The organism is Burkholderia anthina (assembly GCF_902498995.1).
In the GTDB taxonomy this organism is placed as follows: domain Bacteria; phylum Pseudomonadota; class Gammaproteobacteria; order Burkholderiales; family Burkholderiaceae; genus Burkholderia; species Burkholderia anthina.
The window spans coordinates 1-55,024 of sequence record NZ_CABVLY010000010.1; the positions used below are offsets into that span (position 1 = coordinate 1).

A 55,024-nucleotide genomic window follows, 5' to 3' on the forward strand; every position below is an offset into this window, starting at 1 on the left:
ACAGGTTGGATGCTCGTGTGTGATACACACAACCAAGATTACTGCTTCTTCCCGGATTGGTCGCGTTGCGAAGCAGCGCGGCAACCCTCTTTGCCTGATGACCATAGCGAGTCGGTCCCACCCCTTCCCATCCCGAACAGGACCGTGAAACGACTCTACGCCGATGATAGTGCGGATACCCGTGTGAAAGTAGGTAATCGTCAGGCTCCCTAAGCCGAGAACCCCCGCCCGAACAGGCGGGGGTTTTTGCATTGGTGCGACCGGAAATGCATGCCGACGGTGCGGAGGCGATTCGGCCTTCAAATGCCGCCCAAGCGCGTGAATCGGCCAGACGCGACAGACGCTCCCTGGCGACACATCGATCTCCAGCATCACGATCGCGCGGGGCAAGCAACAATCCCGACTCCATTGGAACTGGGCCGTGGCACGGCCATGACGATGCGCTTCGCGCTGCTCAAGCCATCAAGGCGAGCACCCGAATCAACAGTTCATCGGTTATCTTTGGGTATTCGTGCCCATATCGGTGCGATCTCCTGTCAAACGATGAGATCGAATGCTGGTCCTCGCCAATGCATGCCGCTACATCTCCCTGCTCATAGCTGAAGCCAGCCATGTCGTTCTGGGTGCATCCCGCTCGGCGCTGCCCGAGCCGCTGTTTGCAACTGCCAATGGATCTCGATCCGCCTCATCGGCGATAGCTCCAACCCTGCGCGGCAGACTCCGCCGCTACCACTAGCGCCATGCAATTTCCGTCCTCTCGGACGAGTCGCCCTGCGGATTTGCACGGTCGACAGACCGCGAAGCGTTTCGCCGTTCGCCTCACGTCTCTCCGTAGCCGATGCGCGCCCCCTGGATGAGCTCGTCCCTCACGCTTATCCCTTCGCGTGCGTTGCAAGTTGGAGCAAGGAAGTCGCTACATCGCCGATTCGCGATCTTTTCCTATTTACGTGAGTATTTTTATCATCTTCGCCTAACGCCGCCAATTTTGCTTAGTGCGTCGCGACTGAGAATGGCCCATGTCGAGATGGCCTGCGAACTCCCGCAGCGGCAGAGCGGACTTGCAAGTCCATGGGGCGGCTGCTCGAACGGTGCTTGGGGCATGTGAGGCGTGCTGCCGGCGTTGTGGCGGCAAGTCGCAGAACACGCTTGCGCCAGATTCCGTTAGAAGTCCTCACTGTTGTTTTTGACCAGCACGGGTTGGCCCCGTCGGAGAAGGTAGATTTCTTCGATGAACGAATAGGCGGTGCCGCCGAAACAGTCTCGCCCTTCGCCCAGCAACGCGAAGCGCGTGCCGTCCGTGTCGACGCCGGTTGACCGAATCGCGCATGCGGTACTCGGATCGCTCAGCGCAGAGTGTTCAGCTGGCGGGAATCGGCGAATCGTACTTTTGCCCTGATCCCGGGTCAGCACGAGAATCGCCGGGCAGCGGGTTGCGGATGTCGACGAGCGGGCGTCGCATGTCAGCTTGCCAGCATCCTCGTCCGTATGGGCCGTGCCATATGCGCCTCCATCGAAGCCGACGCAGGTATCCGCGTTCAGTTGAACGAGGTGTGCATCGTACGCACATGCCGGGTGTCGTGCGTACCGCTCGGCCTCGCTGCGATAGGCAGACCAGACATTCATGTTCGTGGGCCTGCACGACGGCTCGACGCAATGTGAGCTGCACTGCTGAACGTTGGCGGCGACCGCGGCGCCCAGGCGGCTCGGCAGCCACGCATGCGGGCGCATATCGTCGCCGATCAGCGGGTGCAGGATATCGAGACAGGTCTCGCTGCCTGTATCGCTCAGGAGGTCGCTATCGCTGCTGCCTGCGGCTGTCAGGTAAACGGATGCATCGTTGAGCAGCCATGCGTATGCAATCGCATCCGAGGTCATCGCGTGCGTCGACGCCCCGCTGCTGGCTGAAGAAGGGAGGCAGTTGGCATCGATGGCCGGTTTCAGCGTGTCGTATGCTGCGCGCGCCGCCGCGCTTTTCGTGCGATCTGCCGTGCGACTCTCGGAAAGAGCCTGCTGCCGAACCATCGAGATCCTCTCCGTACGACACCAGGTATTTGTGGCGTCGTGTGCTTGCGCCCCGGCAGCGACGAAGGTCAATGCAAAGGCCGACAGGCGGAAGAGATTCTGCATGGATTGATAGCGAAGCATTGGAGGAGGCCACTCGAGCGAGCGAATCGAGATGGTATCGCGCCGTCTTTGGGTTCGTGGGCAATGGCGGGGCACTCGACTGGCTTTAGAGTCACTCCGGGGCGTTCGACGATGGGTGGGGCGGCGAAACGGACCGAGGGCTGCGCTCCCGTCGGATCCGGCTTCGGTATCGGGTGTGCTGGCGAAGTCGGCGGAACGATGTCCCCTGCCGGGCGCCGCTTCGATGCGACACCACCCCCGACTTCGGCCGAGTGCATACCGGATCCAGGCGCTACAAACGCTTCCGGCATGGAAATTGCAATTTTTTTGCTTCTACCCGCTTGGCATTCTGCTCTGGAGGCCGTATGATGGCGGTCTTTCGTTTTCAGCAAAGATGAAAATCAGTGCTGAAAACGGGATCTGACGAGGATGTGGACGCCAGTCGGCGATCCTCTCGTGCTTGCCTTAGCCGGGCGAGTGCGGGTGTCGGGTGAGTCGAGTCGGTGCGGTGGAAGAGAATGAAAATAATCTTCCGGATGTGCTTGACAGAAGTTCGATGCACCCCCATAATCGTCAGTTCTCTACGGAGGGGTGCCCGAGTGGCTAAAGGGGGCAGACTGTAAATCTGTTGGCTTACGCCTACGTTGGTTCGAATCCAACCTCCTCCACCAAGAACATCAGCGCAGAGAGCAGTAGGGAATCGTTAGTGGCCCGTGCGGGTGTAGCTCAATGGTAGAGCAGAAGCCTTCCAAGCTTACGACGAGGGTTCGATTCCCTTCACCCGCTCCAGTCCGTGTAGTTGAAGCGTAATACCGCCCATGTGGCTCAGTGGTAGAGCACTCCCTTGGTAAGGGAGAGGTCGGCAGTTCGATCCTGCCCATGGGCACCAGCAGTACAAAGTCAGTGTCTGTTTGCGCGCGGCGCAACCTGTGAATTCCTTTTGGGAGTCGAAAATGGCCAAGGGTAAATTTGAGCGGACCAAGCCGCACGTCAACGTTGGTACGATTGGTCACGTTGACCACGGCAAGACGACGCTGACGGCAGCGATCACGACGGTTCTGACGAAGAAGTTCGGCGGCGAAGCGAAGGCTTACGACCAGATCGACGCGGCACCGGAAGAAAAGGCGCGCGGTATCACGATCAACACGGCACACGTCGAGTACGAGACGGCTAACCGCCACTACGCACACGTCGACTGCCCGGGCCACGCTGACTATGTGAAGAACATGATCACGGGCGCAGCGCAGATGGACGGCGCGATCCTGGTTTGCTCGGCAGCAGACGGCCCGATGCCGCAAACGCGTGAGCACATCCTGCTGGCGCGTCAGGTTGGCGTTCCGTACATCATCGTGTTCCTGAACAAGTGCGACATGGTGGACGACGCTGAACTGCTCGAGCTGGTCGAGATGGAAGTTCGCGAACTCCTGTCGAAGTACGACTTCCCGGGCGACGACACGCCGATCGTGAAGGGTTCGGCCAAGCTGGCGCTGGAAGGCGACACGGGCGAGCTGGGCGAAGTGGCGATCATGAGCCTGGCAGACGCACTGGACACGTACATCCCGACGCCGGAGCGTGCGGTTGACGGCGCGTTCCTGATGCCGGTGGAAGACGTGTTCTCGATCTCGGGCCGTGGTACGGTTGTGACGGGTCGTGTCGAGCGCGGTATCGTGAAGGTCGGCGAAGAAATCGAAATCGTCGGTATCAAGCCGACGGTGAAGACGACCTGCACGGGCGTTGAAATGTTCCGCAAGCTGCTGGACCAAGGTCAAGCGGGCGACAACGTTGGTATCCTGCTGCGCGGCACGAAGCGTGAAGACGTGGAGCGTGGCCAGGTTCTGGCGAAGCCGGGTTCGATCACGCCGCACACGCACTTCACGGCTGAAGTGTACGTGCTGAGCAAGGACGAAGGCGGCCGCCACACGCCGTTCTTCAACAACTACCGTCCGCAGTTCTACTTCCGTACGACGGACGTGACGGGCTCGATCGAGCTGCCGAAGGACAAGGAAATGGTGATGCCGGGCGACAACGTGTCGATCACGGTGAAGCTGATCGCTCCGATCGCGATGGAAGAAGGTCTGCGCTTCGCAATCCGCGAAGGTGGCCGTACCGTCGGCGCCGGCGTCGTCGCCAAGATCATCGAGTAAGCCAGTTATTCGTTGATCGACAGTTTTGGGGCTGGCAACAGCCAGTCCCAACATGGTTTAGGGGTATAGCTCAACTGGCAGAGCGTCGGTCTCCAAAACCGAAGGTTGGGGGTTCGATTCCCTCTGCCCCTGCCAAAAATCGCCACGTGCTACACGTGGCATTTGTTTTAAGGTGTTATGGCGAATCCATCCGTCGAAACTGTAAATACCTCCGGCGATAAGCTGATGCTGGCCCTGGGCGTATTGCTGGTCTTGGCCGGATTCGTGGGCTTCTTCTGGCTGGCCAACCAGCAGTGGTATGTCCGCGGTGCCGCGTTGGCGGTAGGTATCATCGCTGGCGTGGCCGTCGGACTGATGTCCGCACCTGGCAAGAGCCTCATCGCGTTTGCCAAGGATTCGTACAAGGAAGTCCGCAAGGTCGTTTGGCCCACCCGCAAGGAAGCAACGCAAACCACACTCGTCGTGTTCGGTTTCGTGCTCGTGATGGCGATTTTCCTCTGGTTGAGTGACAAATCGATCGAATGGGTGATTTTCTCGGCGATTCTGGGTTGGAAATGATATGAGCGATACTCCGGCATCCCCGAGCGGAAAGCGTTGGTACGTCGTGCACGCCTACTCCGGTATGGAGAAGAGCGTGCAACGTGCGCTTCAGGAGCGCATCGAACGTGCTGGCATGCAGGACAAATTCGGCCAGATCCTGGTTCCGACCGAAGAAGTGGTCGAAGTAAAGGGCGGTCACAAGGCTGTGACCGAGCGTCGTTTCTTCCCCGGCTACGTGCTGGTGGAAATGGAAATGACGGACGAAACGTGGCACCTCGTGAAGAACACGGCAAAGGTCACCGGTTTCGTCGGCGGTGCGCGTAACCGCCCGACCCCGATTTCCCCGAAGGAAGTCGAAAAGATCATGTCGCAGATGCAGGAAGGCGTTGAGAAGCCGCGCCCGAAGACCCTGTTCGAAGTTGGCGAGATGGTGCGTGTCAAGGAAGGTCCTTTCACGGACTTCAATGGCACGGTCGAAGAAGTCAACTACGAAAAATCGCGCGTGCGTGTGTCGGTCACCATCTTTGGCCGCTCCACCCCGGTCGAACTCGAGTTCGGCCAGGTCGAAAAAGTTTGATCCCGATTCGGTGGGCAGCCTCGGCTGCCCACCTTCGCGCTTACGGTCCGCGTTATGGCCGTTGAGGAGCGTCAGTAGCCAGCGGCGAAAGCGCGTTATCACTCACCAGAACGCCGTCTGGCGTTCCAACGAGGTTTTCAAATGGCAAAGAAGATTGTCGGCTTTGTTAAGCTGCAGATCCCTGCAGGTAAAGCCAACCCGTCGCCGCCGGTCGGTCCGGCACTGGGCCAGCGCGGCCTGAACATCATGGAGTTCTGCAAGGCGTTCAACGCGCAGACTCAAGGCATGGAGCCGGGTCTGCCGGTGCCGGTGGTCATTACGGCATACGCTGACAAGAGCTTCACGTTCGTGATGAAGACGCCGCCGGCAACCGTCCTGATCAAGAAGGCGGCGAAGGTGGACAAGGGCTCGAGCAAGCCGCACACCGACAAGGTCGGTTCGATCACGCGCGCTCAAGCCGAAGAAATCGCGAAGACCAAGATGCCGGACCTTACGGCAGCTGATCTGGACGCAGCCGTTCGCACCATCGCTGGTAGCGCACGCTCGATGGGCATCACTGTGGAGGGCGTGTAAATGGCTAAGATCTCCAAGCGCCGTCAGGCATTTGCCGCCAAGGTCGACCGTCAGAAGCTGTACGCGATCGAAGACGCACTGGCACTCGTGAAGGAATGCGCGAGCGCGAAGTTCAACGAATCGATCGACGTCGCAGTTCAGCTCGGCATCGATGCAAAGAAGTCGGACCAGGTCGTTCGCGGTTCGGTCGTTCTGCCGGCAGGTACGGGCAAGTCGGTTCGCGTTGCTGTGTTCGCGCAAGGCGAGAAGGCCGAGCAGGCTCGTGCAGCAGGCGCGGAAATCGTCGGTATGGAAGACCTGGCTGAGCAGATCAAGGCTGGCCAGATGGACTTCGACATCGTGATCGCTTCGCCGGACACGATGCGTATCGTCGGTACGCTCGGTCAGATCCTCGGCCCGCGCGGCCTGATGCCGAACCCGAAGGTCGGTACGGTCACGCCGGACGTCGCGACTGCAGTCAAGAACGCGAAGGCTGGTCAGGTGCAATTCCGTGTCGACAAGGCCGGTATCATCCATGCGACCATCGGCCGTGCATCGTTCGAATCGACCGCACTGCGTTCGAACCTGTCGGCGCTGATCGAAGCGCTGCAGAAGGCGAAGCCGGCAACGAGCAAGGGCGTCTACCTGCGCAAGATCGCACTGTCGAGCACGATGGGCGTCGGCGTGCGTGTCGACCACGCTACGCTGGCAGCACAGTAAGCAAGTATTCGGGCCGCTTCGTTCGCGAAGCGGCCTACATGGGCTTTGGGCGGTTGTTCGTGCAGTAGGGCGGGCAACCGGTTATCAAAGACCGTTGGTGGGACGCAGCAGGCAGGCGATCCCTTAATTCAAGCCAACGCAGATGGCGAACCCGAAAAAGTTTTGCAGTGGTGAAGCCGCAGGTCGTGAAGCGATTCACGGCGTGAGGTGGAAATACTCCTAACGAGGTCGGACGCCGTTGTTGAACGAGGTACGTAAGGTTGTGCCATACCGGCAAGCCGAACGTATCGTTTCTGGAGGCTAACCGTGCCGCTTAATAGAGAAGACAAGCAAGCCGTCGTCGCTGAGGTTTCCGCGCAAGTCGCGAAGGCTCAGACCGTTGTGCTGGCTGAGTATCGTGGAATTGCGGTTGGCGATCTGACCAAGCTGCGCGCGAAAGCGCGTGAGCAACAGGTTTACCTGCGCGTGTTGAAGAACACGCTGGCGCGTCGCGCCGTTGAAGGTACGCCGTTTGCTCCGCTGGCAGAGCAGATGACTGGTCCGCTGATCTACGGCATCTCGGAAGATGCAATTGCTGCTGCTAAGGTCGTCAACGACTTCAGCAAGAGCAATGACAAGTTGGTCATCAAGGCTGGTTCGTTCGATGGCAAGGTGATGGACAAGGCTGGCGTGCAAGCGCTGGCAAGCATCCCGAGCCGCGAAGAACTGCTCTCGAAGCTGCTGTTCGTTATGCAATCGCCTGTTTCGGGCTTCGCGCGTGCTCTGGCCGCGCTCGCCGAGAAGAAGCAAGCGGAAGCTGCGTAAGCGAACGTGCATCAGCGTTACTGATCGCTGGCTGTATCCGAATTCAATTTAGGAGTATTTCAAATGGCAATCGCAAAAGAAGATATCCTGGCAGCAGTCGAAGGGATGACCGTTCTGGAACTGAACGAACTGGTCAAGGCGTTCGAAGAGAAGTTTGGCGTGTCGGCAGCTGCAGTTGCAGTCGCTGGCCCGGCAGGCGGCGGCGCAGCTGCAGCAGCAGAAGAGAAGACCGAATTCACGGTCGTCCTGACTGAAGCAGGCAGCAACAAGGTTGCAGTCATCAAGGCAGTTCGCGAACTGACGGGCCTGGGCCTGAAGGAAGCGAAGGACGTCGTTGACGGCGCACCGAAGGCTGTCAAGGAAGGCGTCGACAAGGCTGCTGCTGAAGAAGCCAAGAAGAAGCTGGAAGAAGCAGGCGCGAAGGTCGAAGTCAAGTAAGTTTCGACGCGCTGTGCGAAGGCTGGCGGTATTTTCACCGCCAGCCTTTTTGTGCTTTGTGGGGACGTTATTCTGGCACTCTTTTGGGAGCCCGAATAATTGGCCCCAGAGGCCAAAGAAAACCGCCAAATCGTTGTCAATGATCTCGATTGGCGTTTCTCTTTGTCTTCTGAAGCGACTGCAGAAGGCAAGTTTGGTCGGGTAGCGGGCAACACAGGCATCCGCTGCCGTCAGCCAGCGGTTGGTAGCGGCCAACCACCAAGCTTCTCGGCTCGTTCAAGCCATCGGGCGGCCATCGGGTCTCAGTCGGTGAACACTCGGGTTTGAAACGTCCAGGTATCCCGCCTCGACAGCACCCGCCGTGATTCGGAGATCGTATGCAATATTCCTTCACCGAGAAGAAGCGCATTCGCAAGAGTTTCGCGAAGCGCCCCATCGTTCACCAAGTTCCGTTCTTGCTGGCTACCCAGCTTGAATCATTCAGCACGTTTCTGCAAGCTGATGTGCCGGCCACGCAACGCAAGCCTGAAGGTTTGCAGGCCGCATTCACATCGGTATTTCCCATTGTTTCGCACAACGGTTTCGCGCGCCTCGAGTTCGTGAGCTATGCGTTGTCCGCGCCGGCATTCAACATCAAGGAATGCCAGCAGCGCGGCCTGACGTACTGCTCCGCACTGCGCGCGAAGGTCCGCCTCGTCATTCTCGACAAGGAATCGCCGAACAAGCCGGTCGTCAAGGAAGTGAAAGAGCAGGAAGTGTACATGGGCGAAATGCCGCTCATGACGCCGACGGGCTCGTTCGTCATCAACGGCACCGAGCGTGTCATCGTCTCGCAGCTGCACCGTTCGCCGGGCGTGTTCTTCGAACACGACAAGGGCAAGACGCACAGCTCGGGCAAGCTGCTGTTCTCGGCACGGATCATTCCGTACCGCGGCTCGTGGCTCGACTTCGAATTCGATCCGAAGGACATCCTGTACTTCCGCGTCGACCGTCGCCGGAAGATGCCGGTCACGATCCTGCTGAAGGCCATCGGCCTCACGCCGGAACAGATCCTCGCGAACTTCTTCGTGTTCGACAACTTCACGCTGATGAACGAAGGCGCGCAACTCGAGTTCGTGCCCGAGCGCCTGCGTGGTGAAGTCGCGCGTTTCGACATCACGGATCGTGATGGCAAGGTCATTGTCCAGAAGGACAAGCGGATCAACGCGAAGCACATTCGCGACCTCGAAGCCGCGAAGACCAAGTTCATCTCGGTGCCGGAAGACTATCTGCTCGGCCGCGTGCTGGCGAAGAACGTCGTCGACGGCGATACTGGCGAAGTGATCGCGAGCGCGAACGACGAAGTCACGGAAAGCGTGCTCGAGAAGCTGCGCGAAGCGGGCATCAAGGATATCCAGACGCTCTACACGAACGATCTGGACCAGGGTCCGTACATCTCGTCGACGCTGCGTGTCGACGAAACGACCGACAAGACCGCCGCGCGTATCGCGATCTACCGCATGATGCGCCCGGGCGAGCCGCCGACCGAAGAAGCGGTCGAGGCGCTGTTCAACCGTCTGTTCTACAGCGAAGAAGCGTACGACCTGTCGAAGGTCGGCCGTATGAAGTTCAACCGTCGCGTCAGCCGTGACGAGATCATCGGCCCGATGACGCTGCAGGACGACGACATCCTCGCGACGATCAAGATCCTGGTCGAACTGCGCAACGGCAAGGGCGAAGTGGACGATATCGACCACCTCGGCAACCGTCGTGTGCGTTGCGTCGGCGAACTGGCGGAAAACCAGTTCCGCGCGGGTCTCGTGCGTGTCGAGCGCGCGGTCAAGGAACGCCTCGGCCAGGCCGAAAGCGAAAACCTGATGCCGCACGACCTGATCAACTCGAAGCCGATTTCGTCGGCCATCCGCGAGTTCTTCGGTTCGTCGCAGCTGTCGCAGTTCATGGACCAGACCAACCCGCTGTCGGAAATCACGCACAAGCGTCGCGTTTCCGCACTGGGCCCGGGCGGTCTGACGCGCGAACGCGCAGGCTTCGAAGTTCGTGACGTGCACCCGACCCACTACGGCCGCGTGTGCCCGATCGAAACGCCGGAAGGTCCGAACATCGGCCTGATCAACTCGCTCGCACTGTACGCGCACCTGAACGAGTACGGCTTCCTCGAGACGCCGTACCGCAAGGTCGTGGACAGCAAGGTGACCGACCAGATCGACTACCTGTCGGCGATCGAAGAAGGCCGCTACATGATCGCGCAGGCGAACGCCGCGATCGACGAGAACGGCCAGCTGATCGACGAACTCGTGTCGTCGCGTGAAGCCGGCGAAACGATGATGGTCACGCCGGACCGTATCCAGTACATGGACGTCGCGCCGTCGCAGATCGTGTCGGTTGCAGCTTCGCTGATTCCGTTCCTCGAGCACGACGACGCGAACCGTGCACTGATGGGTTCGAACATGCAGCGTCAGGCCGTGCCGTGTCTGCGTCCGGAAAAGCCGGTCGTCGGTACGGGCATCGAGCGTACCTGCGCGGTCGACTCGGGCACGACGGTTCAGGCGTTCCGCGGCGGTGTCGTCGACTACGTCGACGCAGGCCGTATCGTGATTCGCGTGAACGACGACGAAGCAGTCGCAGGTGAAGTCGGTGTCGACATCTACAACCTGATCAAGTACACGCGTTCGAACCAGAACACGAACATCAACCAGCGTCCGATCGTGAAGATGGGCGACAAGGTCTCGCGCGGCGACGTGCTGGCCGACGGCGCCTCGACGGACCTGGGCGAGCTCGCGCTCGGCCAGAACATGCTGATCGCGTTCATGCCGTGGAACGGCTACAACTTCGAGGATTCGATCCTGATCTCGGAGAAGGTCGTGGCCGACGATCGTTACACGTCGATCCACATCGAAGAGCTGAACGTCGTTGCACGCGACACGAAGCTCGGGCCGGAAGAAATCACGCGCGACATCTCGAACCTGGCGGAAGTCCAGCTCGGCCGTCTCGACGAATCGGGCATCGTGTACATCGGTGCTGAAGTCGAAGCGGGCGATGTGCTGGTCGGCAAGGTCACGCCGAAGGGCGAAACCCAGCTGACGCCGGAAGAGAAGCTGCTGCGCGCGATCTTCGGCGAGAAGGCTTCGGACGTGAAGGACACGTCGCTGCGCGTGCCGTCGGGCATGAACGGCACCGTGATCGACGTCCAGGTGTTCACGCGTGAAGGCATCCAGCGCGACAAGCGTGCGCAACAGATCATCGACGACGAACTGAAGCGCTACCGTCTCGACCTGAACGACCAGTTGCGCATCGTGGAAGGCGACGCGTTCCAGCGTCTCGCACGCATGCTGGTGGGCAAGGTCGCGAACGGCGGTCCGAAGAAGCTCGCGAAGGGCACGAAGATCGACCAGGCTTACCTGGAAGACCTCGACCACTACCACTGGTTCGACATCCGCCTGGCGGAAGACGAAGCAGCGGCACAGCTCGAAGCGATCAAGAACTCGATCGAAGAGAAGCGTCACCAGTTCGACCTCGCGTTCGAAGAGAAGCGCAAGAAGCTCACGCAAGGCGACGAACTGCCGCCGGGCGTGCTGAAGATGGTCAAGGTGTACCTCGCGGTGAAGCGTCGTCTGCAGCCTGGCGACAAGATGGCAGGCCGTCACGGTAACAAGGGCGTCGTGTCGAAGATCGTTCCGATCGAAGACATGCCGTACATGGCCGATGGCCGTCCGGCAGACGTCGTGCTGAACCCGCTCGGCGTTCCGTCGCGGATGAACGTGGGTCAGGTTCTGGAAGTGCACCTCGGCTGGGCCGCGAAGGGCCTCGGCTGGCGTATCGGCGAAATGCTGCAGCGTCAGGCGAAGATCGAGGAACTGCGCGTGTTCCTGACGAAGATCTACAACGATTCGGGCCGCCAGGAAGATCTGGAAAGCTTCACCGACGACGAGATCCTCGAACTCGCGAAGAACCTGCGCGAAGGCGTGCCGTTCGCGACGCCGGTGTTCGACGGTGCGACCGAGGAAGAAATGGGCAAGATGCTCGACCTCGCGTTCCCGGACGAGATCGCCGAACAGCTCGGCATGAACCCGTCGAAGAACCAGGTCCGCCTGTACGACGGCCGCACGGGTGAAATGTTCGAACGTCGCGTGACGCTTGGCTACATGCACTACCTGAAGCTGCACCACTTGGTCGACGACAAGATGCACGCGCGTTCGACCGGCCCGTACTCGCTCGTCACGCAGCAGCCGCTGGGTGGTAAGGCGCAGTTCGGTGGCCAGCGTTTCGGTGAAATGGAAGTGTGGGCACTCGAAGCGTATGGCGCGTCCTACGTGCTGCAGGAAATGCTGACGGTGAAGTCGGACGACGTGAATGGCCGGACCAAGGTTTATGAAAACCTCGTCAAGGGCGATCACGTGATCGATGCAGGCATGCCGGAATCCTTCAACGTGCTCGTGAAGGAAATCCGCTCGCTCGGTATCGACATCGATCTCGACCGCAATTAATCGGACTACGGAGAGAAGGCAATGAAAGCTCTGCTCGATCTATTCAAGCAAGTCCAACAGGAAGAAGTTTTCGACGCGATCAAGATCGGTCTGGCCTCGCCGGACAAGATCCGTTCGTGGTCGTTCGGTGAAGTGAAGAAGCCGGAGACCATCAACTACCGTACGTTCAAACCGGAACGCGATGGTCTGTTCTGCGCGAAGATCTTCGGGCCGATCAAGGACTACGAGTGCCTGTGCGGCAAGTACAAGCGCCTGAAGCACCGCGGCGTGATCTGCGAGAAGTGCGGCGTCGAAGTGACGCTGGCGAAGGTGCGTCGCGAACGCATGGGCCACATCGAACTGGCCTCGCCGGTCGCGCACATCTGGTTCCTGAAGTCGCTGCCGTCGCGTCTGGGCATGGTGCTCGACATGACGCTGCGCGACATCGAACGCGTGCTGTACTTCGAAGCATACGTGGTGATCGAACCGGGCATGACGCCGCTGAAGGCGCGGCAGATCATGACCGAAGAGGATTACTACAACAAGGTCGAGGAATACGGCGACGAATTCCGTGCCGAGATGGGCGCGGAAGGCGTGCGTGAACTGCTGCGCGCGATCAACATCGACGAGCAGGTCGAGACGCTGCGCACCGAGCTGAAGAACACCGGCTCGGAAGCGAAGATCAAGAAGTACGCGAAGCGCCTGAAGGTCCTCGAGGCATTCCAGCGCTCGGGCATCAAGCCCGAGTGGATGATCCTCGAAGTGCTGCCGGTGCTGCCGCCGGAACTGCGTCCGCTCGTGCCGCTGGACGGCGGCCGTTTCGCGACGTCGGACCTGAACGACCTGTATCGCCGCGTGATCAACCGTAACAACCGGTTGAAGCGTCTGCTCGAGCTGAAGGCGCCTGAAATCATCGTCCGCAACGAAAAGCGGATGCTGCAGGAAGCCGTCGACTCGCTGCTCGACAACGGTCGTCGCGGCAAGGCGATGACGGGCGCGAACAAGCGTCCGCTGAAGTCGCTCGCCGACATGATCAAGGGCAAGGGCGGTCGTTTCCGTCAGAACCTGCTGGGCAAGCGCGTCGACTACTCGGGCCGTTCGGTCATCGTGGTCGGCCCGACGCTGAAGCTGCACCAGTGCGGTCTGCCGAAGCTGATGGCACTCGAACTGTTCAAGCCGTTCATCTTCAACAAGCTGGAAGTGATGGGCGTCGCGACGACCATCAAGGCTGCGAAGAAGGAAGTCGAGAACCAGACGCCGGTGGTGTGGGACATCCTCGAAGAGGTGATCCGCGAGCACCCGGTGATGCTGAACCGTGCGCCGACGCTGCACCGTCTCGGTATCCAGGCGTTCGAGCCGGTGCTGATCGAAGGCAAGGCGATTCAGCTGCACCCGCTCGTCTGCGCGGCGTTCAACGCCGACTTCGACGGTGACCAGATGGCCGTTCACGTGCCGCTGTCGCTCGAAGCGCAGATGGAAGCGCGCACGCTGATGCTCGCGTCGAACAACGTGCTGTTCCCGGCCAACGGCGATCCGTCGATCGTGCCGTCGCAGGATATCGTGCTGGGTCTGTACTACGCGACCCGCGAAGCGATCAACGGCAAGGGCGAAGGCCTGTCGTTCACCGGCGTGTCGGAAGCGATCCGCGCGTACGAGAACAAGGAAGTCGAGCTGGCATCGCGCGTCAACGTGCGGATCACCGAAATGGTCCGCAACGAAGACACGTCGGAAGGCGCGCCGGAATTCGTGCCGAAGATCTCGCTGTACGCGACGACCGTCGGTCGCGCGATCCTGTCGGAGATCCTGCCGCACGGCCTGCCGTTCTCGGTGCTGAACAAGCCGCTGAAGAAGAAGGAAATCTCGCGCCTGATCAACACCGCATTCCGCAAGTGCGGTCTGCGTGCGACGGTCGTGTTCGCCGACCAGCTGATGCAGTCGGGTTTCCGTCTCGCGACGCGTGCCGGTATTTCGATCTGCGTGGACGACATGCTCGTGCCGCCGCAGAAGGAAACGATCGTCGGCGACGCCGCGAAGAAGGTGAAGGAGTACGACCGCCAGTACATGTCGGGTCTCGTCACCGCGCAGGAACGCTACAACAACGTGGTCGACATCTGGTCGGCAACGTCGGAAGCGGTCGGCAAGGCGATGATGGAGCAGCTGTCGACGGAGCCGGTAACGGACCGCGACGGCAACGAGACGCGCCAGGAGTCGTTCAACTCGATCTACATGATGGCCGACTCGGGCGCCCGGGGTTCGGCGGTGCAGATTCGTCAGCTGGCCGGTATGCGAGGTCTGATGGCGAAGCCGGACGGCTCGATTATCGAGACGCCGATTACCGCGAACTTCCGCGAAGGCCTGAACGTGTTGCAGTACTTCATCTCGACCCACGGTGCACGTAAGGGTCTGGCTGATACGGCACTGAAGACCGCGAACTCGGGTTACCTGACGCGTCGTCTCGTCGACGTCACGCAAGATCTGGTGGTGGTCGAGGACGATTGCGGCACGTCGAACGGCGTCGCGATGAAGGCGCTGGTCGAAGGCGGTGAAGTCGTCGAAGCGCTGCGCGACCGTATCCTCGGCCGCGTTGCGGTCGCGGACGTCGTGAACCCGGAAACGCAGGAAACGCTGTACGAATCGGGCACGCTGCTCGACGAAACGGCGGTCGAGGAAATCGAACGCCTCGGCATCGACGAAGTGCGCGTGCGCACGCCGCTGACCTGCGAAACGCGTTACGGTCTGTGCGCGGCCTGCTACGGCCGTGACCTCGGCCGCGGCTCGCTCGTGAACGTCGGCGAAGCAGTCGGCGTGATCGCGGCACAGTCGATCGGTGAACCGGGCACGCAGCTGACGATGCGTACGTTCCACATCGGTGGTGCGGCATCGCGTGCGGCAGTGGCGTCGTCGGTCGAAGCGAAGAGCAACGGTATCGTGCGTTTCACGGCGACGATGCGTTACGTCACCAACGCGAAGGGCGAGCAGATCGTCATTTCGCGTTCGGGCGAGGCGCTGATCACCGACGATATCGGCCGCGAGCGCGAACGTCACAAAATCCCGTACGGCGCGACGCTGCTGCAGCTTGACGGCGCAACGATCAAGGCCGGTACGCAGCTGGCGACGTGGGATCCGATGACGCGTCCGATCATCACCGAGTACGGTGGTACGGTGAAGTTCGAGAACGTCGAGGAAGGCGTGACCGTCGCGAAGCAGATCGACGACGTGACCGGCCTGTCGACGCTGGTCGTGATCGACGTGAAGCGTCGTGGTTCGCAAGCTTCGAAGAGCGTGCGTCCGCAGGTGAAACTGCTCGACGCGAACGGCGACGAAGTGAAGATCCCGGGCACCGAGCACGCAGTGCAGATCGGCTTCCAGGTCGGCGCACTGATCACCGTGAAGGACGGCCAGCAGGTGCAGGTGGGTGAAGTGCTTGCACGTATCCCGACCGAAGCGCAGAAGACGCGTGACATTACCGGCGGTCTGCCGCGGGTGGCGGAGCTGTTCGAAGCGCGTTCGCCGAAGGATGCCGGCATTCTCGCGGAAGTCACCGGTACGACGTCGTTCGGCAAGGATACGAAGGGCAAGCAGCGTCTCGTCATCACGGACCTCGAAGGCAATCAGCACGAGTTCCTGATCGCGAAGGAAAAGCAGGTTCTGGTCCACGATGCCCAGGTCGTCAACAAGGGCGAAATGATCGTGGACGGTCCGGCGGATCCGCACGACATCCTGCGTCTGCAGGGTATCGAGGCGCTGTCGCGCTACATCGTCGACGAAGTGCAGGACGTGTACCGTCTGCAGGGCGTGAAGATCAACGACAAGCACATCGAGGTGATCGTTCGCCAGATGCTGCGTCGTGTGCAGATCACCGACAACGGTGATACGCGCTTCATCCCGGGCGAACAGGTCGAGCGTTCCGACATGCTGGACGAGAACGATCGCATGATCGCCGACGGCAAGCGCCCGGCTTCGTACGACAACGTGCTGCTCGGTATCACGAAGGCGTCGCTGTCGACCGACTCGTTCATCTCCGCGGCATCGTTCCAGGAAACGACCCGCGTGCTGACCGAAGCGGCGATCATGGGCAAGCGCGACGATCTGCGTGGCCTGAAGGAAAACGTGATCGTCGGCCGTCTGATTCCGGCCGGTACGGGTCTCGCGTTCCACAAGGCACGCAAGGCGAAGGAAATGTCCGACCGCGAGCGTTTCGACCAGATCGCAGCGGAAGAAGCATTCGACTTCGGTACGCCGAGCGCGCCGGCAGAAGAGCCGCAACACCCGGCAGCCGAGTAAGCACGGGCGGCGCGAGCCGCCTTGCTATCTCGCTGTCACCGAAACCGCCCGGTTCCGCCGGGCGGTTTTTTTTATCCGTCGTTCACGCGCATGACGGGCTTGTCGCACGGTTGCTGCAGGACCGTCATGCGCGCGCACGAACCCTGTCCGATCGGCCAACATCGCACGATTCGCCGCGCGCCGCGCGAGCGGGTTGTTAAAATTGCGGTCATCGTTCCGCCGTCCTCGTTCTCATTCATGTCCCGCGCCCTCGAAATTCTCGACGAAGTCTTTGGTTATTCCGCATTTCGCGGCCAGCAGGGGGAGATCGTCGAGCACGTCGCCGGCGGCGGCGATTGCCTCGTGCTGATGCCGACGGGCGGCGGCAAGTCGCTGTGCTATCAGATTCCGGCGCTGCTGCGCCGCGAGGCCGGGCAGGGCGCCGGCATCGTCGTGTCGCCGCTGATCGCGCTGATGCAGGACCAGGTCGCCGCGCTCAGCGAAGTCGGCGTGCGCGCGGCTTACCTGAATTCGACGCTGTCGGGCGCCGAGGCCGCGGCAACCGAGCGGGCGCTGCGCGAAGGCGAGATCGACCTGCTGTACGTCGCGCCCGAGCGACTGATGACCGGGCGCTTTCTCGAGCTGCTCGAGCGCGCGAAGATCGGCCTGTTCGCGATCGACGAGGCGCACTGCGTGTCGCAGTGGGGGCATGACTTCCGTCCCGAATACATCCAGCTGTCGGTGCTGCACGAGCGCTTCCCGTCGGTGCCGCGGATCGCGTTGACCGCCACCGCGGACGCGATCACGCGCGACGAGATCATCCATCGTCTCGCGCTCGACGACGCGCGCGTGTTCGTATCGAGTTTCGACCGGCCGAACATCCGTTACCGGATCGTCGAAAAGGACAACGCGCGGTCGCAACTGCTCGATTTCATCCGGGCGGAGCACACGAACGCGGACGGCACCACCGACGCGGGCGTCGTGTACTGCCTATCGCGCCGCAAGGTCGAGGAAACGGCCGAATGGCTGAAGGCGCAGGGCGTGCGCGCGCTGCCGTATCACGCGGGAATGGAGTTCGAGGTGCGGCAGAAGCACCAGGAAATGTTCCAGCGCGAGGAGGGCATCGTGATGTGCGCGACGATTGCGTTCGGCATGGGCATCGACAAGCCCGACGTGCGTTTCGTTGCACACCTCGATTTGCCGAAGAGCGTCGAGGGCTATTACCAGGAAACCGGACGTGCGGGCCGCGACGGGATGCCGGCGAACGCGTGGATGGCATATGGCCTCGGCGACGTCGTCCAGCAGCGCAAGATGATCGACGAGTCCGATGCGGACGACGCGCACAAGCGCGTGCAGACGTCGAAGCTCGATGCGCTGCTCGGGCTGTGCGAGACGATTTCGTGCCGGCGTGTGCGGCTGCTGAACTATTTCGGCGAGGCGAGCCAGCCGTGCGGCAACTGCGACACGTGCATCGAGCCGCCCGATTCCTGGGACGCGACGCGCGAGGCGCAGATGGCGCTGTCGTGCGTGTTCCGCGCGCAGCGCGCGAGCGGCTTCAATTTCGGCTCGAGCCATCTGATCGAGATCCTGCGCGGCGGCCGCACCGAGAAGGTGCTGCAGCGCGGCCACGACCAGCTCAGCACGTTCGGGATCGGCGCGTCGCTGTCCGAGCCCGAATGGCGCGCGATTTTCCGGCAGCTCGTCGCGTACGGCTATCTGGCGGTCGACCACGGCGGTTTCGGCGCGCTGATGCTGACCGAGGCCGCGAAGCCGGTGCTGAAGAACGAGGAAAAGGTGACGCTGCGCCGCTACGTGAAGCCGCAGCGCACGCGCCAGTCGTCGAGCCGCAGCGGCACGCGCGTCGACCCGACGGCCGGCATGGGCACGCGCGAGCGCGCCCGCTGGGACGCGCTGCGCGCGTGGCGTGCGGAAACCGCGAAGTCCGACGGCGTGCCGGCCTACGTGATCTTCCACGACGCGACGCTCGCCGAAATCGCGCGCAACGCGCCCGAGACCATCGACGACCTGCGGCATATCCCCGGCATGGGCGTCCGCAAGCTCGAACGCTTCGGCGACGAGATCATCGACGTCGTCGAATCGGCATGACACAGGTGTTCCGACCCTTCCGGTAAACCGCCCGTGCGGCCGGAGAATCACGCAAGCCGTTGACTTAGTTGGCATTTCCGGAATATGATGCTGGGTTCCGGTATTCGGCGGGCCGAGTCGCGTTCGAAGGTTCGTGTCCGTGTCGCCGGTTCGGAAGTCAACTGTGCGCCGATTCTCGCTTTGCCCGAAATCGATGTGCAGATTTTGTTCAATTTCAGGAATAAACAATGCCAACCATCAACCAACTGGTTCGCAAAGGCCGTCAGTCGGAAACGACGAAGAGCAAGAGCCCGGCCCTGCAGGACTGCCCCCAGCGTCGCGGCGTGTGCACCCGTGTGTACACGACGACGCCGAAGAAGCCTAACTCGGCACTCCGTAAGGTTGCCAAGGTTCGTCTGACGAACGGCTTCGAAGTGATTTCGTACATCGGCGGTGAAGGCCACAACCTGCAGGAACACTCGGTTGTGCTGATCCGCGGCGGCCGTGTGAAGGACTTGCCGGGTGTGCGTTACCACATGGTTCGCGGCTCGCTGGATACCCAGGGCGTCAAGGATCGTAAGCAAGCGCGCTCGAAGTACGGCGCGAAGCGTGCAAAGGCTGCCAAGTAAGCAGTTTTTGATCAGGGATCGCCGTAGGGCGGTCAAGGCGGGAGTGCCGGATTGCCGGTGCTGTCGAGTAAGTGGTCACCCGGCCAAGCTGGTTAGTCGTGAAGATGTGATCGGGTTTGTTGGTGGCCGCGGAGCTGGATTCAGCTCCAACTGAACAAGTAAAGGAAGAATCATGCCGCGTCGTCGCGAAGTCCCCAAGCGGGAAGTGTTGCCGGATCCGAAGTTCGGTAACGTTGATGTTGCCAAGTTCATGAACATGCTGATGCTGTCCGGCAAGAAGTCGGTCGCAGAGCGCATCGTTTATGGCGCATTCGAACAAATCCAGACCAAGGGTGGCAAGGACCCGCTGGAAGTGTTCACCGTTGCGCTCAACAACGTGAAGCCGGTGGTCGAAGTGAAGAGCCGCCGCGTTGGTGGTGCCAACTATCAAGTTCCGGTCGAAGTGCGCCCGTCGCGTCGTATGGCATTGGCGATGCGCTGGCTGCGTGAGGCTGCGAAGAAGCGCAGCGAGAAGTCGATGGCTCTGCGTCTGGCAGGCGAACTCTCCGAAGCGGCCGAAGGCCGTGGCGGCGCAATGAAGAAGCGCGACGAAGTTCACCGCATGGCAGAAGCCAACCGCGCGTTCTCGCATTTCCGTTTCTAAGCGCCTGGCTGGGCTGTTTGCGGAAATAAATTCCGGGCGGGTGCGCTTTTCAGGCGCCTCGCCCGTTTGTGTTGAAGCACGATGCAGCCGCGCTGCATCGTGCCATCCCAGTAGAGGATCAAAGTGGCTCGCAAGACTCCTATCGAGCGCTACCGCAATATCGGTATTAGCGCTCACATCGACGCCGGCAAAACGACGACGACCGAGCGTATTCTGTTTTACACCGGTGTGAACCACAAGATCGGTGAAGTCCACGACGGCGCAGCAACGATGGACTGGATGGAGCAGGAGCAGGAGCGTGGCATCACGATCACGTCCGCTGCTACCACGGCCTTCTGGAAGGGCATGGGCGGCAACTATCCGGAACACCGCATCAACATCATCGACACCCCGGGTCACGTCGACTTCACGATCGAAGTGGAGCGTTCGATGCGCGTGCTCGACGGCGCGTGCATGGTGTACTGCGCAGTGGGCGGCGTGCAGCCGCAGTCGGAAACGGTGTGGCGCCAGGCTAACAAGTACAAGGTGCCCCGTCTCGCGTTCGTCAACAAGATGGACCGTACCGGCGCGAACTTCTTCAAGGTCTACGATCAGCTCCGTCTGCGCCTGAAGGCGAACCCGGTTCCGGTCGTGGTGCCGATCGGCGCGGAAGAAAACTTCAAGGGCGTCGTCGACCTGATCAAGATGAAGGCGATCATTTGGGACGAAGCGTCGCAAGGCACGAAGTTCGACTACGTCGACATCCCGGCCGAGCTCGCGGAGACCTGCAAGGAATGGCGCGAAAAGATGGTCGAAGTGGCTGCTGAAGCCAGCGAAGACCTGATGAACAAGTACCTGGAAGAAGGCGATCTGCCGGAAGCCGACATCGTCAAGGCGTTGCGCGACCGTACGATCGCGTGCGAAATTCAGCCGATGCTGTGCGGTACCGCGTTCAAGAACAAGGGCGTGCAGCGTATGCTCGACGCCGTGATCGACTTCCTGCCGTCGCCGGTCGACATCCCGCCGGTCAAGGGCGAACTCGAAAACGGTGAAGCAGCGGAGCGCAAGGCATCGGACGAAGAGAAGTTCTCGTCGCTCGCGTTCAAGATCATGACCGACCCGTTCGTCGGCCAGCTGATCTTCTTCCGTGTGTACTCGGGCGTCGTCAACTCGGGCGACACGCTGCTGAACTCGACCAAGGGCAAGAAGGAACGCCTCGGCCGTATTCTGCAGATGCACGCGAACCAGCGTGAAGAAATCAAGGAAGTCCGTGCGGGCGACATCGCTGCTGCGGTCGGCCTGAAGGAAGCAACCACGGGCGACACGCTGTGCGACCCGGCGAACCCGATCGTTCTCGAACGCATGGTGTTCCCGGAGCCGGTGATTTCGCAGGCTGTCGAGCCGAAGACCAAGGCCGACCAGGAAAAGATGGGCCTCGCGCTGAACCGTCTGGCGCAAGAAGACCCGTCGTTCCGCGTGCAGACCGACGAAGAGTCGGGCCAGACCATCATTTCGGGCATGGGCGAGCTCCACCTCGAAATTCTGGTCGACCGGATGAAGCGTGAATTCGGCGTGGAAGCGACCGTCGGCAAGCCGCAGGTTGCATACCGCGAAACGATCCGTTCGACGGCGAAGGACGTCGACGGCAAGTTCGTCAAGCAGTCGGGTGGTCGCGGCCAGTACGGTCACGCGGTCATCACGCTCGAGCCGAACGAACAAGGCAAGGGCTACGAGTTCTTCGACGAGATCAAGGGTGGTGTGATTCCGCGTGAATACATCCCGGCGGTCGACAAGGGTATCCAGGACACGCTGAAGTCGGGCGTGCTGGCCGGCTTCCCGGTCGTCGACGTGAAGGTTCACCTGACGTTCGGTTCGTACCACGACGTTGACTCGAACGAAAACGCGTTCCGCATGGCCGGTTCGATGGCGTTCAAGGAAGCGATGCGCAAGGCGAACCCGGTCGTCCTCGAGCCGATGATGGCTGTCGAAGTCGAGACGCCGGAAGACTACATGGGCAACGTGATGGGCGACCTGTCGGGCCGTCGCGGCATCGTCCAGGGCATGGAAGACATGGTTGGCGGCGGCAAGATCGTTCGCGCCGAAGTGCCGCTGTCGGAAATGTTCGGTTACTCGACGTCGCTGCGTTCGCTGACGCAAGGTCGTGCAACGTACACGATGGAGTTCAAGCACTACGCTGAAGCTCCGCGCAACGTTGCAGAAGCGATCATCAGCGCGAAGTCGAAGTAAATCTGTAGCTACCAACCGATATTTTTTGAAAGAAGAGAATCATGGCAAAAGGTAAATTTGAGCGGACCAAGCCGCACGTCAACGTTGGTACGATTGGTCACGTTGACCACGGCAAGACGACGCTGACGGCAGCGATCACGACGGTTCTGACGAAGAAGTTCGGCGGCGAAGCGAAGGCTTACGACCAGATCGACGCGGCACCGGAAGAAAAGGCGCGCGGTATCACGATCAACACGGCACACGTCGAGTACGAGACGGCTAACCGCCACTACGCACACGTCGACTGCCCGGGCCACGCTGACTATGTGAAGAACATGATCACGGGCGCAGCGCAGATGGACGGCGCGATCCTGGTTTGCTCGGCAGCAGACGGCCCGATGCCGCAAACGCGTGAGCACATCCTGCTGGCGCGTCAGGTTGGCGTTCCGTACATCATCGTGTTCCTGAACAAGTGCGACATGGTGGACGACGCTGAACTGCTCGAGCTGGTCGAGATGGAAGTTCGCGAACTCCTGTCGAAGTACGACTTCCCGGGCGACGACACGCCGATCGTGAAGGGTTCGGCCAAGCTGGCGCTGGAAGGCGACACGGGCGAGCTGGGCGAAGTGGCGATCATGAGCCTGGCAGACGCACTGGACACGTACATCCCGACGCCGGAGCGTGCGGTTGACGGCGCGTTCCTGATGCCGGTGGAAGACGTGTTCTCGATCTCGGGCCGTGGTACGGTTGTGACGGGTCGTGTCGAGCGCGGTATCGTGAAGGTCGGCGAAGAAATCGAAATCGTCGGTATCAAGCCGACGGTGAAGACGACCTGCACGGGCGTTGAAATGTTCCGCAAGCTGCTGGACCAAGGTCAAGCGGGCGACAACGTTGGTATCCTGCTGCGCGGCACGAAGCGTGAAGACGTGGAGCGTGGCCAGGTTCTGGCGAAGCCGGGTTCGATCACGCCGCACACGCACTTCACGGCTGAAGTGTACGTGCTGAGCAAGGACGAAGGCGGCCGCCACACGCCGTTCTTCAACAACTACCGTCCGCAGTTCTACTTCCGTACGACGGACGTGACGGGCTCGATCGAGCTGCCGAAGGACAAGGAAATGGTGATGCCGGGCGACAACGTGTCGATCACGGTGAAGCTGATCGCTCCGATCGCGATGGAAGAAGGTCTGCGCTTCGCAATCCGCGAAGGTGGCCGTACCGTCGGCGCCGGCGTCGTCGCCAAGATCATCGAGTAAGATCGACGATCCGCGGTCCCTCCGGGGGCAGCGATTCCACGGTAGGCAGTTGTACCGTCGAAACCGGGTGTCCAGTTTGATCTGGCACCCGGTTTTGTCTTTGTGGCGTGCCGTGTTCACCTCGAGAAACCTGCACCACCAATCCGGATTTTCGTGTAGAATCGCGGGCTTAGCAGTGGAAGTGCCGTTCGGAACCTGATGCCTCGCTCCCCGCAGGCAACCTGTTTCGCGTTCTTTTAGTGTCCGGCGATGCAACATCGCCTCGCTCTTTTCAAGGAATCGTCATGCAGCAACAGAAAATCCGCATTCGCCTGAAGGCTTTCGACTATCGTCTGATCGATCAATCGGCTGCCGAGATCGTCGATACCGCGAAGCGGACTGGTGCAATCGTCCGTGGCCCGGTGCCGCTGCCGACGCGCATTCAGCGTTTTGACATCCTGCGTTCGCCGCACGTCAACAAGACGTCGCGCGATCAGCTCGAGATCCGTACCCACCAGCGCCTGATGGACATCGTCGATCCGACCGACAAGACGGTTGACGCGCTGATGAAGCTCGATCTGCCGGCTGGCGTCGACGTGGAAATCAAGCTGCAGTAAGGCTTTCGGCGCCAGCCGGCTTGCCGGGTGGTGCTAAGTCTTTGTATTGCTTGCGGAAATCGAGAAGTCGGGCTATACTGCTTGGCTTTTCGTGTATTCGCGAAAAAAAGTTGGGCCTTGCGTGCCCGGCATTTTGTAAATCAGCCCCGACCAATCGCAGTCGGGAATGGAGAAAATGATGAGCCTTGGACTCGTAGGTCGCAAGGTTGGCATGACCCGTATCTTCACGGCTGAAGGGGATTCGATTCCCGTCACCGTGCTGGACGTGTCGGACAACCGCGTGACGCAGATCAAGACTGTTGAAACCGACGGCTACACGGCCGTGCAGGTTGCATTCGGCTCCCGCCGCGCATCGCGCGTGACGAAGCCGCTGGCAGGTCATCTCGCCAAAGCCGGTGTCGAAGCCGGTGAAATCCTCAAGGAATTCCGCATTGACGCGGCCAAGGCAGCTGAGCTGTCGAATGGCGCCGTGGTCGGTGCTGATCTTTTCGAAGTGGGCCAGAAGGTCGACGTGCAAGGCGTGTCGATCGGTAAGGGCTACGCCGGTACGATCAAGCGTTACAACTTCTCCTCCGGCCGTGCTACCCACGGTAACTCGCGCTCGCACAACGTGCCGGGCTCGATCGGTATGGCGCAGGATCCGGGTCGCGTTTTCCCGGGTAAGCGCATGACGGGTCACCTCGGTGACGTTACGGTGACGGTGCAGAACCTCGAAATCGCTCGTATCGACGCAGAGCGCAAGCTGCTGCTCGTCAAGGGCGCGATTCCGGGCGCGAAGGGCGGCAAGGTTTTCGTGACGCCGGCCGTCAAGACCAAGGGGGCGAAATAATGGAACTCAAGCTCCTGAACGAAAATGGTCAGGAAGGTGCAGTGGTCAACGCGTCGGACGTCGTGTTCGGTCGTGACTACAACGAAGCGCTGATCCACCAGGTCGTCGTCGCGTACCAGGCGAATGCTCGCCAGGGTAACCGCGCACAGAAGGACCGTGAGCAAGTCAAGCACACCACCAAGAAGCCGTGGCGTCAGAAGGGTACGGGCCGCGCTCGTGCCGGTATGTCGTCGAGCCCGTTGTGGCGTGGCGGTGGTCGCATCTTCCCGAACTCGCCGGAAGAAAACTTCTCGCACAAGGTCAACAAGAAGATGCATCGCGCAGGTCTCTGCTCGATCTTCTCGCAGCTGGCCCGTGAAGGCCGTCTGTCGGTCGTCGAGGACATCATCCTCGAAGCGCCGAAGACCAAGCTGCTGGCCGACAAATTCAAGACCATGGGTCTCGACTCCGTTCTGATCATCACGGATACGGTCGACGAGAACCTGTACCTGGCTTCGCGCAACCTGCCGCACGTGGCGATTGTCGAGCCGCGCTACGCTGACCCGCTGTCGCTGATCTACTTCAAGAAAGTGCTGGTCACGAAGGCTGCGGTCGCCCAGATCGAGGAGTTGCTGTCATGAGCGAGATTCGCAAGAACGATCATCGTTTGATGCAGGTCCTGCTCGCGCCGGTGATCTCGGAAAAGGCGACGCTGGTTGCCGACAAGAACGAGCAAGTCGTGTTCGAAGTCGCACCGGATGCCACGAAGCAGGAAGTGAAGGCGGCTGTCGAGCTGCTGTTCAAGGTTGAAGTTGATTCGGTCAACGTGCTGGTTCAGAAGGGCAAGCAAAAGCGCTTCGGCCGTTCGATGGGCCGCCGTAAGGACGTGAAGAAGGCGTACGTTTGCCTGAAGCCCGGCCAGGAAATCAACTTTGAAGCGGAGGCCAAGTAATCATGGCAATCGTTAAAGTTAAGCCGACATCGCCGGGTCGCCGCGCGATGGTCAAGGTGGTCAACAAGAACCTGCACCAGGGCAAGCCGTTCGCGGCACTGCTCGACTCGCAGAGCTCGACCGCCGGCCGTAACAACAACGGCCGTATCACCACGCGTCACAAGGGTGGTGGTCACAAGCAGCACTATCGTATCGTCGATTTCCGTCGCACGAAGGATGGCATCCCGGCAAAGGTCGAACGTCTCGAGTACGACCCGAACCGTAGCGCGAACATCGCGCTGGTGCTCTACGCAGACGGCGAGCGTCGCTACATCATCGCCCCGAAGGGTCTGACGGTCGGCCAACAGCTGATGTCGGGTTCGGAAGCGCCGATCCGTGCAGGCAACACGCTGCCGATCCGCAACATTCCGGTCGGTACGACGATCCACTGCATCGAGATGCTGCCGGGCAAGGGCGCGCAAATGGCGCGTTCGGCTGGCACGTCGGCCATGCTGCTGGCACGTGAAGGCGTCTACGCGCAGGTTCGTCTGCGTTCGGGCGAAATCCGCCGCGTGCACATCGAGTGCCGTGCAACGATCGGTGAAGTTGGCAACGAAGAGCATAGCCTGCGCCAAATCGGCAAGGCTGGCGCGAACCGCTGGCGCGGTATCCGCCCGACGGTGCGTGGCGTTGCGATGAACCCGGTTGATCACCCGCACGGTGGTGGTGAGGGCAAGACGGCTGCAGGTCGCGACCCGGTGAGCCCGTGGGGTACGCCGGCTAAGGGTTACCGCACCCGCAGCAACAAGCGCACGACGACGATGATCGTCCAGCGCCGTCACAAGCGTTAAGGAGTAGGCAATGGCACGTTCTGTTAAAAAAGGTCCGTTCTGCGACGCCCATTTGCTGAAGAAAGTTGAGGCGGCTGCAGCTTCGCGCGACAAAAAGCCGATCAAGACCTGGTCGCGTCGCTCGACGATTCTGCCGGATTTCATCGGCCTGACGATCGCTGTTCACAACGGCCGTCAACACGTTCCGGTGTACATCTCGGAAAACATGGTCGGCCACAAGCTTGGCGAGTTCGCACTGACCCGTACGTTCAAGGGTCACGCAGCCGACAAGAAGGCCAAGAAATAAGGGGCAATCAAGATGGAAGTGAAAGCAATTCATCGCGGTGCCCGCATCTCGGCGCAAAAAACGCGCCTTGTGGCTGACCAGATCCGCGGTTTGCCGGTCGACAAGGCGCTGAACGTTCTGACGTTCTCGCCGAAGAAGGCGGCTGGCATCGTGAAGAAGGTTGTGCTGTCGGCAATCGCGAATGCGGAGCACAACGAAGGCGCTGATATCGACGAGCTCAAGATCAAGAGCATCTACGTCGACAAGGCGGCATCGCTCAAGCGTTTCACCGCGCGCGCCAAGGGCCGCGGTAACCGCATCGAGAAGCAATCCTGTCACATCACTGTGACGGTCGGGAATTAAGGAGCCATACGATGGGACAGAAAATTCATCCGACTGGCTTCCGCCTGGCTGTCAGCCGCAATTGGGCTTCGCGTTGGTACGCGAACAACAACAATTTCGCGGCGATGCTGCAGGAAGACATCGGTGTTCGTGAATACCTGAAGAAGAAGCTGAAGAACGCTTCGGTCGGTCGGGTCGTCATCGAGCGTCCGGCGAAGAACGCGCGCATCACGATTTACAGCTCGCGTCCGGGCGTGGTCATCGGCAAGAAGGGTGAGGATATCGAACAGCTGAAGACGGAACTGCAACGCCGCATGGGCGTGCCGGTTCACGTCAACATCGAAGAAATCCGCAAGCCGGAAACCGATGCTCAACTGATCGCCGACTCGATCACGCAACAGCTCGAGCGCCGGATCATGTTCCGTCGCGCGATGAAGCGTGCGATGCAGAACGCGATGCGTCTGGGTGCCCAGGGCATCAAGATCATGAGCGCAGGCCGTCTGAACGGTATCGAAATCGCTCGTACGGAGTGGTATCGCGAAGGTCGCGTGCCCCTTCATACGCTGCGTGCCGACATCGACTACGCAACTTCGGAAGCGAAGACGACCTACGGCATCATCGGCGTCAAGGTGTGGGTATACAAGGGCGACACGCTCGGCCGCAATGACGCGCCGGTGGTCGAAGAAGTAGCCGAAGACAAGCGTCCGCGTCGCAATGCGCGTCCGGGCGACCGTCGTCCGCGCCGTGATGGCGAAGGCGGCGCTCCGGGTGCTCGTCGTGGCGCACCGCGCCGCGGCGCCGGCAAGCCGGAAGACGGCAAGACTGGAGAATAACGATGCTGCAACCGAAACGCAGGAAGTATCGCAAAGAGCAGAAGGGTCGTAACACCGGCAAGGCGACGCGCGGCAACGCAGTGTCGTTCGGTGAATTCGGCCTGAAGGCGATCGGTCGCGGCCGTTTGACCGCGCGTCAAATTGAAGCTGCGCGTCGTGCAATGACGCGTCACATCAAGCGTGGCGGCCGCATCTGGATCCGGATCTTCCCGGACAAGCCGATTTCGCAAAAGCCGGCAGAAGTGCGTATGGGTAACGGTAAGGGTAACCCGGAGTACTACGTCGCTGAGATCCAGCCGGGCAAGATGCTCTATGAAATGGACGGCGTAACCGAAGAACTGGCACGCGAAGCGTTCCGTCTGGCTGCAGCCAAGCTGCCGCTGAAGACGGCATTCATCGTGCGCCAGCTCGGCGCCTAAGGAGAAAACATGAAGGCTTCCGAACTTCTCCAGAAAGACCAGGCCGCGCTCAACAAGGAGCTGGCGGACCTGCTGAAGGCGCAATTCGGCCTGCGCATGCAACTCGCGACCCAGCAACTCACGAACACGAGCCAGCTGAAGAAGGTTCGTCGCGACATCGCACGTGTGCGGACCGTCATGACTCAGAAGGCGAACCAGAAATGAACGATAGCGTGAAAACCTCGCTGAAGCGGACGCTGGTCGGTCGGGTCGTCAGCAACAAGATGGACAAGACCGTCACCGTGCTGATCGAGCACCGCGTCAAGCACCCGATCTACGGCAAGTATGTCGTGCGCTCGAAGAAGTACCACGCGCATGATGAAGCGAACACCTACAACGAGGGTGACCTCGTTGAAATCCAGGAAACTCGTCCTCTGTCGAAGACGAAGGCCTGGACGGTGTCGCGCCTCGTCGAAGCAGCTCGCGTCATCTAAGCGGGCAGCGCAGTAGGCAGTAACAGGCACTTCGCCATGAAGTGCTTGAAATCGCAAAGTTTTTGCTTGCGTGACCAGGGTTATTTGTTATAATCCTGGTCTTCCCTCTTTATGGGAGCCCCGTCGCGGGCGAAGTTGGTGGGGGAAGCGGACTGGCGCCAGCCTGTCTGAAAGATTCACCGAATTGCGATGGCGGGTTTCGTTTGCCGTCGCTGCTGTTCCAACCCAAGCAGCCGATTGGCTGACGGGACCAAGACTGACCGAATGCATCATGGTGGTGCATCCGGATTAAGTTGGGAAAGACAAACCATGATCCAGACCGAATCTCGGCTCGAAGTAGCCGACAACACGGGTGCACGTGAAGTCATGTGCATCAAGGTGCTCGGCGGCTCGAAGCGTCGTTATGCCGGCATTGGCGACATCATCAAGGTGACCGTCAAAGAAGCAACGCCGCGCGGGCGCGTGAAGAAAGGCGAAATTTACAACGCCGTGGTGGTCCGCACCGCCAAGGGCGTTCGCCGTCAAGACGGCTCGCTGATCAAGTTCGACGGCAACGCCGCTGTGCTTTTGAATAACAAGCTCGAGCCGATCGGCACCCGTATCTTCGGGCCGGTGACGCGTGAGCTGCGTAGCGAACGATTCATGAAGATCGTTTCGCTGGCGCCGGAAGTGCTGTAAGGAGTCGCGATGAACAAGATTCGCAAGGGTGACGAAGTCATCGTCGTCACTGGCAAAGACAAGGGCAAGCGCGGCGTCGTGCTGGCTGTCGGTGCAGAACATGTGACGGTTGAAGGTATCAACCTCGTCAAGAAGCATGTGAAGCCGAACCCGATGAAGGGTACGACGGGCGGCGTGGAAGCGAAGACGATGCCCCTGCATATTTCGAACGTCGCACTGGTCGACGCGAATGGCAAGGCGTCGCGTGTTGGCATCAAGGTCGAGGAAGGCAAGAAGGTTCGCTTCCTGAAGACGACCGGTGCCGTACTGAGCGCCTGACGCAGCGGAGTAAAAAATGGCTCGTTTTCAAGAGTTTTACAAAGAAAAGGTTGTGCCCGGCCTGATCGAGAAGTTCGGTTACAAGTCGGTCATGGAAGTGCCGCGCATCACCAAGATCACGCTGAACATGGGTCTTGGCGAAGCGATCGCTGACAAGAAGATCATCGAGAACGCCGTTGGCGACCTCACGAAGATCGCTGGTCAGAAGCCGGTCGTCACGAAGGCGCGCAAGGCAATTGCAGGCTTCAAGATCCGCCAGGGTTACCCCATCGGCGCGATGGTGACGCTGCGCGGTCAAGCGATGTACGAATTCCTCGACCGTTTCGTGACCGTTGCCCTGCCCCGCGTGCGTGACTTCCGCGGCGTGTCGGGTCGTGCCTTCGATGGCCGTGGCAACTACAACATCGGTGTGAAAGAGCAGATCATTTTCCCCGAAATCGACTACGACAAGATCGACGCACTGCGTGGGCTGAACATCAGCATCACGACGACTGCGAAGACCGACGACGAAGCAAAGGCTCTGCTCGCCAGCTTCAAGTTCCCGTTCAGAAACTGAGGTTACCGTGGCTAAACTGGCACTGATCGAACGTGAAAAGAAGCGCGCCCGCCTGGTCGCGAAGTTCGCAGCAAAGCGCGAAGCGCTGAAGGCGATCGTCGAAGACCAAAGCAAGTCGGAAGAAGAGCGCTACGAAGCACGCCTGGAGCTGCAGCAACTGCCCCGCAACGCAAACCCGACCCGCCAGCGTAACCGCTGCGCGATCACGGGCCGTCCGCGTGGCACGTTCCGTAAATTCGGCCTCGCGCGTAACAAGATTCGTGAAATCGCATTCCGTGGCGAGATTCCTGGCCTGACCAAGGCGAGCTGGTAATAGGAGAAACGTAAATGAGCATGAGTGATCCTATCGCCGATATGCTGACTCGCATCCGCAACGCGCAGATGGTCGAGAAGGTATCGGTTGCGATGCCCTCGTCGAAGGTCAAGGTTGCAATCGCGCAAGTCCTGAAGGACGAAGGTTATATCGACGATTTCGCCGTCAAGGCGGAAGGTGCGAAGTCCGAACTGAATATCGCGCTGAAGTACTACGCAGGCCGCCCGGTCATCGAACGCCTCGAGCGCGTGTCGAAGCCTGGTCTGCGCGTGTACCGCGGCCGTAACGACATTCCGCAGGTCATGAATGGCCTGGGTGTGGCAATCGTGTCGACGCCGAAGGGCGTGATGACCGACCGCAAGGCGCGCGCTACCGGCGTCGGCGGCGAAGTCATCTGCTACGTTGCTTAAAGCCGAGGAGAGAGAAACATGTCTCGAGTAGGTAAAAGCCCGATCGCGCTGCAAGGCGCGGAAGTCAAGCTGGCCGACGGTGCGATCACCGTCAAGGGCCCGCTGGGCACCATCACGCAAGCGATCAATCCGCTCGTGAACGTGGCGAACAACGACGGCACGCTGAATCTGTCGCCGGTCGACGAAAGCCGCGAAGCAAATGCACTGTCGGGCACGATGCGCGCGATCATCGCGAATGCCGTGCACGGCGTGACCAAGGGTTTCGAGCGCAAGCTGACGCTGGTTGGCGTCGGTTATCGTGCGCAAGCGCAAGGCGACAAGCTGAACCTGTCGCTGGGTTTCTCGCACCCGGTGGTGCACCAGATGCCGGAAGGCGTCAAGGCTGAAACCCCGACGCAAACCGAAATCGTGATCAAGGGGATCAACAAGCAACAAGTCGGTCAAGTAGCTGCGGAAGTTCGCGGTTACCGTCCGCCGGAGCCGTACAAGGGCAAGGGCGTGCGCTATTCCGACGAGGTTGTGATCCTCAAAGAAACGAAGAAGAAGTAAGGGTGCGCAATCATGGATAAGACTCAATCTCGCCTGCGCCGCGCTCGCCAGACGCGTATCAAGATCGCTGAGCTGCAGGTCGCGCGTCTCGCCGTGCATCGCACGAACACGCACATCTACGCTCAAGTGTTCTCGCCCTGCGGCACCAAGGTGCTCGCCAGCGCGTCGACGCTCGAAGCAGAAGTGCGCGCCGAACTGGCCGACAAGTCGGGCAAGGGCGGCAACGTTAATGCCGCGACGCTGATCGGCAAGCGTATTGCCGAGAAGGCAAAGGCTGCCGGCATCGAATCCGTCGCCTTCGACCGCTCGGGCTTCCGCTACCATGGCCGCGTCAAGGCGCTGGCTGAGGCAGCTCGCGAAGCTGGGCTCAAGTTCTAAGGAAGGAATTCGTCATGGCAAAGATGCAAGCGAAAGTTCAGGCTGACGAGCGCGACGACGGCCTTCGCGAAAAGATGATTTCGGTCAATCGCGTGACCAAGGTCGTGAAGGGTGGCCGTATTCTCGGCTTCGCCGCACTGACCGTGGTTGGCGATGGTGATGGCCGCATCGGTATGGGCAAGGGCAAGGCGAAGGAAGTGCCGGTCGCTGTCCAGAAGGCAATGGAACAAGCTCGCCGCAACATGTTCAAGGTGCCGCTCAAGAACGGCACGCTGCAGCACGAAGTGCACGGCAAGCATGGCGCATCCGCTGTCCTCCTCGCTCCGGCGAAGGCAGGTACGGGCGTGATCGCCGGCGGCCCGATGCGCGCAGTGTTCGACGTGATGGGCGTTCAGAACGTCGTGGCGAAGAGCCACGGTTCGACGAACCCGTACAACCTCGTTCGCGCCACGCTGGACGGTCTGCGCAAGCAGTCCACCCCGGCAGACATCGCGGCGAAGCGCGGCAAGTCCGTCGAAGATATTTTGGGCTAAGCCCGGGTGGTCACCATGTCTGAAAAAACTGTCAAGGTTCAGCTCGTGAAGAGCCTGATCGGGACCCGCGAATCGCACCGCGCTACCGTGCGTGGCCTGGGCCTGCGCCGACTCAATTCGGTTAGCGAGCTGCAGGACACGCCGGCGGTCCGCGGCATGATCAACAAGGTCTCGTACCTCGTTAAGGTCATCGCGTAAGCGGCCCTACGGATCAAGGAGTTGATATGGAATTGAATAACCTGAAGCCGGCCGCTGGTGCAAAGCACGCCAAGCGTCGCGTCGGCCGCGGCATCGGTTCGGGCCTCGGCAAGACGGCTGGCCGTGGTCACAAGGGTCAGAAATCGCGTTCGGGCGGCTTCCACAAAGTCGGTTTCGAAGGCGGTCAGATGCCGCTGCAACGTCGTCTGCCGAAGCGCGGCTTCACGTCGCTGACGAAGGAATTCGTCGGTGAAGTGCGCCTCTCCGACCTCGAGAAGCTGCCGGTCGACGAGATCGATCTGCTCGCACTGAAGCAAGCCGGCCTGGTCGGCGAGCTGACGAAGAGCGCAAAGATCATCGCGACGGGCGAACTGAAGCGCAAGATCGTCGTGAAGGGTCTCGGCGCCACCAAGGGTGCGCGCGCTGCGATCGAAGCGGCTGGCGGTTCGTTCGCCGAGTGACACGCGTAGCGCGTCGTTACTTGCATTCATCGGAGAAGGTACTTGGCTAACAGCCCGAGTCTTGCAAAACCCGGTCGAAGCACGGCGAAATTCGGCGATCTGCGCCGGCGAGCGATGTTCCTGCTCCTGGCGCTGATCGTCTATCGCATCGGCGCGCACATCCCCGTGCCGGGCATCGATCCGGATCAACTGGCGAAGCTGTTCCAGAGCCAGGCGGGCGGCATCCTGGGCATGTTCAACATGTTCTCGGGTGGCGCGCTTTCCCGCTTCACGATCTTTGCGCTGGGGATCATGCCGTACATCTCGGCGTCGATCATCATGCAGCTGTTGGCGATCGTCTCGCCGCAGCTCGAGGCGCTGAAGAAGGAAGGGCAGGCAGGGCAACGGAAGATCACGCAGTACACGCGGTATTTCACCGTGGTGCTCGCGACCTTCCAGGCGTTCGGTATCGCGGCTGCGCTGGAAAACCAGCCGGGCCTCGTCATCGACCCCGGCATGCTGTTCCGTCTGACGACGGTCGTGACGCTGGTGACCGGTACGATGTTCCTGATGTGGCTGGGTGAGCAGATCACCGAGCGCGGTCTGGGCAACGGTATCTCGATCATCATCTTCGGCGGGATCGCAGCAGGGTTCCCGAATGCCGTGGGTGGGTTGCTCGAACTGGTGAAAACGGGTTCGATGGGGCCGTTCTCGGCGATCATCATCGTCGTTCTGATTGCCGCGGTGACTTACCTGGTCGTGTTCATCGAACGCGGTCAGCGCAAGATCCTCGTGAACTACGCGAAGCGTCAGGTTGGCAACAAGATCTACGGTGGGCAGTCGTCGCACTTGCCGCTGAAGCTGAACATGTCGGGCGTGATTCCGCCGATCTTCGCGTCGTCGATCATCCTGTTTCCGGCCACGATTCTTGGCTGGTTCAGCACGGGTCAGCCGACGGGAGGCTGGCTCTCCAACACGTTGCATGACGTCGCGGAGGCACTGAAGCCGGGGCAGCCGGTCTATGTGCTGCTGTACACGCTGGCAATCGTGTTTTTCTGCTTCTTCTACACCGCGCTGGTGTTCAACAGCAGAGAAACCGCAGACAACCTGAAGAAGAGCGGCGCGTTTGTTCCGGGCATCCGTCCGGGCGACCAGACCGCACGATATATCGACCGCATCCTCACGCGTCTGACGCTGGCCGGTGCGATCTACATCGTCTTCGTGTGTCTGCTGCCGGAATTCCTGGTGCTGCGCTGGAACGTGCCGTTTTATTTTGGTGGAACGTCGCTGCTGATCATTGTCGTCGTCACGATGGACTTCATGGCGCAGGTGCAGTCGTACGTTATGTCGCAACAGTATGAGTCGCTGCTCAAGAAGGCAAACTTCAAGGGTGGCAACATCCCAATGCGTTAATTCAGGACTATGGCCAAAGACGATGTAATCCAGATGCAGGGTGAGGTGATCGAAAACCTCCCGAATGCGACCTTCCGCGTGAAGCTGGAAAACGGCCATGTCGTGTTGGGGCATATCTCCGGGAAGATGCGGATGCACTACATCCGCATCCTGCCGGGCGACAAGGTGACGGTTGAATTGACGCCTTACGATCTGTCTCGTGCGCGGATCGTGTTCCGGGCGAAGTGATTTGAAAAAAGGGTATTATCATGAAAGTGATGGCATCGGTTAAGCGCATTTGCCGCAATTGCAAGATCATCAAGCGCAAAGGCGTCGTTCGCGTGATCTGCAGCTCGGATCCGCGCCACAAGCAGCGCCAAGGCTGACCGCGCGTTTGTTTGCGCTTTTTGTTTGAGGAAAAACAATGGCTCGTATCGCAGGGGTTAACATCCCGAATCACCAGCATACCGAGATCGGCCTGACGGCAATCTTCGGTATCGGCCGCACGCGCTCGCGCAGCATCTGCGTGGCGTCTGGCGTGGAATTCTCGAAGAAGGTCAAGGACCTGACCGACGCAGACCTCGAAAAGCTGCGTGAGGAAGTGGGCAAGTTCATCGTCGAAGGCGATCTGCGCCGTGAAGTGACGATGAACATCAAGCGCCTGATGGACCTCGGTTGCTACCGTGGCGTTCGTCATCGCAAGGGCCTGCCGATGCGCGGTCAGCGTACGCGTACGAACGCACGTACCCGCAAGGGTCCGCGTCGTGCAGCGCAAGCGCTGAAGAAGTAAGCGGAACTGACAGTTACAGGAAAACGTAATGGCTAAGGCTTCGAACACCGCGGCGCAACGCGTTCGCAAGAAGGTTAAGAAGAACGTCGCTGAAGGCGTGGTTCACGTTCACGCGTCGTTCAACAACACGATCATCACGATCACCGATCGCCAGGGCAATGCGCTGGCATGGGCGACGTCGGGCGGCCAGGGCTTCAAGGGCTCGCGCAAGTCGACGCCGTTCGCTGCTCAGGTTGCTGCTGAGTCGGCCGGTCGCGTCGCGATGGAATATGGCGTGAAGAATCTGGAAGTGCGGATCAAGGGCCCGGGCCCGGGTCGTGAGTCGGCGGTGCGTGCACTGCATGGCCTCGGCATCAAGATCACCGCGATTTCGGACGTCACCCCGATTCCGCACAACGGCTGCCGTCCGCCGAAGCGTCGTCGTATCTAAGAATGCTGCTGGCACGTTCGTGCTGGCACATTTGCCTGTCGCCGCGTAGCGTCGACGGGCGTTGCTTTTTTGATTGACTAAGCCCACCGTTCGCCCCAAAGGGCGCGAACTAGCGCGGATTTTGCTCCGCGTGACTGATTGATAAAGGAATGCAAAGTGGCACGTTATATCGGCCCCAAGGCCAAGCTGTCCCGCCGTGAAGGCACCGACCTGTTCCTGAAGAGCGCGCGCCGCTCGCTCGCCGACAAGTGCAAGCTCGACAGCAAGCCGGGCCAGCACGGCCGTACCTCGGGCGCACGTACGTCCGACTATGGTACGCAGCTGCGCGAAAAGCAGAAGGTCAAGCGTATTTACGGCGTTCTGGAACGTCAGTTCCGCCGTTACTTCGCTGAAGCCGACCGCCGCAAGGGCAACACGGGTGAAAACCTGCTGCAACTGCTCGAGTCGCGTCTCGACAACGTCGTGTATCGCATGGGCTTCGGCTCGACCCGCGCTGAAGCGCGTCAGCTCGTGAGCCACAAGTCGATCACCGTGAACGGCGTCGTCGCGAACGTGCCGTCGCAGCAAGTGAAGGCTGGTGACGTCGTCGCGATCCGCGAAAAGGCGAAGAAGCAGGCGCGTATCGTCGAAGCGCTGTCGCTGGCCGAGCAAGGCGGCATGCCGAGCTGGGTTGCAGTCGATGCGAAGAAGTTCGAAGGCACGTTCAAGCAAATGCCGGAACGCGCTGACATCGCAGGCGACATCAACGAAAGCCTGATCGTCGAATTGTATTCGCGTTAATCCGATTGACGGCCGAGGTACCCCGATTGCGTTGCGCAAGGAGGGGCCTCGGCTGTTTATTTTCTGGTTGTTACCGGTCAGCCTTATCGGTGTAACGAGCCGAGGGTATTGAAAAGGAAAGCCCATGCAAACCAGTTTGCTGAAACCCAAGATCATCGCCGTGGAATCGCTTGGCGAGAACCACGCGAGGGTGGTCATGGAACCGTTTGAACGCGGTTACGGCCACACCTTGGGCAACGCGCTTCGCCGCGTGCTGCTGTCGTCGATGGTTGGCTACGCGCCGACCGAAGTGACGATCGCAGGCGTGGTGCACGAGTACTCGACGCTTGATGGCGTGCAAGAGGACGTCGTCAACCTGCTGCTGAACCTGAAGGGTGTGGTATTCAAGCTGCACAACCGTGACGAAGTGACGGTGACCCTGCGCAAGGAAGGCGAAGGTGTCGTCACCGCCGGCGATATCGAGCTGGCTCACGATTGCGAAGTCATCAACCCGAATCACGTGATCGCACACCTGTCGAAGGGCGGCAAGCTCGACGTTCAGATCAAGATCGAAAAGGGTCGCGGCTATGTGCCCGGCAACGTCCGTCGCTACGGCGAAGACACGGCCAAGATCATCGGCCGCATCGTCCTCGACGCATCGTTCTCGCCGGTTCGCCGCGTGAGCTATGCCGTTGAAAGCGCGCGTGTCGAGCAGCGTACCGACCTCGACAAACTCGTGATGAACATCGAGACGAGCGGCGTGATCACCCCGGAAGAGGCGATCCGTCAATCGGCGCGCATCCTGGTCGACCAACTGTCCGTGTTCGCGGCGCTGGAAGGCACGGAAACGGCCGCCGAAGCACCGTCGCGCGCACCGCAGATCGATCCGATCCTGCTGCGTCCGGTGGACGATCTCGAGCTGACGGTTCGTTCGGCGAACTGCCTGAAGGCCGAGAACATCTACTACATCGGCGACCTGATCCAGCGCACGGAAAACGAGCTGCTGAAGACGCCGAACCTCGGTCGCAAGTCGCTGAACGAGATCAAGGAAGTGCTCGCTTCGCGCGGTCTCACGCTGGGCATGAAGCTCGAAAACTGGCCGCCGGCTGGTCTCGACAAGTAAGCCCGCTTGTAGCCTGGCTATCGCTGTAGTTGGCAAAGATGCGGATTTTCCTTTAAAATCCGCATCTTGCTTTTTTCGCTACCGGCCCGTGCACCCATCGAGGTGCGATAGAAGAGCTGGATCAAAACTTTGAATCAAGGAAACTGAAATGCGCCATCGTCATGGTCTGCGGAAACTGAACCGCACGAGCAGCCACCGTCTGGCTATGCTCCGTAACATGTCCAACTCGCTGATCGAGCACGAAGTCATCAAGACGACGCTGCCGAAGGCGAAGGAACTCCGTAAAGTCGTCGAGCCGCTGATCACGCTCGGCAAGAAGCCGTCGCTGGCAAACCGTCGTCTGGCATTCAACCGCCTGCGCGATCGTGACTCGGTGGCGAAGCTGTTCGACGTGCTCGGTCCGCGTTTCGCGAACCGTCCGGGCGGCTACCTGCGCGTGCTGAAGTTCGGCTTCCGCGTCGGCGACAACGCACCGATGGCACTGGTCGAGCTGCTCGATCGTCCGGAAGTCGACGAAACGGAAAACGTGCAAGAAGCTGAGTAAGCTTCCGGTACGCAGCAGTATCTGAAAGGGGCCGAGCGATTGCTTGGCCCTTTTTGTTTTTGACGCGCGCCTGCGATCGATTGTCGCAGGCCGGTGCCGGCAGCGTTGCGCGGGCTGCGCTACGATACGGGACTGCCGATGCGGGCCCCGGACGGAAGATCCGTCCCGCAGGCCGGTCAACCAGCCTGGAGGGCGCGTATGGTGGTGGTGTTGATGCTGACGACGGTGCCCGATGCGGCGACGGCTGCAGCGCTTGCCGACGGCGCACTCGGCGCGCGGCTGGCCGCGTGCGTGTCCGAGCTCGGCACGATCAAGTCACGCTATCACTGGCAGGGCAAGGTCGAAACGGCCGACGAGATCCAGTTGCTGTTCAAGACGAGCCCGGTGCGCTCGCTCGAACTGGAGCGGTTTATTCTCGCGCATCATCCATACGAGACGCCCGAAATCGTTTCGTGGCAGGCGACGGCTTCGGCCGGGTACGGCCAGTGGGTGACCAGCGAAACTCAACGTCTATTTCATGTTTAACGGTATGGCGCTTTCCGTGCGCGTGCGCGCGCTGCGGTTCCTTGCAGTCCTGTTGTCGCTCGTATTCGTGTTGGGCGGCCTGTCGGTCGCGCGCGCGGCCGACGATTTCCTCGATCCGTCGGTCGCGTTCAAGTTCAGTGCGAGCGAATCGCCGGGGCAGGTGGACGTCAGCTTCAAGGTCGCCAAAGGCTATTACCTGTACCGGGAGCGGTTCGCGTTCGCCGTGAAGAGCGGGCAGGCGACGCTCGGCGAGCCGCAATTCCCGGCCGGTCACGTGAAGTTCGACCAGACGTTCCAGAAGGAAGTCGAGACGTATCGCGACGAGGTCGTGATTCACGTGCCCGTCAAGCAGGCGACGGGGCCGTTCGAGCTCGCGGTGACGTCCCAGGGGTGCGCCGACGAGGGCATCTGCTACCCGCCCGCCGAGCACGTCGTGAAAGTCGATGGAGCCGCGCTGGGCGCGGCGGCGCCGGCCGACGGCGCAACGGCTTCGGGCAGCTGGTTCGACAAGGTGACGAGCGCCGATTTCGCGCAGTCGCTGCTCGAGGGGCACGGCTTCTTCACGATCGTCGCACTGTATTTCGTCGCGGGCGTCGTGCTGAGCCTGCTGCCGTGTTCGTACCCGATGATTCCGATCGTGTCCGCGATCATCATCGGGCAGGGCACGCGCGCGACGCACGCACGCGGTTTTGCGCTGTCGCTGACCTACGTGGTCGGCATGGCGCTCGTCTATACCGTGCTCGGCATTGCAGCGGCGCTGGTCGGCCAGAGCCTTGGCGCGTGGTTGCAGAACCCGTGGGTGCTCGGCACGTTCGGTCTCTTGCTCACCGCGTTTGCCGTGTCGCTGATTTCAGGCAAGGACATCGCGCTGCCCGCGCGTTGGCAGAATGGCGCGGCGGAGGCATCGAGCGCGCGCCGGGGTGGTCATTTTGCCGCGGTGGCTGCGATGGGCGCGTTGTCGGCGCTGGTCGTCGGCGCCTGCATGACGGCACCGCTGTTTGCGGTGCTCGCCTTCATCGCGCATACCGGCAACGCGCTGCTCGGCGGCGCCGCGCTTTTCGCGATGGGGCTGGGGCTCGGCGTGCCGCTGCTCATCGTCGGCATCGGCGCCGGGACGGTGCTGCCGCGCGCCGGTGCATGGATGGACGGCGTGAAGGTGTTCTTCGGCATCGTCCTGCTCGCAGCCGCGCTGTGGATCGTGTGGCCCGTGCTGGCAGGCGGCCTGAAGATGGTGCTCTCGGCATTGTGGCTGCTTGTCGCTGCCGCGGCGCTTGGCCTGTTCACGCCGAATCTGGGGGCGGCATCGATCTGGCGCCGTCTCGGCCGCGGGCTCGGCGCGGCGCTCGCGATCTGGGCGGCGACGCTGCTCGTCGGTCTTGCTGCCGGGTCGAACGATCCCGTGAAGCCGCTGGCCGTGCTGGCGTCGCGCACCGTCGCATCGGGCGACGCGTCGGCGGCCGGTGCGGCCTCCGGACAGGCTGGCCCGGCATTCGCATCGGTGCGCTCCAGCGCGGAGCTCGACACGCTGCTGAAGACGTCGAACCGGCCCGTGATGCTCGATTTTTACGCCGACTGGTGCGTGAGCTGCAAGGAGATGGAGCATCTGACGTTCACCGATGCGCGTGTGCAGGCGCGACTCGGACAGCTGCACCTGGTGCGCGCCGACGTCACGGCGAACAATCCGGACGACCAGGCGCTGCTCAAGCGCTTCAACCTGTTCGGGCCGCCGGGGATCATCTTCTTCGATCGCAGCGGCAATGAAATCGGTCGCGTGGTCGGCTATCAGGCTGCCGAGACATTCCTGCGCAGCCTCGATCGGGCGGCGGTGCCGACGGCGTGACGCGCGCTCGCCGGCACGCACCGGCGGCCTGTGTTCCGTCGATTGATCGATACGAATAAAAAACGGCGGAACACCGAAGTGTTCCGCCGTTTTTCTTTGCGCTGGTACGACGTGCGGCTTAGCGCTGCGCTTTCAGCAGACGCGCGGCGTCGAGCGCGAAGTACGTGAGCACGCCGTCGGCGCCCGCGCGCTTGAATGCGAGCAGCGATTCGAGCACGACCTTGTCGTGGTCGAGCCAGCCGTTCATCGCGGCGGCCTTCAGCATCGCGTATTCGCCGCTTACCTGGTACACGTACGTCGGGAAGCGGAACTCGTCCTTCACGCGACGCACGATGTCGAGATACGGCATGCCGGGCTTGACCATCACCATGTCGGCGCCTTCGTCGATGTCGAGGCGCACTTCGCGCAGCGCTTCGTCGCTGTTCGCCGGATCCATCTGGTAGGTCATCTTGTTGCCCTTGCCCAGATTGGATGCCGAGCCGACCGCATCGCGGAACGGGCCGTAGAACGCCGACGCGAACTTGGCCGAATAGGCCATGATCCGCGTATGGATATGGCCGTCGCTTTCCAGCATTTCGCGCACCGCGCCGATCCGGCCGTCCATCATGTCCGACGGCGCGACGATGTCGACGCCGGCCTCGGCCTGCGCACGCGCCTGGTCGACCAGGATCTCGATCGTCTCGTCGTTGATCACGTAGCCGTTTTCGTCGAGCACGCCGTCCTGGCCGTGGCTCGTGTACGGGTCGAGCGCAACGTCGGTCAGCACGCCGAGCTCGGGGAAGCGCTTTTTCAGCTCGCGCACGGCGCGCGGGATCAGGCCTTCCGGATTGGCTGCCTCGCGGCCGTCAGGCGTCTTCAGCGACGCCTCGATGGCCGGGAACAACGACAGCACGGGCACGCCGAGTTCGACGCACTGCTCGGCGACGTGCATCAGCAGATCGACCGACACGCGCTCGACGCCGGGCATCGACGGCACGGGCTGCCGTTCGTTGGTGCCTTCGACGACGAACACCGGGTAGATCAGGTCGTCGGTGGTCAGGCGGTTTTCGCGCATCAGGCGCCGGGAGAAGTCGTCGCGGCGCATCCGGCGCGGACGATGAAGCGGATGGAAGCTCATGGCGATTTGGCAGAAATCAGGGCAAGAAGAACCTTACGGAACCCTTAGGTCATTTTCGAGACCGTTGGTATATGATAGCGATCGAGCGGCACGCGTCGCGCGCTGCTCCCCGCTTCTCCTCCCTGAGCGGGTGCCTGTCGTTATTCGATTAGGCTGTTTGACCCGCCGTTCAACGGCGGGTTTTTTTATGGGCCGACCGAATTCGCAGGCACCGTCAGGTGCGCACGGCCGAACCCGGCCGCGCGTTGTCCGATCATTGTGCTACAGGCTCGCTTTTTTCGTCGGCGACGGACGGCCGCACCCAGCTTTCGATCAGTTCGTGCGCCTCGTCGAGCCCGACGCGCTTCATCGCCGAGAACAGCTGGACGGTCAGCTTGCCCTTCACGCCCTGGTCGCGATACGCGTCGAGCCCCTTCTGCGTGGTTCGCAGCGCGTTGATGCTCTCTTGCCGCGTCAATTTGTCGCACTTCGTCAGCAGCGTGTGGATCGGCTTGCCGGTCGGCGTGAACCACTCGATCATCCGGCGATCGAGATCGGTCAGCGGACGGCGCGAATCCATCATCAGGATCAGGCCGCAGAGTTGCGAACGGGTCGCGAGATAAGACGACAGCAGCATTTCCCAGTGGGCCTTCGCGGCCCCCGGTACTTCCGCGTAGCCGTAGCCGGGCAGGTCGACGAGGTTTGCGACGGGTTCGTCGGCCGGGCCGACGGAGAAGTAGTTGATGTGCTGCGTACGGCCGGGCGTCTTCGACGCGAACGCGAGCCGCTTCTGGTTGCACAGCACGTTGATCGCCGTCGATTTGCCGGCATTCGAGCGGCCGGCGAATGCGATTTCCGGTTGCACCGTCGGCGGCAGATCGCGCAGATGGTTGACGGTCGTGTAGAAGCGGGCTTGATGGAGCAAAAAGGCCATGGGGAACCGGTGGGACGGGCGGCGCGAGCCGCTTGGTGGAGGCGGGGTAGCCCCGATAGGCGCGGGAGCTTTCAGCGCGATATTGTACAATACGCCGGTTTTGCCGAAGGGCTGCGGGCGCCTGCCTCGCGCTTTTATGCAGCTTCTGCGGTAGACTGGTCGACGTCGTTTTTTGCAGAACCTCTAATTCCCACAAGACGAAACAGGGTGTGCGAATGAATCGACTGTGCAAGTCTCTGATGGTGCTTCAGGTTGCAGCAGGGTTCGTAGGTTTCGTGGCGGAGGCAAAAGCGGCGGATGCGGCAAAGCCGGATCTGGACCGCGGCAAGGCGATTGCCGGGCAGGTCTGTGCGTCGTGTCACGGCGCCGACGGCAATAGCGCGTCGGGCAGTTTCCCGAAGCTCGCCGGCCAGCATCCCGAATATCTGGTCAAGCAGCTGAACGACTTCAAGACCCAGCCGGGCGCGAAGGGGCCGGCGCGGACCAACGCGGTGATGGTCGGGTTCGCGAGCGCATTGAGCGCGGCCGACATGCGCAACGTTGCCGCGTATTACGGGTCGCAGACGATGAAGGTCGGTGCCGCACGCGATGCGGCGACCGTGCCGATCGGCCAGAAGATTTACCGCGGCGGCATCGCGGAAAAGGGCGTGCCCGCCTGCGCGAGCTGCCACGGGCCGACGGGGCAGGGGATTCCGGTCCAGTACCCGCGTCTGTCGGGGCAATGGGCGGATTACACCGTTGCCCAGTTGACCGCGTTCCAGCAGGGTGCCGGCGCGCGCAACAACAACGAAGCGATGCACCAGATCACGTCGCGTCTGTCGGACACCGAGATCAAGGCCGTTGCGGATTACATCGCCGGCCTGCATTGAACGGACCGTCGCGAATGGAATGACCGGGTGCCCGTAGGGCGGCCGGAGTCAGAACAAGAAAAGGGTGGGGCGCCGCGGGCTTGCGGCTGCCTTGCCCTTTTTTGTTGTCGGCACTCGCCGGGCCGCCCCAAGAGTGCTGACCGCCCCCTCGGGGGCAGCGAACATAGTGAGCGTTGGGGGCTGTTTCCCCTTAGTCGGAGTTTGAATGAGCGTTACCACGTCGGGGTTGCAGTCGAAGTCGGGTCAGGGTGCGTCCAAGCGCGCGGTCGAGCTGGTGAGCTCGATGCGTTTCGCGATCGCGCTGCTGGTGGTGTTGTCGATTGCCAGCATCATCGGCACGGTCCTGACCCAGGACGACCCGTATCCGAACTACGTGAACCAGTTCGGGCCATTCTGGGCGGACATCTTCCGCTCGCTGGGCCTGTACAACGTGTACAGCGCGTGGTGGTTCATGCTGATCCTGATCTTCCTCGTCACGTCGATCTCGCTGTGCGTGATCCGCAACGCGCCGAAGATGCTCGCCGACGCGAAGAGCTGGAAGGACAAGGTCCGTGAAGGCAGCCTGCGCGCGTTCCATCACAAGGCCGAATACACCACGTCCGGCACGCGTGCGACCGTGGCGGCCACGCTCGCCGCGTTCGTCACCAAGGCCGGCTACAAGCACGTCGTGCGCGAAACCGACGGCGCGACGCTGATCTCCGCGAAGCGCGGCGCGCTGACGAAATGGGGCTATATCTCCGCGCACCTGGCAATCATCGTGATCTGTATCGGCGGCCTGCTCGACAGCAACCTGCCGATCAAATTCCAGATGTGGATGTTCGGCAAGAGCCCCGTCAACACCAGCGCGACGATCAGCGATATCTCGGCCGACCATCGTCTGTCCACGTCGAACCCGACGTTCCGCGGTTACGCGTGGGTGCCCGAAGGGCAGTTCGTGTCGACCGCGATCCTGAACCAGCCGAACGGATCGCTGATCCAGGACCTGCCGTTCTCGATCCAGCTCAACAAGTTCATCGTCGACTACTACACGACCGGGATGCCGAAGCTCTTCGCGAGCGATATCGTCGTGATCGATCGCGAGACGGGCAAGAAGATCCCGGCGCGCGTGGAGGTCAACAAGCCGTTCACATACAAGGGCGTGTCGATCTACCAGTCGAGCTTCCAGGACGGCGGCTCGCAGATGCAGATGACGGCCTACCCGATGACGGGCGACAACGCGAAGACGTTCGCGGTGAAGGGCACGATCGGTAGTTCGGCCCCGCTGCAGATGCCGGGCAACGACGGCGACACGATCGAGTTCTCCGACTTCCGCGCGATCAACGTCGAGAACATGGCCGACGCGAGCGGCAAGCCGGACGTGCGCGGCGTCGCGAAGACGGAGACGCTGAAGGAAGTGTTCGACGACCGGCTCGGCTCGGGCGCGAAGACGTCGAAACCGATGCAGCTCCACAACATCGGCCCGTCGGTGCAGTACAAGATTCGCGGCAAGGACGGCCAGGCGCGCGAGTTCAACAACTACATGCTGCCCGTCGACATGGGCGGTGCGCGCGTGTTCCTCGCCGGTGTGCGCGCGAGCCCGAACGATCCGTTCCGTTACATGCGCATTCCGGCCGACAGCAAGGATTCGATCGGCGAGTGGATGCGCCTGCGCGCCGCGCTCGAGGATCCGGCCGTGCGCGCCGAAGCCGCCGCGCGCTTCGCGCAGCGTTCGCTGCCGGGCACCGACGCATCGCTGCGCACCCGCCTGCAGGACAGCGCATCGAAGGTGCTGACCCTTTTTGCTGCAAGCGACGACAGCGTCGGCCGCGGCGCCGACGGCCAGCCGATCGGCGGCTTCCAGGCGGTCGCCACGTTCATCGACCGTTCGGTGCCGAAGGCCGAGCAGGAAAAGGCCGCGAGCCTGCTGTTGCGCATGCTCGAGGGCTCGATGTGGGAAGTCTGGCAGATCGCCCGCGAGCGTGCCGGCGAGCCGCCCGCGCAGCAGGGCAACGACACGGTGCGCTTCGTGCAGAACGCGATCAATGCACTATCCGACAGCTTTTTGTATGGATCGCCGGTCTATTTGCAGCTTGACTCATTCAAGCAGGTGCAAGCTTCGGTATTTCAGTTGACGCGCGCACCGGGCAAGAATCTGGTGTATCTTGGCAGCCTGCTGTTGGTCGCCGGCATCTTCTCGATGTTCTACGTGCGCGAGCGGCGCCTCTGGTTCTGGCTCAAGGATGGCGGCTCCGGCGTCGATGTGGTGATGGCGATGTCGACGGCCCGCAAGACCTTCGATTTCGAGAAAGAATTCGTGCAGACGCGCGACGCGGCCGGTGTCGCCTTGCGCGCCGCACCCCGCGACGCCGCGCCCGCCGGTGCGGCCGCGACTGCCCGTCCGCCCGCCGGCGACGGTTCCGCTTCCGAGAATTCCACCCGGTAACATCATGGATCTCACTCAAGTCTCCGCTTCCCGTTCGGGGCCCGCCCAGGCCCCGATTTCGGCGCCGTTGTTCGACGACCGCCCGTTTCTCGCCCGCCTGTCGCTGGTCGACTGGCTGTTCGCTCTGGCACTCGTGGTGGGCGCGGGCTATGCGTTCGTGCACTACAACGAGCACATGAATTACTACGACAAGGCGGTGATGATCGGCACCGTGCCGGCGCTTGTCGTGCTCGGCTGGCGCTGGAAGCCCGCGCGGCTGCTGATGGCGTCGATCGCCGTGCTGTCGCTGCTGTCGATCCAGATCTACCAGGGCGACCTCACGCGCGCCGATTCGGCGTTCTTCCTCAAGTACTTCCTGTCGAGCCAGTCGGCGATCCTGTGGATGAGCGCGCTGTTCGTGCTCGCGACGATCTTCTACTGGATCGGCTTGCTCGCGCGCTCGGAGTCGGGTTCGGCAATCGGCCAGAAGCTCACGTGGGTCGCGGTGCTGATGGGCTTCACCGGGCTGATGGTGCGCTGGTACGAGTCCTACCTGATCGGCGCCGACGTCGGGCACATCCCGGTGTCGAACCTGTATGAAGTGTTCGTGCTGTTCAGCCTGATCACCGCGCTGCTGTATCTGTACTACGAAGGCCACTACGGCACGCGTGCGCTGGGTGCGTTCGTGCTGCTGGTCATCAGCGCCGCCGTCGGCTTCCTGATGTGGTACTCGGTCGCGCGCGACGCGCAGCAGATCCAGCCGCTCGTGCCGGCGCTGCAGAGCTGGTGGATGAAGATCCACGTGCCGGCGAACTTCATCGGCTACGGCAGCTTCGCGCTGTCGGCGATGGTGTCGGTCGCGTACCTGATGAAGGAGCGTGGCGTGCTCGCCGATCGTCTGCCGACGCTCGAGGTGCTCGACGACGTGATGTACAAGTCGATCGCGGTCGGTTTCGCGTTCTTCACGATCGCGACGATCCTCGGCGCGCTGTGGGCCGCCGAAGCATGGGGCGGCTACTGGAGCTGGGATCCGAAGGAAACCTGGGCGCTGATCGTGTGGCTCAATTACGCGGCATGGCTGCACATGCGCCTGATGAAGGGCCTGCGTGGCACGGTCGCCGCATGGTGGGCGCTCACGGGCCTGCTCGTGACGACGTTCGCGTTCCTCGGCGTCAACATGTTCCTGTCCGGGCTGCACAGCTACGGCAAGCTGTAAGATTTCCGACGCTGGTCCGACAAAAGACCGCCGGCGCACTGCGTGCCCGGCGGTTTTCTTTTGTAACGGGTGGGCGGCCCACGCGTCGAACGGCGCAGGATGGGTCGGGTCGAACGCTCATGAAGCATGCGCGCCGCGCATGCACGAGGAGCCGTACGATGTGGATCAAACACCCTTTGCGCACCCTGCTGACCGGCAGCGATATCGCGCAAAGCGACATTACGCCGCGCGCGATATTCGAGAACCGGCGGCGCGTCCTGCAGGCCGCTGGCGTGGCAGCCGCGGGCGGATTGCTCGGCGGCAGCGGTGCGGCGTTCGCCGCCTATGCGTCGCCCGATGCCCGGGCGACGAAGCTCGCGGCGAAAACCAACGCGAAGTTCGTCGCGGCGGACAAGGTAACGCCGTTCAAGGACATCACGTCCTACAACAACTTCTATGAATTCGGCACCGACAAGGGCGACCCGGCGCAGAACGCGGGCACGCTCAGGCCGCGTCCGTGGCGCGTGAGCGTCGAGGGCGAGGTGCTGCACCCGAAGGTGTTCGATCTCGACGAACTGCTGAAGCTCGCGCCGCTCGAGGAGCGGGTGTACCGGCTGCGCTGTGTCGAGGGCTGGTCGATGGTGATTCCGTGGATCGGCGTGCCGCTGTCCGAGCTGATCAAGCGCGTGCAGCCGACCGGCAGCGCGAAATACGTACAGTTCGTCACGCTGGCCGACCCGTCGCAGATGCCGGGCCTGTCGACGCCGGTGCTCGACTGGCCGTACTCGGAAGGGCTGCGGATGGACGAGGCGATGAATCCGCTGACGCTGCTGACGATGGGCGTCTATGGCCAGGTGTTGCCGAACCAGAACGGTGCGCCGGTGCGGATCGTCGTGCCGTGGAAGTACGGCTTCAAGAGCGCGAAGTCGCTCGTGAAGATCCGCTTCGTCGACAAGCAGCCGAAGACGAGCTGGAACACGTATGCGTCGAACGAATACGGCTTTTATTCGAACGTGAATCCGAACGTCGATCACCCGCGCTGGAGCCAGGCGACCGAGCGGCGGATCGGCGAGGACGGCTTCTTCACGCCGAAGCGCAAGACGCTGATGTTCAATGGCTACGGCGACCTCGTCGCGTCGATGTATCAGGGCATGGACCTGAAGAAGAACTTCTGAGCGCGATGGCGAGAAACGACATGCCTCCTTCGACGCTGACGCCGGCGCGCGCAGCCGGTACGCGCGCGGCCGCCGCAGGCACTTCCCGGGCGGGCGCGGCGGGTCCGGCGCGCACGACCGTGCCGCGCTGGCTCGTGCCGGCCAAGGTGCTGGTATTCGCCGCCGGCCTCTATCCGCTCGCGCGTCTCGTGCTGTTCGGGCTGACCGACCGGCTCGGCGCGAACCCGATCGAATTCATCACGCGCTCGACGGGCCTGTGGACGCTGGTCATGCTGTGCATCACGCTCGCCGTCACACCGCTTCGCCGCGTGACGGGCGTTCCCGCGTTGCTGCGCTTTCGCCGGATGATCGGCCTGTTCGCGTTCTTCTACGCGGTGCTGCATTTCACGACGTATCTGTGGTTCGACAAGTGGTTCGACGTCGTCGCGATCCTGAAGGACGTCGGCAAGCGCCCGTTCATCACGGTCGGCTTTGCCGCGTTCGTGCTGCTGATTCCGCTCGCGGCGACGTCGCCGCGCGCGATGGTGCGTCGGCTCGGCCGCCACTGGGCGACGCTGCATCGCGCGATCTATGCGATCGCGCTGTTCGGCGTGCTGCACTTCTGGTGGATGAGGGCCGGCAAGCACGATCTCGCGCAGCCGAAGCTCTATGCAGCGATCGTCGCGGCGCTGCTCGGCTGGCGGTTGCTCGCGTGGGGATGGCGGCGCATCCGCGTGTGACGATGCCGGCCTGAAAAAACGAAAGGCGATGACCGGGAAGTCATCGCCTTCGCGTCGCGAAGCCGCGTGAGCGGCGGCGCGGGATTATTGCGTGGCGGCCGGGCCGGATGCCGGCGCGGCGGCTTTCGATGCGCCGCTCGACAGCTCGGGCGACAGCGTGAGCGGCGTGCCCGAAGAATCGGGAATACTGTCGGACGACGCGTTTTCATCGGTCGGGGTGACATCCGACGGCGGCGTATCCTGCTGCTGGATGGGCTTTGCCGGCAACGGAGGCACGGTGGGCAGATAGAGCGCGCCGCTTTGACCGCAGCCGGCAAGAATCGCCAAAGCCGCTACAATCGCGCTCATCCGGAAAACGACTCGCATGATCGTCCCTGAACAATTGAACCGATAGAGTTTAGCATGTCCGATACTGATTACCTGACCCGTGCCGAGGCCGTGCTGGCGGCCGTCGAGCGTACCGTCGACGCCGCGAACGACGGCGACCACGACATCGATCTCGAGCGCAACGGCAGCGTCCTGACGCTGACGTTCGAGAACGGCTCGAAGATCATCATCAACCTGCAGCCGCCGATGAAGGAAGTGTGGATCGCCGCGAAGGCGGGCGGTTTCCATTACCGCTTCCTGGACGGCGAATGGCGCGATACGCGCACCAGCACCGAGTTCTTCTCGGCGCTCACCGAATACGCGACGCAGCAGGCCGGCCTGCCGATCACGTTCAGCGCGTAACGATCGACGGCCATCGGTGTCCGCAAGTCGGGCCCGAAACGTCGTACCAAAGAAAAAGCGCCCCTCGGGGCGCTTTTTTCATGCGCGGGCCGCTGCGTCAGTGGCCGCGGAACAGGTTCATGATGTCCTGCTTTTCCTGTTCGTCGACGTGCGGCACCGAATCGTCGGTGTTCTGCGCCGCCGGCGCTTGCGGCACGCCGACCGTCGATACGAAGCCGTGCCCCGGCGTGAACTCGGTGAAGTACAACTCGCCGCCGAGCGACTGGACGTCGTCCGGCATCGTCGGCTTGAACTCCGGCACGCCCTTGAGCGCGGCGCCCATGTAGTCGATCCAGACCGGCAGCGACAGGCCGCCGCCGGTTTCGCGATCGCCGAGGCTGCGCGGATTGTCGTAGCCGATCCACGCGATCGCGGCGAGCGTGTGCTGGTAGCCGGCGAACCACGCGTCGTGCGAGTCGTTCGTCGTGCCGGTTTTGCCCGCGAGGTCGCCGCGCTTCAGCACGTTGGTCCGCGCGCCCGTGCCGCGCTGCGCGACGCTCTGCAGCAGGCTGTTCATCACGTACGCGTTGCGCGCGTCGATCGCGCGCGGCGCGTTTTCCTCGGCGACGAGCGGCTGCGCGCGCACGACGATCGCGCCGTTCGGATCGGTGACTTCGGCGATCAGGTACGGATTGACGCGATAGCCGCCGTTCGCGAACACCGAGTACGCGCCGGCCATCTGCAGCGGCGTGACCTGGCCCGCGCCGAGCGCCATCGGCAGGTAGGCCGGATGGCGATCGGCATCGAAGCCGAAGCGCGTGATGTACTGCTGCGCGTACTTCGTGCCGATGTGGTTCAGGATCCGGATCGACACGAGGTTGCGCGAGCGCTGCAGCGCGGTGCGCATCGACATCGGGCCCTCGAAGCCGCCGCCGTAGTTCTTCGGTTCCCACGGCTGGCCGCCGGTTTCCGCGGCACTGAAGTACAGCGGGCCGTCGTTGATGATCGTTGCCGGCCCGAGGCCCTTGTCGAGCGACGCCGAGTAGATGAACGGCTTGAACGACGAACCCGGCTGCCGCCACGCCTGCGTGACGTGGTTGAACTTGTTCTTGTTGTAGTCGAAGCCGCCGACGAGCGAGCGGATCGCGCCGTCCTGCGGCACGATCGAGATGAATGCGCCTTCGACCTGCGGCAACTGCGTGATCGACCACTTGCCGGCATCGTTCTTCACGACACGGACGATCGCGCCCGGGCGGATGCGGCGGTTCGGCTGCGCATTGGCCGACAGCGCGCTCGATGCGAAGCGCAGGTTGTCGCCTTCGACCGTCGCGCTGCTGCCGTCGATGAAGGCGACCGTGATCTGGCGCGGGGTTGCCGCGGTCACGACCGCCGCGATCAGTTCGCCGTTGTCGGGGTGTTCGAGCAGCGCATCGTCGATCGCCTGCTCGCGGTCGTCCGCGTCGGCCGGGAGCTGGATGAAGCCTTCCGGCCCGCGATAGCCGTGGCGGCGCTCGTAATCCATGATGCCCTTGCGCAGCGCGGTGTACGCCACCTGCTGGTCGGCCGAATCGATCGTCGTGACGACGTTGAAGCCGCGCGTGTAGGTTTCCTCGCGGTACTGCGCGTACATCATCTGCCGGACCATTTCCGCGACGTACTCCGCGTGCACGCTGAATTCGCGGCCCGCGCCCTTGACGACCAGCGGCTGCGCGACGGCTTCGTCGTACTGCTCGCGCGTGATGAAGTTCAGCTCGAGCATGCGCTGCAGGATGTACTCCTGGCGCACCTTCGCACGCTTCGGATTGACGACCGGGTTATACGCGGACGGCGCCTTCGGCAGCCCGGCGAGCATGGCGGCTTCCGCGAGCGTGATGTCCTTCAGGTCCTTGCCGAAGTAGACCCGCGCGGCGCTCGCGAAGCCGTACGCGCGCTGGCCGAGATAGATCTGATTCATGTAGACCTCGAGAATCTGATCCTTCGTCAGCGCACGCTCGATCCGGTACGCGAGCAGCATCTCGTAGATCTTGCGCGTGTAGGTCTTTTCGCTCGACAGGAAGAAGTTGCGCGCGACCTGCATCGTGATCGTGCTCGCGCCCTGCGACGCGTGGCCGTTCGTCAGCGCGACGACGCCGGCGCGGACGATCCCGGTGAGGTCGACGCCGCCGTGATCGTAGAAGCGCGCGTCCTCGATCGCGAGGATCGCCTTCTTGAGCGAGTCGGGCACGTCCTTGAAATGGACGATGTCGCGGCGTTCTTCGCCGAATTCGCCGATTAGCACGTGATCGGACGTATAGATGCGTAGCGGAACCTTCGGACGATAGTCGGTCAGCGCGTCGAGCGACGGCATGTTCGGCCATGCGACGACGAGCGCATAGCCGAGCACGAGGCCGCCGGCCACGACGAGCGCCACGCACATTGCGACGAGGCCGAGCAGAGCCTTCTGCCACCAGGGCCGTTTCTTCGGCTCCGGGGCGGGAGGCGGGGACGTAGGAGACGTGGATTGCATAGGCATACCGGAAAACAGTCCCGCGATTATAGCTGCCCGGTATGACCGGCCCTGACGCGGGGGGCTCCCGACGGAAAGCCGCGGGTCGCCGTGCGGACAGTATGGCGTCTGCGCGGCCGCTCCGAGCCGGGGCTGGCCATCCGGCCGACTGTCCGGGCAGCGCGCCGCTTTGCAGAATCAGGCCTCGGAAACGCGGCATGGGCCGCAACGATCGCGGGAGGCTGGGATGGCGGGACGATGGGTGGCGCGTTACGCGCCGGGCAGACACCGTTCGACGGGAATCGACGTCGGGGCGGACGAGGTGAGGGTGGCCGTGCTGAGCCGGCTCGGCCGGGTCGCGAATGTGCGTGTCGAAGGGCTCGAACGGGAGCCGGTGGGGTTGGCGGGCGGGCCGGACGATGCGCGCTGGGCCGCGGTGTCGCGCGCGTTGGCCGCGGCCGTGGCGCGGCTGTCGGCGGCCGGTGTGCGCTGCGATACGCGCGGCGTGATGGCGCTGCGCGACGACGAGATGCGGACCGTGACGCTCGACCTGGCCGGGCGCGACGACGTCGCGGACGCCGCGCGGCAGGCGGCCGAACGCATCTCGGGGCTGGCACCGGACAGCTTCGCATTCGACTGGCGGCAGGACGGCGGCGCGCACGCCGGCGAGATCGCGGTCGCCGTCGCTCCGCAGGCGTTGCTGGAGCGGCGCATCGACGTGGCCGCGCAGGCTGGCGTCGACCTGACGGCCGTCGACGCCGAGTCGGCCGCGGCATTGCGCGGGTTGCGCTATGCCGCGCAGTTCGAGCTCGATGCGCACGGCCCTTATGCGGCGTTCTGGTTCTGCGACGCGGGTGTGCATGGCTGGCGGGTCGACGGCGAGCTCGCCGCGCCGGTGCTCGCGGTGTCCGGCGAAGGGCGCAGGGCGTTCTTCAATGCATTGCGCCAATGCGCGCTCGAGCCGGTGCGCGGCGTGCTCGTGGCCGGCGACGAGCGGTGTATCGCCCGTTTTCAGACGTCCGTGGCGGACATCGGCGATGCGCTCGGCGCGGCCGCCGTGCCGTTCGATTGCACCGGCTGGGGCGGGCTGCCGGCCGAACCCGCCGGCGCGTCGGGCGGTCCGGCGTTTGCCGTTGCGGTGGGGCTGGCGCTGCGCGGGGTGTGGGAATGATCGCCGATCCGGTATTCGGGCGGCCCGCGGCTGGCCCTGCCGCGCTCGGCGGCTTCAATCTGCTGCCGTACCGTGAGCGGCTGGCGCAGGCGCTGCGCCGTCGCCGGGCCGCGCAGTGCGGGGCGGCGATCGTGCTCGGCATACTCGGGGCCGTGCTGTGGACGGGGGCGGCAGCAGCGTGGCGATCGCGCGTCGATGCCGAGCGCGCGAGCGTGGACGCGCGCGCGCGGCAATGGCAGCCGCAGGTGGATGCCGCAAAGCGCGCCGCCGGGGCGGCCGCAGAACTCGCGCAACGCGATGCGCGGGCGGCCGTGCTCGCGGCGCCTTACCGGCGTGTTGCCGGGCTGCTCGCGACGCTCGCGCAGGTTCGCGACGATACCGTCCGGCTCGACGCGGTGCGCACGACCTCGTCCGGCGCCGTGCTCGATGCGCGCGCCGTAAGTTACCGGGCGGCCGCGCGATGGCTCGCCCGGATCGCAACCGACGAGCGCAACGGGCGAATCGACATCGGCGAACTGACCTCGGCTTCGGCCTTGCCGGCCGCGGCTGCCGGCATGCCGTTCCGGTTCTCCGTGCAGGTGCGCTGGCAGGACGGCGAGCCTCGGCGGAAAGCAGCGGGAGGCGGCGCATGACGGCGATCGCGCATCGGTCCAGGCCGGGAGGCGCCGGCTGGTTCGGGCATACGCGGCGCGTGCGGCCGGGCACGGCGCACGCCGTGGGCTGCGTGCTTGCTTGCGCGGCTGTGATGGCGGGCGGCATTCGTCTTGCCGATACCGCCGACTGGAGCGGGCTCGCGCACAGTCGCGCGTTGCTGGCAGCCGCGCAGACGCGCGCCGCCGATGCGCAGCGCGTGCTCGCGGCCGCGGCGCAGCCGGGCGATACCCGTCCGGCGGCCGGGCGGAGCGCTCGCGTCGCGCGCACGCCTGCGTGGCCCGTACTGATGCTGGAACTTGCCGATCTCGCCGGCGCGAGCGGGTTACGGGTCGTGTCGATCGAGCCGCGGCGCACGGACGGCGCGGCGCCGGATGGGCGGCGCGCGGTGCGCATCGTCGCGGACGGCGGTTTCCCGGCGCTGCTGCGCATGGTTGGCGGGCTGGCGAGCTTCTCTGCGCTGGCAGTGCCGTCGGTGCTGCAGATCGAGCGAAAACCGCCGGGCCTGAGGATCGACATGTCCGTCGACGTGTTTCCGGCGCTGGCCGGGGGCGGTGCCGGGGACGAGGCGGCGCGCGTGCTTGCCGCCGGTGGGCCGGGCGACGATCCGTTCGGCGGCGCCGGCCAGTCCACGGCGGTTGACGATCAAGAGCCGCGCCTGGCCGGCACGATTCGCGACATGCGGGCCGGCCTCGCGCTGTTCGACGCCGGCGACGGCGCGTTCGTGGCCGTCGCGCCGGGTGAAGCGCTCGGGGCGTCCCGTGTGATGCATGTCGATGCCGGTGCCGTGACGCTTGCGACGGCCGATGGCGCGCGCCGGTTCGTCGTCGGCGACGGAGGCCGCCCATGACGAAATACCGATGGTGGTCGATCGTATTCTGGATCG

The 55,024-nt window shown here is 62.4% G+C and carries 60 protein-coding genes, 4 tRNA genes and 1 rRNA gene (1 of these 65 cut by a window edge); 60 read left to right on the forward strand and 5 right to left on the reverse strand.

Features of this window, described 5'->3' with window-relative positions:
• Window positions 1-93: 93 nt before the first annotated feature.
• A 5S ribosomal RNA gene (gene rrf, locus BME24068_RS14715) occupies window positions 94-206 on the forward strand.
• A gap of 955 nt (window positions 207-1,161) precedes the next feature.
• Here rrf and BME24068_RS14720 read toward each other — a convergent pair.
• On the reverse strand, window positions 1,162-2,127 hold the full coding sequence (locus BME24068_RS14720; RefSeq protein WP_174926522.1) for a hypothetical protein: 966 nt from the start codon (window positions 2,125-2,127) through the stop codon (window positions 1,162-1,164).
• A 582-nt stretch (window positions 2,128-2,709) separates the two neighbouring features.
• Between BME24068_RS14720 and BME24068_RS14725 the strand changes: the two genes are divergently transcribed.
• From BME24068_RS14725 to dsbD, 49 genes are all read left to right on the forward strand, one after another.
• Window positions 2,710-2,795 (forward strand) — tRNA-Tyr (locus BME24068_RS14725).
• A 44-nt stretch (window positions 2,796-2,839) separates the two neighbouring features.
• Window positions 2,840-2,913 (forward strand) — tRNA-Gly (locus BME24068_RS14730).
• 25 nt (window positions 2,914-2,938) lie between these two features.
• Window positions 2,939-3,013, forward strand: a tRNA-Thr gene (locus BME24068_RS14735).
• Window positions 3,014-3,077: 64 nt separating this feature from the next.
• Complete coding sequence (gene tuf / locus BME24068_RS14740) at window positions 3,078-4,268, forward strand: elongation factor Tu (protein ID WP_011350666.1); 1,191 nt, start codon at window positions 3,078-3,080, stop codon at window positions 4,266-4,268.
• Window positions 4,269-4,327: 59 nt separating this feature from the next.
• Window positions 4,328-4,403, forward strand: a tRNA-Trp gene (locus tag BME24068_RS14745).
• Window positions 4,404-4,445: 42 nt separating this feature from the next.
• Window positions 4,446-4,826: a preprotein translocase subunit SecE gene (gene secE / locus BME24068_RS14750; RefSeq protein ID WP_006482892.1), complete on the forward strand. Its 381-nt coding sequence runs from the start codon at window positions 4,446-4,448 to the stop codon at window positions 4,824-4,826.
• Window position 4,827: 1 nt separating this feature from the next.
• Complete coding sequence (gene nusG, locus BME24068_RS14755) at window positions 4,828-5,385, forward strand: transcription termination/antitermination protein NusG (protein WP_006400672.1); 558 nt, start codon at window positions 4,828-4,830, stop codon at window positions 5,383-5,385.
• A 141-nt stretch (window positions 5,386-5,526) separates the two neighbouring features.
• Window positions 5,527-5,958 (forward strand): 50S ribosomal protein L11, encoded by a 432-nt coding sequence (gene rplK, locus BME24068_RS14760; RefSeq protein WP_096508991.1) that lies wholly within the window; start codon window positions 5,527-5,529, stop codon window positions 5,956-5,958.
• Window positions 5,959-6,657, forward strand: a complete 699-nt coding sequence (gene rplA / locus BME24068_RS14765) for a 50S ribosomal protein L1 (protein WP_096508990.1) — start codon at window positions 5,959-5,961, stop codon at window positions 6,655-6,657. It begins immediately after the preceding gene.
• Between the two features lie 306 nt (window positions 6,658-6,963).
• Window positions 6,964-7,461, forward strand: a complete 498-nt coding sequence (gene rplJ, locus BME24068_RS14770; RefSeq protein ID WP_021161756.1) for a 50S ribosomal protein L10 — start codon at window positions 6,964-6,966, stop codon at window positions 7,459-7,461.
• A gap of 63 nt (window positions 7,462-7,524) precedes the next feature.
• A complete protein-coding gene (rplL, locus tag BME24068_RS14775; RefSeq protein ID WP_174926523.1) occupies window positions 7,525-7,899 on the forward strand; it encodes a 50S ribosomal protein L7/L12 in 375 nt (124 codons plus the stop codon).
• Window positions 7,900-8,276: 377 nt separating this feature from the next.
• Window positions 8,277-12,383: a DNA-directed RNA polymerase subunit beta gene (rpoB, locus tag BME24068_RS14780; RefSeq protein WP_174926524.1), complete on the forward strand. Its 4,107-nt coding sequence runs from the start codon at window positions 8,277-8,279 to the stop codon at window positions 12,381-12,383.
• A gap of 21 nt (window positions 12,384-12,404) precedes the next feature.
• Window positions 12,405-16,646, forward strand: a complete 4,242-nt coding sequence (rpoC, locus tag BME24068_RS14785; protein WP_096508988.1) for a DNA-directed RNA polymerase subunit beta' — start codon at window positions 12,405-12,407, stop codon at window positions 16,644-16,646.
• A 237-nt stretch (window positions 16,647-16,883) separates the two neighbouring features.
• Complete coding sequence (gene recQ / locus BME24068_RS14790) at window positions 16,884-18,731, forward strand: DNA helicase RecQ (RefSeq protein ID WP_096508992.1); 1,848 nt, start codon at window positions 16,884-16,886, stop codon at window positions 18,729-18,731.
• 227 nt (window positions 18,732-18,958) lie between these two features.
• The gene (rpsL, locus tag BME24068_RS14795; protein ID WP_006400662.1) at window positions 18,959-19,339 is read left to right on the forward strand and encodes a 30S ribosomal protein S12; all 381 of its coding nucleotides are present in this window, start codon (window positions 18,959-18,961) and stop codon (window positions 19,337-19,339) included.
• A 172-nt stretch (window positions 19,340-19,511) separates the two neighbouring features.
• Complete coding sequence (gene rpsG, locus BME24068_RS14800) at window positions 19,512-19,982, forward strand: 30S ribosomal protein S7 (protein ID WP_006477195.1); 471 nt, start codon at window positions 19,512-19,514, stop codon at window positions 19,980-19,982.
• Between the two features lie 123 nt (window positions 19,983-20,105).
• Window positions 20,106-22,208: an elongation factor G gene (gene fusA, locus BME24068_RS14805; RefSeq protein WP_096508986.1), complete on the forward strand. Its 2,103-nt coding sequence runs from the start codon at window positions 20,106-20,108 to the stop codon at window positions 22,206-22,208.
• Window positions 22,209-22,249: 41 nt separating this feature from the next.
• Window positions 22,250-23,440 (forward strand): elongation factor Tu, encoded by a 1,191-nt coding sequence (gene tuf / locus BME24068_RS14810; RefSeq protein WP_011350666.1) that lies wholly within the window; start codon window positions 22,250-22,252, stop codon window positions 23,438-23,440.
• Window positions 23,441-23,724: 284 nt separating this feature from the next.
• On the forward strand, window positions 23,725-24,036 hold the full coding sequence (gene rpsJ, locus BME24068_RS14815; RefSeq protein WP_004199280.1) for a 30S ribosomal protein S10: 312 nt from the start codon (window positions 23,725-23,727) through the stop codon (window positions 24,034-24,036).
• A 178-nt stretch (window positions 24,037-24,214) separates the two neighbouring features.
• The gene (gene rplC / locus BME24068_RS14820) at window positions 24,215-24,865 is read left to right on the forward strand and encodes a 50S ribosomal protein L3 (RefSeq protein WP_006752926.1); all 651 of its coding nucleotides are present in this window, start codon (window positions 24,215-24,217) and stop codon (window positions 24,863-24,865) included.
• Window positions 24,865-25,485 carry a 50S ribosomal protein L4 gene (gene rplD, locus BME24068_RS14825; RefSeq protein WP_006477192.1) on the forward strand — a complete coding sequence of 207 codons (621 nt, stop codon included), beginning with the start codon at window positions 24,865-24,867 and terminating at the stop codon, window positions 25,483-25,485. The genes rplC and rplD overlap by 1 nt, the downstream gene beginning before the upstream one ends.
• A complete protein-coding gene (gene rplW, locus BME24068_RS14830) occupies window positions 25,482-25,796 on the forward strand; it encodes a 50S ribosomal protein L23 (RefSeq protein ID WP_004199275.1) in 315 nt (104 codons plus the stop codon). The genes rplD and rplW overlap by 4 nt, the downstream gene beginning before the upstream one ends.
• Before the next feature lie 2 nt (window positions 25,797-25,798).
• Window positions 25,799-26,626, forward strand: a complete 828-nt coding sequence (gene rplB, locus BME24068_RS14835) for a 50S ribosomal protein L2 (RefSeq protein WP_006482900.1) — start codon at window positions 25,799-25,801, stop codon at window positions 26,624-26,626.
• A 10-nt stretch (window positions 26,627-26,636) separates the two neighbouring features.
• A complete protein-coding gene (gene rpsS, locus BME24068_RS14840) occupies window positions 26,637-26,912 on the forward strand; it encodes a 30S ribosomal protein S19 (protein ID WP_004199273.1) in 276 nt (91 codons plus the stop codon).
• Between the two features lie 12 nt (window positions 26,913-26,924).
• On the forward strand, window positions 26,925-27,254 hold the full coding sequence (gene rplV, locus BME24068_RS14845) for a 50S ribosomal protein L22 (protein ID WP_004199272.1): 330 nt from the start codon (window positions 26,925-26,927) through the stop codon (window positions 27,252-27,254).
• Between the two features lie 11 nt (window positions 27,255-27,265).
• Window positions 27,266-28,066 (forward strand): 30S ribosomal protein S3, encoded by an 801-nt coding sequence (rpsC, locus tag BME24068_RS14850; RefSeq protein ID WP_006482899.1) that lies wholly within the window; start codon window positions 27,266-27,268, stop codon window positions 28,064-28,066.
• Between the two features lie 2 nt (window positions 28,067-28,068).
• Complete coding sequence (gene rplP / locus BME24068_RS14855) at window positions 28,069-28,485, forward strand: 50S ribosomal protein L16 (protein WP_006482873.1); 417 nt, start codon at window positions 28,069-28,071, stop codon at window positions 28,483-28,485.
• Window positions 28,486-28,494: 9 nt separating this feature from the next.
• Window positions 28,495-28,689, forward strand: a complete 195-nt coding sequence (rpmC, locus tag BME24068_RS14860) for a 50S ribosomal protein L29 (RefSeq protein ID WP_006400652.1) — start codon at window positions 28,495-28,497, stop codon at window positions 28,687-28,689.
• Window positions 28,686-28,958 (forward strand): 30S ribosomal protein S17, encoded by a 273-nt coding sequence (rpsQ, locus tag BME24068_RS14865; protein ID WP_043191859.1) that lies wholly within the window; start codon window positions 28,686-28,688, stop codon window positions 28,956-28,958. The genes rpmC and rpsQ overlap by 4 nt, the downstream gene beginning before the upstream one ends.
• A gap of 309 nt (window positions 28,959-29,267) precedes the next feature.
• The gene (gene rplN, locus BME24068_RS14870; protein ID WP_006752929.1) at window positions 29,268-29,636 is read left to right on the forward strand and encodes a 50S ribosomal protein L14; all 369 of its coding nucleotides are present in this window, start codon (window positions 29,268-29,270) and stop codon (window positions 29,634-29,636) included.
• Between the two features lie 9 nt (window positions 29,637-29,645).
• Entirely contained in the window at window positions 29,646-29,954 is a 309-nt protein-coding gene (rplX, locus tag BME24068_RS14875) for a 50S ribosomal protein L24 (protein ID WP_006477187.1), read from the forward strand.
• Window positions 29,955-29,970: 16 nt separating this feature from the next.
• On the forward strand, window positions 29,971-30,510 hold the full coding sequence (gene rplE, locus BME24068_RS14880; RefSeq protein WP_006477186.1) for a 50S ribosomal protein L5: 540 nt from the start codon (window positions 29,971-29,973) through the stop codon (window positions 30,508-30,510).
• Window positions 30,511-30,517: 7 nt separating this feature from the next.
• Window positions 30,518-30,823 carry a 30S ribosomal protein S14 gene (rpsN, locus tag BME24068_RS14885; protein ID WP_006482884.1) on the forward strand — a complete coding sequence of 102 codons (306 nt, stop codon included), beginning with the start codon at window positions 30,518-30,520 and terminating at the stop codon, window positions 30,821-30,823.
• A 14-nt stretch (window positions 30,824-30,837) separates the two neighbouring features.
• Window positions 30,838-31,233, forward strand: coding sequence for a 30S ribosomal protein S8 (gene rpsH, locus BME24068_RS14890; RefSeq protein WP_006477185.1), 396 nt, complete (start codon window positions 30,838-30,840; stop codon window positions 31,231-31,233).
• A gap of 18 nt (window positions 31,234-31,251) precedes the next feature.
• Complete coding sequence (gene rplF, locus BME24068_RS14895; protein WP_006758786.1) at window positions 31,252-31,782, forward strand: 50S ribosomal protein L6; 531 nt, start codon at window positions 31,252-31,254, stop codon at window positions 31,780-31,782.
• 12 nt (window positions 31,783-31,794) lie between these two features.
• Window positions 31,795-32,160 (forward strand): 50S ribosomal protein L18, encoded by a 366-nt coding sequence (gene rplR, locus BME24068_RS14900; protein ID WP_006477183.1) that lies wholly within the window; start codon window positions 31,795-31,797, stop codon window positions 32,158-32,160.
• A gap of 14 nt (window positions 32,161-32,174) precedes the next feature.
• Window positions 32,175-32,693, forward strand: coding sequence for a 30S ribosomal protein S5 (gene rpsE, locus BME24068_RS14905; protein ID WP_006752931.1), 519 nt, complete (start codon window positions 32,175-32,177; stop codon window positions 32,691-32,693).
• A 15-nt stretch (window positions 32,694-32,708) separates the two neighbouring features.
• Complete coding sequence (gene rpmD, locus BME24068_RS14910; protein WP_006400644.1) at window positions 32,709-32,891, forward strand: 50S ribosomal protein L30; 183 nt, start codon at window positions 32,709-32,711, stop codon at window positions 32,889-32,891.
• Window positions 32,892-32,917: 26 nt separating this feature from the next.
• A complete protein-coding gene (rplO, locus tag BME24068_RS14915; RefSeq protein ID WP_006477180.1) occupies window positions 32,918-33,352 on the forward strand; it encodes a 50S ribosomal protein L15 in 435 nt (144 codons plus the stop codon).
• 42 nt (window positions 33,353-33,394) lie between these two features.
• Complete coding sequence (gene secY / locus BME24068_RS14920; RefSeq protein WP_096504156.1) at window positions 33,395-34,744, forward strand: preprotein translocase subunit SecY; 1,350 nt, start codon at window positions 33,395-33,397, stop codon at window positions 34,742-34,744.
• Window positions 34,745-34,753: 9 nt separating this feature from the next.
• Window positions 34,754-34,972, forward strand: a complete 219-nt coding sequence (gene infA / locus BME24068_RS14925; RefSeq protein ID WP_004521905.1) for a translation initiation factor IF-1 — start codon at window positions 34,754-34,756, stop codon at window positions 34,970-34,972.
• A 20-nt stretch (window positions 34,973-34,992) separates the two neighbouring features.
• Complete coding sequence (gene rpmJ / locus BME24068_RS14930) at window positions 34,993-35,109, forward strand: 50S ribosomal protein L36 (protein WP_004199844.1); 117 nt, start codon at window positions 34,993-34,995, stop codon at window positions 35,107-35,109.
• Between the two features lie 38 nt (window positions 35,110-35,147).
• Window positions 35,148-35,513, forward strand: a complete 366-nt coding sequence (gene rpsM, locus BME24068_RS14935) for a 30S ribosomal protein S13 (RefSeq protein WP_014898353.1) — start codon at window positions 35,148-35,150, stop codon at window positions 35,511-35,513.
• A 28-nt stretch (window positions 35,514-35,541) separates the two neighbouring features.
• Window positions 35,542-35,943, forward strand: a complete 402-nt coding sequence (gene rpsK / locus BME24068_RS14940; RefSeq protein ID WP_004197937.1) for a 30S ribosomal protein S11 — start codon at window positions 35,542-35,544, stop codon at window positions 35,941-35,943.
• A gap of 156 nt (window positions 35,944-36,099) precedes the next feature.
• The gene (gene rpsD / locus BME24068_RS14945; RefSeq protein ID WP_012362893.1) at window positions 36,100-36,723 is read left to right on the forward strand and encodes a 30S ribosomal protein S4; all 624 of its coding nucleotides are present in this window, start codon (window positions 36,100-36,102) and stop codon (window positions 36,721-36,723) included.
• Window positions 36,724-36,847: 124 nt separating this feature from the next.
• On the forward strand, window positions 36,848-37,825 hold the full coding sequence (locus BME24068_RS14950; protein ID WP_006477176.1) for a DNA-directed RNA polymerase subunit alpha: 978 nt from the start codon (window positions 36,848-36,850) through the stop codon (window positions 37,823-37,825).
• Window positions 37,826-37,973: 148 nt separating this feature from the next.
• The gene (gene rplQ / locus BME24068_RS14955) at window positions 37,974-38,369 is read left to right on the forward strand and encodes a 50S ribosomal protein L17 (RefSeq protein ID WP_006477175.1); all 396 of its coding nucleotides are present in this window, start codon (window positions 37,974-37,976) and stop codon (window positions 38,367-38,369) included.
• Between the two features lie 198 nt (window positions 38,370-38,567).
• Window positions 38,568-38,894: a divalent-cation tolerance protein CutA gene (gene cutA / locus BME24068_RS14960; RefSeq protein ID WP_096504158.1), complete on the forward strand. Its 327-nt coding sequence runs from the start codon at window positions 38,568-38,570 to the stop codon at window positions 38,892-38,894.
• A complete protein-coding gene (gene dsbD, locus BME24068_RS14965; RefSeq protein ID WP_174926525.1) occupies window positions 38,887-40,734 on the forward strand; it encodes a protein-disulfide reductase DsbD in 1,848 nt (615 codons plus the stop codon). Before cutA ends, dsbD begins: the two co-directional genes overlap by 8 nt.
• 118 nt (window positions 40,735-40,852) lie before the next feature.
• Here dsbD and hemB read toward each other — a convergent pair whose 3' ends face one another.
• The gene (hemB, locus tag BME24068_RS14970) at window positions 40,853-41,851 is read right to left on the reverse strand and encodes a porphobilinogen synthase (RefSeq protein WP_096504162.1); all 999 of its coding nucleotides are present in this window, start codon (window positions 41,849-41,851) and stop codon (window positions 40,853-40,855) included.
• Window positions 41,852-42,104: 253 nt separating this feature from the next.
• Window positions 42,105-42,764, reverse strand: coding sequence for a ribosome biogenesis GTP-binding protein YihA/YsxC (gene yihA / locus BME24068_RS14975; RefSeq protein ID WP_096504164.1), 660 nt, complete (start codon window positions 42,762-42,764; stop codon window positions 42,105-42,107).
• 215 nt (window positions 42,765-42,979) lie between these two features.
• On the opposite strand from yihA, the gene BME24068_RS14980 reads away from it, so the two are divergent.
• The 5 genes from BME24068_RS14980 to msrQ all read left to right on the forward strand — a co-directional run bounded on the left by BME24068_RS14980 (window position 42,980) and on the right by msrQ (window position 49,123).
• Entirely contained in the window at window positions 42,980-43,633 is a 654-nt protein-coding gene (locus BME24068_RS14980) for a c-type cytochrome (protein WP_096504166.1), read from the forward strand.
• A gap of 205 nt (window positions 43,634-43,838) precedes the next feature.
• Entirely contained in the window at window positions 43,839-46,055 is a 2,217-nt protein-coding gene (locus tag BME24068_RS14985) for a cytochrome c biogenesis protein ResB (RefSeq protein ID WP_174926526.1), read from the forward strand.
• 4 nt (window positions 46,056-46,059) lie between these two features.
• Window positions 46,060-47,250 carry a c-type cytochrome biogenesis protein CcsB gene (gene ccsB / locus BME24068_RS14990; protein WP_174926527.1) on the forward strand — a complete coding sequence of 397 codons (1,191 nt, stop codon included), beginning with the start codon at window positions 46,060-46,062 and terminating at the stop codon, window positions 47,248-47,250.
• Window positions 47,251-47,408: 158 nt separating this feature from the next.
• Complete coding sequence (gene msrP, locus BME24068_RS14995; protein ID WP_096504172.1) at window positions 47,409-48,404, forward strand: protein-methionine-sulfoxide reductase catalytic subunit MsrP; 996 nt, start codon at window positions 47,409-47,411, stop codon at window positions 48,402-48,404.
• Window positions 48,405-48,424: 20 nt separating this feature from the next.
• Window positions 48,425-49,123 carry a protein-methionine-sulfoxide reductase heme-binding subunit MsrQ gene (gene msrQ, locus BME24068_RS15000; protein ID WP_174926528.1) on the forward strand — a complete coding sequence of 233 codons (699 nt, stop codon included), beginning with the start codon at window positions 48,425-48,427 and terminating at the stop codon, window positions 49,121-49,123.
• A gap of 84 nt (window positions 49,124-49,207) precedes the next feature.
• Here the strand turns inward: msrQ and lptM are convergent, their stop codons facing one another.
• A complete protein-coding gene (gene lptM, locus BME24068_RS15005; protein WP_096504176.1) occupies window positions 49,208-49,489 on the reverse strand; it encodes an LPS translocon maturation chaperone LptM in 282 nt (93 codons plus the stop codon).
• A gap of 36 nt (window positions 49,490-49,525) precedes the next feature.
• Between lptM and cyaY the strand changes: the two genes are divergently transcribed.
• Window positions 49,526-49,852, forward strand: a complete 327-nt coding sequence (cyaY, locus tag BME24068_RS15010; protein WP_096504178.1) for an iron donor protein CyaY — start codon at window positions 49,526-49,528, stop codon at window positions 49,850-49,852.
• Window positions 49,853-49,949: 97 nt separating this feature from the next.
• On the opposite strand, the gene BME24068_RS15015 is transcribed toward cyaY, so the two are convergent.
• On the reverse strand, window positions 49,950-52,337 hold the full coding sequence (locus BME24068_RS15015; RefSeq protein ID WP_096504180.1) for a penicillin-binding protein 1A: 2,388 nt from the start codon (window positions 52,335-52,337) through the stop codon (window positions 49,950-49,952).
• A gap of 226 nt (window positions 52,338-52,563) precedes the next feature.
• Here BME24068_RS15015 and BME24068_RS15020 point away from each other — a divergent pair, with 226 nt between their 5' ends.
• The 4 genes in view from BME24068_RS15020 to BME24068_RS15035 are tightly spaced (each overlapping or abutting the next) and all read left to right on the forward strand, a layout consistent with a single transcriptional unit that may run on beyond the window.
• Complete coding sequence (locus tag BME24068_RS15020) at window positions 52,564-53,487, forward strand: type IV pilus biogenesis protein PilM (protein WP_174926529.1); 924 nt, start codon at window positions 52,564-52,566, stop codon at window positions 53,485-53,487.
• On the forward strand, window positions 53,484-54,119 hold the full coding sequence (locus tag BME24068_RS15025; RefSeq protein ID WP_174926530.1) for a fimbrial protein: 636 nt from the start codon (window positions 53,484-53,486) through the stop codon (window positions 54,117-54,119). The genes BME24068_RS15020 and BME24068_RS15025 overlap by 4 nt, the downstream gene beginning before the upstream one ends.
• Window positions 54,116-54,988: a pilus assembly protein gene (locus BME24068_RS15030; RefSeq protein ID WP_174926531.1), complete on the forward strand. Its 873-nt coding sequence runs from the start codon at window positions 54,116-54,118 to the stop codon at window positions 54,986-54,988. The genes BME24068_RS15025 and BME24068_RS15030 overlap by 4 nt, the downstream gene beginning before the upstream one ends.
• Window positions 54,985-55,024, forward strand: the 5' end (the start) of a protein-coding gene (locus BME24068_RS15035) for a type IV pilus secretin PilQ (protein WP_174926532.1). Its footprint extends 1,598 nt past the window's final position; 40 of the gene's 1,638 nt are visible here — the first part of the coding sequence; it begins with the start codon at window positions 54,985-54,987; its stop codon lies off the right edge, out of view. The genes BME24068_RS15030 and BME24068_RS15035 overlap by 4 nt, the downstream gene beginning before the upstream one ends.

Excerpts from the sequence above, each read along its gene's own strand:
- BME24068_RS14720 (WP_174926522.1), bottom strand. The coding sequence starts at position 2,127 with ATGCAGAATCTCTTCCGCCTGTCGGCCTTTGCATTGACCTTCGTCGCT.
- tuf (WP_011350666.1), top strand. The coding sequence starts at position 3,078 with ATGGCCAAGGGTAAATTTGAGCGGACCAAGCCGCACGTCAACGTTGGT.
- secE (WP_006482892.1), top strand. The coding sequence starts at position 4,446 with ATGGCGAATCCATCCGTCGAAACTGTAAATACCTCCGGCGATAAGCTG.
- nusG (WP_006400672.1), top strand. The coding sequence starts at position 4,828 with ATGAGCGATACTCCGGCATCCCCGAGCGGAAAGCGTTGGTACGTCGTG.
- rplK (WP_096508991.1), top strand. The coding sequence starts at position 5,527 with ATGGCAAAGAAGATTGTCGGCTTTGTTAAGCTGCAGATCCCTGCAGGT.
- rplA (WP_096508990.1), top strand. The coding sequence starts at position 5,959 with ATGGCTAAGATCTCCAAGCGCCGTCAGGCATTTGCCGCCAAGGTCGAC.
- rplL (WP_174926523.1), top strand. The coding sequence starts at position 7,525 with ATGGCAATCGCAAAAGAAGATATCCTGGCAGCAGTCGAAGGGATGACC.
- rpoB (WP_174926524.1), top strand. The coding sequence starts at position 8,277 with ATGCAATATTCCTTCACCGAGAAGAAGCGCATTCGCAAGAGTTTCGCG.
- rpoC (WP_096508988.1), top strand. The coding sequence starts at position 12,405 with ATGAAAGCTCTGCTCGATCTATTCAAGCAAGTCCAACAGGAAGAAGTT.
- recQ (WP_096508992.1), top strand. The coding sequence starts at position 16,884 with ATGTCCCGCGCCCTCGAAATTCTCGACGAAGTCTTTGGTTATTCCGCA.
- rpsL (WP_006400662.1), top strand. The coding sequence starts at position 18,959 with ATGCCAACCATCAACCAACTGGTTCGCAAAGGCCGTCAGTCGGAAACG.
- rpsG (WP_006477195.1), top strand. The coding sequence starts at position 19,512 with ATGCCGCGTCGTCGCGAAGTCCCCAAGCGGGAAGTGTTGCCGGATCCG.
- tuf (WP_011350666.1), top strand. The coding sequence starts at position 22,250 with ATGGCAAAAGGTAAATTTGAGCGGACCAAGCCGCACGTCAACGTTGGT.
- rpsJ (WP_004199280.1), top strand. The coding sequence starts at position 23,725 with ATGCAGCAACAGAAAATCCGCATTCGCCTGAAGGCTTTCGACTATCGT.
- rplC (WP_006752926.1), top strand. The coding sequence starts at position 24,215 with ATGAGCCTTGGACTCGTAGGTCGCAAGGTTGGCATGACCCGTATCTTC.
- rplD (WP_006477192.1), top strand. The coding sequence starts at position 24,865 with ATGGAACTCAAGCTCCTGAACGAAAATGGTCAGGAAGGTGCAGTGGTC.
- rplW (WP_004199275.1), top strand. The coding sequence starts at position 25,482 with ATGAGCGAGATTCGCAAGAACGATCATCGTTTGATGCAGGTCCTGCTC.
- rplB (WP_006482900.1), top strand. The coding sequence starts at position 25,799 with ATGGCAATCGTTAAAGTTAAGCCGACATCGCCGGGTCGCCGCGCGATG.
- rpsS (WP_004199273.1), top strand. The coding sequence starts at position 26,637 with ATGGCACGTTCTGTTAAAAAAGGTCCGTTCTGCGACGCCCATTTGCTG.
- rplV (WP_004199272.1), top strand. The coding sequence starts at position 26,925 with ATGGAAGTGAAAGCAATTCATCGCGGTGCCCGCATCTCGGCGCAAAAA.
- rpsC (WP_006482899.1), top strand. The coding sequence starts at position 27,266 with ATGGGACAGAAAATTCATCCGACTGGCTTCCGCCTGGCTGTCAGCCGC.
- rplP (WP_006482873.1), top strand. The coding sequence starts at position 28,069 with ATGCTGCAACCGAAACGCAGGAAGTATCGCAAAGAGCAGAAGGGTCGT.
- rpmC (WP_006400652.1), top strand. The coding sequence starts at position 28,495 with ATGAAGGCTTCCGAACTTCTCCAGAAAGACCAGGCCGCGCTCAACAAG.
- rpsQ (WP_043191859.1), top strand. The coding sequence starts at position 28,686 with ATGAACGATAGCGTGAAAACCTCGCTGAAGCGGACGCTGGTCGGTCGG.
- rplN (WP_006752929.1), top strand. The coding sequence starts at position 29,268 with ATGATCCAGACCGAATCTCGGCTCGAAGTAGCCGACAACACGGGTGCA.
- rplX (WP_006477187.1), top strand. The coding sequence starts at position 29,646 with ATGAACAAGATTCGCAAGGGTGACGAAGTCATCGTCGTCACTGGCAAA.
- rplE (WP_006477186.1), top strand. The coding sequence starts at position 29,971 with ATGGCTCGTTTTCAAGAGTTTTACAAAGAAAAGGTTGTGCCCGGCCTG.
- rpsH (WP_006477185.1), top strand. The coding sequence starts at position 30,838 with ATGAGCATGAGTGATCCTATCGCCGATATGCTGACTCGCATCCGCAAC.
- rplF (WP_006758786.1), top strand. The coding sequence starts at position 31,252 with ATGTCTCGAGTAGGTAAAAGCCCGATCGCGCTGCAAGGCGCGGAAGTC.
- rplR (WP_006477183.1), top strand. The coding sequence starts at position 31,795 with ATGGATAAGACTCAATCTCGCCTGCGCCGCGCTCGCCAGACGCGTATC.
- rpsE (WP_006752931.1), top strand. The coding sequence starts at position 32,175 with ATGGCAAAGATGCAAGCGAAAGTTCAGGCTGACGAGCGCGACGACGGC.
- rpmD (WP_006400644.1), top strand. The coding sequence starts at position 32,709 with ATGTCTGAAAAAACTGTCAAGGTTCAGCTCGTGAAGAGCCTGATCGGG.
- rplO (WP_006477180.1), top strand. The coding sequence starts at position 32,918 with ATGGAATTGAATAACCTGAAGCCGGCCGCTGGTGCAAAGCACGCCAAG.
- infA (WP_004521905.1), top strand. The coding sequence starts at position 34,754 with ATGGCCAAAGACGATGTAATCCAGATGCAGGGTGAGGTGATCGAAAAC.
- rpmJ (WP_004199844.1), top strand. The coding sequence starts at position 34,993 with ATGAAAGTGATGGCATCGGTTAAGCGCATTTGCCGCAATTGCAAGATC.
- rpsM (WP_014898353.1), top strand. The coding sequence starts at position 35,148 with ATGGCTCGTATCGCAGGGGTTAACATCCCGAATCACCAGCATACCGAG.
- rpsK (WP_004197937.1), top strand. The coding sequence starts at position 35,542 with ATGGCTAAGGCTTCGAACACCGCGGCGCAACGCGTTCGCAAGAAGGTT.
- BME24068_RS14950 (WP_006477176.1), top strand. The coding sequence starts at position 36,848 with ATGCAAACCAGTTTGCTGAAACCCAAGATCATCGCCGTGGAATCGCTT.
- rplQ (WP_006477175.1), top strand. The coding sequence starts at position 37,974 with ATGCGCCATCGTCATGGTCTGCGGAAACTGAACCGCACGAGCAGCCAC.
- cutA (WP_096504158.1), top strand. The coding sequence starts at position 38,568 with ATGGTGGTGGTGTTGATGCTGACGACGGTGCCCGATGCGGCGACGGCT.
- dsbD (WP_174926525.1), top strand. The coding sequence starts at position 38,887 with ATGTTTAACGGTATGGCGCTTTCCGTGCGCGTGCGCGCGCTGCGGTTC.
- hemB (WP_096504162.1), bottom strand. The coding sequence starts at position 41,851 with ATGAGCTTCCATCCGCTTCATCGTCCGCGCCGGATGCGCCGCGACGAC.
- yihA (WP_096504164.1), bottom strand. The coding sequence starts at position 42,764 with ATGGCCTTTTTGCTCCATCAAGCCCGCTTCTACACGACCGTCAACCAT.
- BME24068_RS14980 (WP_096504166.1), top strand. The coding sequence starts at position 42,980 with ATGAATCGACTGTGCAAGTCTCTGATGGTGCTTCAGGTTGCAGCAGGG.
- BME24068_RS14985 (WP_174926526.1), top strand. The coding sequence starts at position 43,839 with ATGAGCGTTACCACGTCGGGGTTGCAGTCGAAGTCGGGTCAGGGTGCG.
- ccsB (WP_174926527.1), top strand. The coding sequence starts at position 46,060 with ATGGATCTCACTCAAGTCTCCGCTTCCCGTTCGGGGCCCGCCCAGGCC.
- msrP (WP_096504172.1), top strand. The coding sequence starts at position 47,409 with ATGTGGATCAAACACCCTTTGCGCACCCTGCTGACCGGCAGCGATATC.
- msrQ (WP_174926528.1), top strand. The coding sequence starts at position 48,425 with ATGCCTCCTTCGACGCTGACGCCGGCGCGCGCAGCCGGTACGCGCGCG.
- lptM (WP_096504176.1), bottom strand. The coding sequence starts at position 49,489 with ATGCGAGTCGTTTTCCGGATGAGCGCGATTGTAGCGGCTTTGGCGATT.
- cyaY (WP_096504178.1), top strand. The coding sequence starts at position 49,526 with ATGTCCGATACTGATTACCTGACCCGTGCCGAGGCCGTGCTGGCGGCC.
- BME24068_RS15015 (WP_096504180.1), bottom strand. The coding sequence starts at position 52,337 with ATGCAATCCACGTCTCCTACGTCCCCGCCTCCCGCCCCGGAGCCGAAG.
- BME24068_RS15020 (WP_174926529.1), top strand. The coding sequence starts at position 52,564 with ATGGCGGGACGATGGGTGGCGCGTTACGCGCCGGGCAGACACCGTTCG.
- BME24068_RS15025 (WP_174926530.1), top strand. The coding sequence starts at position 53,484 with ATGATCGCCGATCCGGTATTCGGGCGGCCCGCGGCTGGCCCTGCCGCG.
- BME24068_RS15030 (WP_174926531.1), top strand. The coding sequence starts at position 54,116 with ATGACGGCGATCGCGCATCGGTCCAGGCCGGGAGGCGCCGGCTGGTTC.